General features: G+C 40.0%; 48 protein-coding genes and 1 pseudogene. 23 read left to right on the forward strand and 26 right to left on the reverse strand.

Features of this window, described 5'->3' with window-relative positions; genetic code table 11:
* Positions 1-35 precede the first annotated feature (35 nt).
* On the reverse strand, positions 36-2,918 hold the full coding sequence (locus RB215_RS16450; RefSeq protein ID WP_309217185.1) for an insulinase family protein: 2,883 nt from the start codon (positions 2,916-2,918) through the stop codon (positions 36-38).
* 176 nt (positions 2,919-3,094) lie between these two features.
* Between RB215_RS16450 and RB215_RS16455 the strand changes: the two genes are divergently transcribed.
* Positions 3,095-3,514: an MAPEG family protein gene (locus RB215_RS16455; protein ID WP_086995727.1), complete on the forward strand. Its 420-nt coding sequence runs from the start codon at positions 3,095-3,097 to the stop codon at positions 3,512-3,514.
* Between the two features lie 71 nt (positions 3,515-3,585).
* Here RB215_RS16455 and RB215_RS16460 read toward each other — a convergent pair whose 3' ends face one another.
* Positions 3,586-4,326 (reverse strand): peptidylprolyl isomerase, encoded by a 741-nt coding sequence (locus RB215_RS16460; RefSeq protein ID WP_011329976.1) that lies wholly within the window; start codon positions 4,324-4,326, stop codon positions 3,586-3,588.
* A gap of 248 nt (positions 4,327-4,574) precedes the next feature.
* Between RB215_RS16460 and RB215_RS16465 the strand changes: the two genes are divergently transcribed.
* Together RB215_RS16465 and ushA are read left to right on the forward strand one after the other, a co-directional pair.
* Positions 4,575-4,754 carry a hypothetical protein gene (locus RB215_RS16465; protein ID WP_041454917.1) on the forward strand — a complete coding sequence of 60 codons (180 nt, stop codon included), beginning with the start codon at positions 4,575-4,577 and terminating at the stop codon, positions 4,752-4,754.
* A gap of 82 nt (positions 4,755-4,836) precedes the next feature.
* Positions 4,837-6,453, forward strand: a complete 1,617-nt coding sequence (gene ushA / locus RB215_RS16470) for a bifunctional UDP-sugar hydrolase/5'-nucleotidase UshA (RefSeq protein WP_309217186.1) — start codon at positions 4,837-4,839, stop codon at positions 6,451-6,453.
* 393 nt (positions 6,454-6,846) lie between these two features.
* Here ushA and RB215_RS16475 read toward each other — a convergent pair whose 3' ends face one another.
* Entirely contained in the window at positions 6,847-7,794 is a 948-nt protein-coding gene (locus tag RB215_RS16475; protein WP_011329973.1) for a hypothetical protein, read from the reverse strand.
* A complete protein-coding gene (locus RB215_RS16480) occupies positions 7,791-8,681 on the reverse strand; it encodes a PhnD/SsuA/transferrin family substrate-binding protein (RefSeq protein ID WP_011329972.1) in 891 nt (296 codons plus the stop codon). The genes RB215_RS16475 and RB215_RS16480 overlap by 4 nt, the downstream gene beginning before the upstream one ends.
* A gap of 212 nt (positions 8,682-8,893) precedes the next feature.
* Between RB215_RS16480 and RB215_RS16485 the strand changes: the two genes are divergently transcribed.
* The 3 genes from RB215_RS16485 (at position 8,894) to RB215_RS16495 (ending at position 16,437) form a co-directional block, all read left to right on the forward strand.
* Positions 8,894-9,760, forward strand: a complete 867-nt coding sequence (locus tag RB215_RS16485) for a S1/P1 nuclease (protein WP_011329971.1) — start codon at positions 8,894-8,896, stop codon at positions 9,758-9,760.
* 28 nt (positions 9,761-9,788) lie between these two features.
* Positions 9,789-12,995 (forward strand): TonB-dependent receptor domain-containing protein, encoded by a 3,207-nt coding sequence (locus tag RB215_RS16490; protein ID WP_309217188.1) that lies wholly within the window; start codon positions 9,789-9,791, stop codon positions 12,993-12,995.
* A gap of 319 nt (positions 12,996-13,314) precedes the next feature.
* Complete coding sequence (locus RB215_RS16495) at positions 13,315-16,437, forward strand: TonB-dependent receptor (protein ID WP_309217189.1); 3,123 nt, start codon at positions 13,315-13,317, stop codon at positions 16,435-16,437.
* A 64-nt stretch (positions 16,438-16,501) separates the two neighbouring features.
* On the opposite strand, the gene RB215_RS16500 is transcribed toward RB215_RS16495, so the two are convergent.
* Positions 16,502-16,933 (reverse strand): MarR family winged helix-turn-helix transcriptional regulator, encoded by a 432-nt coding sequence (locus tag RB215_RS16500; RefSeq protein ID WP_086995704.1) that lies wholly within the window; start codon positions 16,931-16,933, stop codon positions 16,502-16,504.
* Positions 16,934-17,061: 128 nt separating this feature from the next.
* Here RB215_RS16500 and hmgA point away from each other — a divergent pair, with 128 nt between their 5' ends.
* Together hmgA and maiA are read left to right on the forward strand one after the other, a co-directional pair.
* Positions 17,062-18,363: a homogentisate 1,2-dioxygenase gene (hmgA, locus tag RB215_RS16505; RefSeq protein WP_309217190.1), complete on the forward strand. Its 1,302-nt coding sequence runs from the start codon at positions 17,062-17,064 to the stop codon at positions 18,361-18,363.
* A 6-nt stretch (positions 18,364-18,369) separates the two neighbouring features.
* A complete protein-coding gene (maiA, locus tag RB215_RS16510) occupies positions 18,370-19,002 on the forward strand; it encodes a maleylacetoacetate isomerase (RefSeq protein WP_179807150.1) in 633 nt (210 codons plus the stop codon).
* A 35-nt stretch (positions 19,003-19,037) separates the two neighbouring features.
* Here the strand turns inward: maiA and RB215_RS16515 are convergent, their stop codons facing one another.
* Complete coding sequence (locus RB215_RS16515; protein WP_011329965.1) at positions 19,038-19,271, reverse strand: TIGR02647 family protein; 234 nt, start codon at positions 19,269-19,271, stop codon at positions 19,038-19,040.
* A gap of 206 nt (positions 19,272-19,477) precedes the next feature.
* Here RB215_RS16515 and RB215_RS16520 point away from each other — a divergent pair, with 206 nt between their 5' ends.
* Positions 19,478-19,780: a YnjH family protein gene (locus RB215_RS16520; protein ID WP_011329964.1), complete on the forward strand. Its 303-nt coding sequence runs from the start codon at positions 19,478-19,480 to the stop codon at positions 19,778-19,780.
* Between the two features lie 54 nt (positions 19,781-19,834).
* The gene (locus tag RB215_RS16525) at positions 19,835-20,143 is read left to right on the forward strand and encodes a VF530 family DNA-binding protein (protein ID WP_011329963.1); all 309 of its coding nucleotides are present in this window, start codon (positions 19,835-19,837) and stop codon (positions 20,141-20,143) included.
* Between the two features lie 42 nt (positions 20,144-20,185).
* On the opposite strand, the gene RB215_RS16530 is transcribed toward RB215_RS16525, so the two are convergent.
* Positions 20,186-21,814 carry a diacylglycerol kinase family protein gene (locus RB215_RS16530; protein WP_179807151.1) on the reverse strand — a complete coding sequence of 543 codons (1,629 nt, stop codon included), beginning with the start codon at positions 21,812-21,814 and terminating at the stop codon, positions 20,186-20,188.
* Between the two features lie 299 nt (positions 21,815-22,113).
* Between RB215_RS16530 and RB215_RS16535 the strand changes: the two are divergent.
* Positions 22,114-22,467, forward strand: a pseudogene (locus RB215_RS16535) (HupE/UreJ family protein); the annotation flags it as partial.
* A gap of 70 nt (positions 22,468-22,537) precedes the next feature.
* Here RB215_RS16535 and RB215_RS16540 read toward each other — a convergent pair.
* The 6 genes from RB215_RS16540 to RB215_RS16565 form a co-directional block, all read right to left on the reverse strand.
* Complete coding sequence (locus tag RB215_RS16540) at positions 22,538-23,173, reverse strand: TetR/AcrR family transcriptional regulator (protein ID WP_011329955.1); 636 nt, start codon at positions 23,171-23,173, stop codon at positions 22,538-22,540.
* A gap of 151 nt (positions 23,174-23,324) precedes the next feature.
* The gene (locus RB215_RS16545) at positions 23,325-24,737 is read right to left on the reverse strand and encodes an efflux transporter outer membrane subunit (RefSeq protein ID WP_182677983.1); all 1,413 of its coding nucleotides are present in this window, start codon (positions 24,735-24,737) and stop codon (positions 23,325-23,327) included.
* Entirely contained in the window at positions 24,737-27,868 is a 3,132-nt protein-coding gene (locus RB215_RS16550; RefSeq protein ID WP_309217191.1) for an efflux RND transporter permease subunit, read from the reverse strand. The genes RB215_RS16545 and RB215_RS16550 overlap by 1 nt, the downstream gene beginning before the upstream one ends.
* Before the next feature lie 12 nt (positions 27,869-27,880).
* Positions 27,881-29,044, reverse strand: coding sequence for an efflux RND transporter periplasmic adaptor subunit (locus tag RB215_RS16555; protein WP_309217192.1), 1,164 nt, complete (start codon positions 29,042-29,044; stop codon positions 27,881-27,883).
* 889 nt (positions 29,045-29,933) lie between these two features.
* Positions 29,934-31,235 (reverse strand): hemolysin family protein, encoded by a 1,302-nt coding sequence (locus tag RB215_RS16560; protein ID WP_309217193.1) that lies wholly within the window; start codon positions 31,233-31,235, stop codon positions 29,934-29,936.
* Between the two features lie 142 nt (positions 31,236-31,377).
* Positions 31,378-32,487, reverse strand: a complete 1,110-nt coding sequence (locus tag RB215_RS16565; RefSeq protein WP_058374934.1) for an arginase family protein — start codon at positions 32,485-32,487, stop codon at positions 31,378-31,380.
* 417 nt (positions 32,488-32,904) lie between these two features.
* On the opposite strand from RB215_RS16565, the gene udp reads away from it, so the two are divergent.
* Positions 32,905-33,663 (forward strand): uridine phosphorylase, encoded by a 759-nt coding sequence (gene udp / locus RB215_RS16570; protein WP_011329945.1) that lies wholly within the window; start codon positions 32,905-32,907, stop codon positions 33,661-33,663.
* Positions 33,664-33,693: 30 nt separating this feature from the next.
* On the opposite strand, the gene cdd is transcribed toward udp, so the two are convergent.
* Positions 33,694-34,623, reverse strand: coding sequence for a cytidine deaminase (gene cdd, locus RB215_RS16575; protein ID WP_011329944.1), 930 nt, complete (start codon positions 34,621-34,623; stop codon positions 33,694-33,696).
* A 120-nt stretch (positions 34,624-34,743) separates the two neighbouring features.
* Complete coding sequence (gene ppc / locus RB215_RS16580; protein ID WP_182677989.1) at positions 34,744-37,389, reverse strand: phosphoenolpyruvate carboxylase; 2,646 nt, start codon at positions 37,387-37,389, stop codon at positions 34,744-34,746.
* A 120-nt stretch (positions 37,390-37,509) separates the two neighbouring features.
* Here ppc and RB215_RS16585 point away from each other — a divergent pair, with 120 nt between their 5' ends.
* The 4 genes from RB215_RS16585 to RB215_RS16600 all read left to right on the forward strand — a co-directional run bounded on the left by RB215_RS16585 (position 37,510) and on the right by RB215_RS16600 (position 40,086).
* Complete coding sequence (locus tag RB215_RS16585) at positions 37,510-37,908, forward strand: DUF393 domain-containing protein (RefSeq protein ID WP_309217194.1); 399 nt, start codon at positions 37,510-37,512, stop codon at positions 37,906-37,908.
* A complete protein-coding gene (locus RB215_RS16590; protein ID WP_309217195.1) occupies positions 37,905-38,639 on the forward strand; it encodes an SDR family oxidoreductase in 735 nt (244 codons plus the stop codon). The genes RB215_RS16585 and RB215_RS16590 overlap by 4 nt, the downstream gene beginning before the upstream one ends.
* 52 nt (positions 38,640-38,691) lie before the next feature.
* Positions 38,692-39,300 carry a flavin reductase family protein gene (locus tag RB215_RS16595; RefSeq protein ID WP_197182874.1) on the forward strand — a complete coding sequence of 203 codons (609 nt, stop codon included), beginning with the start codon at positions 38,692-38,694 and terminating at the stop codon, positions 39,298-39,300.
* A 123-nt stretch (positions 39,301-39,423) separates the two neighbouring features.
* On the forward strand, positions 39,424-40,086 hold the full coding sequence (locus RB215_RS16600) for a DsbA family oxidoreductase (protein WP_011329938.1): 663 nt from the start codon (positions 39,424-39,426) through the stop codon (positions 40,084-40,086).
* A 123-nt stretch (positions 40,087-40,209) separates the two neighbouring features.
* Here the strand turns inward: RB215_RS16600 and RB215_RS16605 are convergent, their stop codons facing one another.
* The 4 genes from RB215_RS16605 to RB215_RS16620 form a co-directional block, all read right to left on the reverse strand.
* Positions 40,210-40,488, reverse strand: coding sequence for a peptidylprolyl isomerase (locus tag RB215_RS16605; RefSeq protein WP_011329937.1), 279 nt, complete (start codon positions 40,486-40,488; stop codon positions 40,210-40,212).
* Positions 40,489-40,644: 156 nt separating this feature from the next.
* Complete coding sequence (locus RB215_RS16610) at positions 40,645-41,172, reverse strand: response regulator transcription factor (protein ID WP_197107614.1); 528 nt, start codon at positions 41,170-41,172, stop codon at positions 40,645-40,647.
* Entirely contained in the window at positions 41,169-42,428 is a 1,260-nt protein-coding gene (locus RB215_RS16615) for a HAMP domain-containing histidine kinase (RefSeq protein WP_197182876.1), read from the reverse strand. Before RB215_RS16615 ends, RB215_RS16610 begins: the two co-directional genes overlap by 4 nt.
* A gap of 190 nt (positions 42,429-42,618) precedes the next feature.
* Positions 42,619-43,926 carry an amidohydrolase family protein gene (locus tag RB215_RS16620; RefSeq protein ID WP_089369193.1) on the reverse strand — a complete coding sequence of 436 codons (1,308 nt, stop codon included), beginning with the start codon at positions 43,924-43,926 and terminating at the stop codon, positions 42,619-42,621.
* A 186-nt stretch (positions 43,927-44,112) separates the two neighbouring features.
* Between RB215_RS16620 and RB215_RS16625 the strand changes: the two genes are divergently transcribed.
* A complete protein-coding gene (locus tag RB215_RS16625; protein WP_011329933.1) occupies positions 44,113-45,192 on the forward strand; it encodes a ketoacyl-ACP synthase III in 1,080 nt (359 codons plus the stop codon).
* A gap of 87 nt (positions 45,193-45,279) precedes the next feature.
* Positions 45,280-45,666, forward strand: coding sequence for a VOC family protein (locus RB215_RS16630; RefSeq protein WP_309217197.1), 387 nt, complete (start codon positions 45,280-45,282; stop codon positions 45,664-45,666).
* 24 nt (positions 45,667-45,690) lie between these two features.
* On the opposite strand, the gene RB215_RS16635 is transcribed toward RB215_RS16630, so the two are convergent.
* Together RB215_RS16635 and RB215_RS16640 are read right to left on the reverse strand one after the other, a co-directional pair.
* Positions 45,691-47,052 carry a M17 family metallopeptidase gene (locus RB215_RS16635; RefSeq protein WP_197107616.1) on the reverse strand — a complete coding sequence of 454 codons (1,362 nt, stop codon included), beginning with the start codon at positions 47,050-47,052 and terminating at the stop codon, positions 45,691-45,693.
* Positions 47,053-47,135: 83 nt separating this feature from the next.
* Complete coding sequence (locus RB215_RS16640) at positions 47,136-47,558, reverse strand: hypothetical protein (protein ID WP_041454912.1); 423 nt, start codon at positions 47,556-47,558, stop codon at positions 47,136-47,138.
* 103 nt (positions 47,559-47,661) lie between these two features.
* Between RB215_RS16640 and RB215_RS16645 the strand changes: the two genes are divergently transcribed.
* From RB215_RS16645 to RB215_RS16655, 3 genes are all read left to right on the forward strand, one after another.
* Positions 47,662-47,823 (forward strand): oxidoreductase-like domain-containing protein, encoded by a 162-nt coding sequence (locus tag RB215_RS16645; protein ID WP_080516836.1) that lies wholly within the window; start codon positions 47,662-47,664, stop codon positions 47,821-47,823.
* Positions 47,824-48,149: 326 nt separating this feature from the next.
* Positions 48,150-50,732, forward strand: a complete 2,583-nt coding sequence (locus RB215_RS16650) for a TonB-dependent siderophore receptor (RefSeq protein WP_011329929.1) — start codon at positions 48,150-48,152, stop codon at positions 50,730-50,732.
* A gap of 100 nt (positions 50,733-50,832) precedes the next feature.
* Entirely contained in the window at positions 50,833-52,275 is a 1,443-nt protein-coding gene (locus RB215_RS16655; protein ID WP_182683675.1) for a sulfotransferase, read from the forward strand.
* Here the strand turns inward: RB215_RS16655 and RB215_RS16660 are convergent.
* Positions 52,244-53,152, reverse strand: a complete 909-nt coding sequence (locus RB215_RS16660) for an alpha/beta fold hydrolase (RefSeq protein WP_309217198.1) — start codon at positions 53,150-53,152, stop codon at positions 52,244-52,246. The genes RB215_RS16655 and RB215_RS16660 overlap by 32 nt on opposite strands.
* Positions 53,153-53,282: 130 nt before the next feature.
* On the opposite strand from RB215_RS16660, the gene rlmF reads away from it, so the two are divergent.
* Together rlmF and ltaE are read left to right on the forward strand one after the other, a co-directional pair.
* Positions 53,283-54,215 (forward strand): 23S rRNA (adenine(1618)-N(6))-methyltransferase RlmF, encoded by a 933-nt coding sequence (gene rlmF, locus RB215_RS16665; protein WP_041454980.1) that lies wholly within the window; start codon positions 53,283-53,285, stop codon positions 54,213-54,215.
* A gap of 22 nt (positions 54,216-54,237) precedes the next feature.
* Positions 54,238-55,242 carry a low-specificity L-threonine aldolase gene (gene ltaE / locus RB215_RS16670; protein ID WP_309217199.1) on the forward strand — a complete coding sequence of 335 codons (1,005 nt, stop codon included), beginning with the start codon at positions 54,238-54,240 and terminating at the stop codon, positions 55,240-55,242.
* Here ltaE and RB215_RS16675 read toward each other — a convergent pair.
* From RB215_RS16675 to RB215_RS17870, 4 genes are all read right to left on the reverse strand, one after another.
* On the reverse strand, positions 55,225-55,809 hold the full coding sequence (locus tag RB215_RS16675) for a thymidine kinase (protein WP_011329924.1): 585 nt from the start codon (positions 55,807-55,809) through the stop codon (positions 55,225-55,227). The two genes, ltaE and RB215_RS16675, sit on opposite strands and share 18 nt — an antisense overlap.
* Before the next feature lie 91 nt (positions 55,810-55,900).
* Positions 55,901-56,368, reverse strand: a complete 468-nt coding sequence (locus RB215_RS16680; protein ID WP_309217200.1) for a methylated-DNA--[protein]-cysteine S-methyltransferase — start codon at positions 56,366-56,368, stop codon at positions 55,901-55,903.
* The gene (locus RB215_RS16685) at positions 56,368-57,009 is read right to left on the reverse strand and encodes an HNH endonuclease (RefSeq protein WP_375144268.1); all 642 of its coding nucleotides are present in this window, start codon (positions 57,007-57,009) and stop codon (positions 56,368-56,370) included. Before RB215_RS16685 ends, RB215_RS16680 begins: the two co-directional genes overlap by 1 nt.
* Positions 56,949-57,458 (reverse strand): RRXRR domain-containing protein, encoded by a 510-nt coding sequence (locus tag RB215_RS17870; protein ID WP_375144261.1) that lies wholly within the window; start codon positions 57,456-57,458, stop codon positions 56,949-56,951. Before RB215_RS17870 ends, RB215_RS16685 begins: the two co-directional genes overlap by 61 nt.
* Positions 57,459-57,671 lie beyond the last annotated feature (213 nt).

Consider the following 57,671-nt stretch of genomic DNA (forward strand, 5'->3'; position numbering starts at 1 on the left):
ACATTGGGGTTTATTTTTAGCTGTATAAATAAAGCTTATTTTTGTAGTTTAATACCATTGTAATAGGCATCTAGCGTGGTGATTTTTGTTTGATTTGGTAAATCGGCGAAGTCACTTTCTATAAACTTAGTCCCGCGTAATTGCACATTTAAACGTGCCGCATTAGGGTTAAGCATTGTTTGTTGGTAATAGTCTTTAATATCGCTAAGCGTTACTTTCTCAACTTCATTTATTAACTGTTGCTTTGAATCAAAATTAAAGTTTTCACGATACCAATCATTTAATAGTGGGCTCATTTCGTCACTTAAGTTTTTAGGTTGCTCTTTAAGCGATACTAACGTGGCATTTTTAAGCTGTGCAAACGTCTCTTCACTCATGTTGTCGAGCTCAACTGCATACTCTTTTTTAAACAGATCAAAACGCGTTTGTATTTCTTTTGGCCCTTTTACTGGTGTTTGAATAAACAAACCAATCGCTGAGTAATCCTCAATGGGGCGAGCTAACGCACCAACGGCATACGCAAGTTGCTCCTCGGTACGCATTTTATCAAATGCAATGGTTCTAAAATGCCCTTGTAGCACGGCAGCTTGTGCTTTTTGTTTGTAACCCGGTGTTGGATGAACTGTCATATCAACCACGGCTACATCGGCTACATCTATATCTTTTTGTAACACTATGGTTTCACCTGGTTGTGGTAACCATGCTTTACTGCGCGCAAACTCAGTGTGTTTATAGTTACTTGGCAAAATAGCACTCAGCTCGGATGCTATTGCTGCTATGTCTTGCTGATTATAGTTACCATAACTAAATACGCGTAAATCGTTATTAGCAAAGGTGTTTTGTTTTAAAGCATTAAAATCAGCTAAAGTTAAAGTGTTGGCTGTGCTAATTAAAGTATCAGTATCAAAGCTACCGGTACGGCTTAATTTTGTATATTCAGCAAATGCTTGCGCGTAAGGAAATTGTTTTTGCTGGTTAAGTAAATTACGTTTAAAACGATCTACAGCTTGGTTAAATGCTTGCCCACTAATATCACTGTTTAACCCACTTAATGCTTGTTTAAGCAGTACATTTTGCTTATCTGTAAAGCCACTCATAGACAAAACTAAACCATTACTTGGTGCAAGGTTTACGCTCATACCTGCAATAGCAGCCTCAGTGCTTAGTTGGCTTTGCTGTATGTTGTACAGATCGGCCCAAACAGAGTATAAAACCTCCGCTTTTACATCGTTTAGCCCCGGCTGGGTATTTATATAAACTTCAACAAGTCCCTTTGGTTGCTCGGCAAATTTTTGACTTGCCTGACGCCATATTTTCACGCCATTTTTATCATAAGCAAGCTCTGGGGATTTTTGCTGTTTAAATGCTTGGGTTTTAATAGCAAAATTTTCTGGCAGTAAGTTATTTACGCTAGGGAGCGCTAAATTAAACTGGCTTTTTTTGTTCCAGCTTGCAACTTCCTGCTCGCTTATGTCACTAATGCGGTATTTACCGTCGTAAAAGTGTAGCTGTGAGTCGGTTTCTTCTTGCTGCGATACATACCAAATGCGTAAAGTGTCGGCATTTAATTGTTTAAGCACTTTATTTACTGAGTCTGCATCAAACTTAGCGTAATAATAAGGCGCATTAATGGCATGATTTAATGGATAATCTTGCATGCTTTGAGTCAATGTACTTACATAGTTAAACTCATCACCTTTTTCTAAAAACTTAAATTGATTATTTAACGAGGTACGAATTTCGTTAAAATATTTACTATCAACGCCCTCTTTTTTAATCAATTCAATGTACTGCATTATAGTCGCCACTATCGTTTCACGATTTTGCATGCCTGTATCGGTAAGCTCTACGTTAACGTTTAACGACCCGTAGTTGCCATAGTGGGTTGGCACTGCCGATGCTGACAATTGCGATACCCACCCCTTATCGCGTAATATTTGCGCTGGACTGCCAGGCATTTCATTACTTAATAAGTAGGCCACAAAGCGATTAGGCTTGAGTGCAAATTCGTTATTGTTATTGCTAATGGTAAAATCAAGTTGTAACTGTTTTACATCTTCATTAGGGGCATAAAACACGCGCTTACCACCGGCATTATCAAAGTTAAGCTTGGCGGTTACTGTTGGTTTTTCGATGTTTTTATTTTTAATATCAGCAAAGTATTTTTGTGCTTTTTGCTCCATTGCCGCAATTGACAAATTAGAGATAAGCGCTACTTTCATAATATTTGAAGAGTAGTATTTATTATAAAAATCAACTGTTTCTTTGTGTAATGAGCTGCCTTCTTTGTCACCTAAGGTTTCTAGGTTGCCAATTAAAAAACGGTTAGCTGGGTGGTCACCCATCATTTTACGCGCTAGTTTAAACTGCCCAAAAAAGTCCATTTCGCGGCGCATTGACCACTCTGCATTTACTGCATTTTTTTCTTTGTCTGTGTATTCAGGGTATAACTTAGGTGCTTTAAAAAAGTCAGCAAAACGGTCTAACCCTTCATCAAACGCATCGTTGTTAATTTTAAACATATAGTTGGTAATATCGAGCCAAGTATAGGCGTTGTGTGCGCCACCATTTTTGGTCATAAAGTCAGAGTAACCTTTAGTATCTGGGTAGCGCTCTGTGCCTAAAAACAGCATATGCTCTAAATAATGGGCCATGCCTTGTTGGCTCATTGGGTCATGTAATAAACCCACTCCAACACTTAATGCCGCGGCTGATTTTTCAGCACTGGGGTCTGATACTAAAATAACTTCAATGTCGTTAGCTAATTTAAGCGTTTTATATTCGCGATTATCATTAGGGCTTACAACGAGCGAGTCTGATAATAAAACAGTTTGAGGTGCTTGAGATACAGATGATGTATTTGAACAACCGCTTAGTACAGCAAGTGCAATGGCACTAAAGCCAATAATTTTTTTCATTTTATTTCCATTAAAAGTATGTCGCAACTGCGATCTACGCTTATTTAAAAAGCTATTTACAGCCTAAATTAACATTTTAGATTAATGTTTTGCCACAATTTATCCGTTAATTGTGTAACACATTGTGAAAAACACCTGCATACTGCAACTAATTCAAATAATAATAAGGAAAAACCATGGAAAAGTTGATCATTTTAGCTATGTTCGCCCAAGTTTTACTCTCACTCATTGTAATGATTATTATGGGTAAAAGACGTTTTGCCGCAGCTAAAAATAAACACATAAATTTAACCGACTTTGCCACTATGCGTTTAGATAATGCAGGTGACAATGTGCGTGTTGCTGATAGAAACTTTACCAATCAATTTGAAATACCCGTGTTGTTTTATGCTGGGTGCTTACTTGCAATGCAACTCAATAGTGCAAGCATTCTGGTGGCTGTTTTAGCTTGGCTGTTTGTGATTTCGCGTATTTTACATAGCGTTGTTCACTTAGGCAGTAATAAAATAAGAATACGCTTTAATCTATTCTTAATAGGCTGTGGCAGTGTATTTGCGTTATGGCTGGTAATAATTTGGCGGGTATTACTGTTTTAACTCTTACATTAAACAACTAAAAACCCCGCTATTTAACACCCATAGCGGGGTTTCTTTATTTTGAGTATTTGTTATTTAGCGCGCTTTAAACGTGGTAACACTAATAATAAAGCCCCTAGTAACCAAGCCATACTACCGCTTGAATCTTCTTTTTGCGAAGGTGGCACTACTTGGCTAATTAAAGTGTTTTTAGCCGGTGTAAGGTTCTGCGCTGAATTAGGATCGTCATCTATAACTAATACGCTTTGAATAGTCACTAAATTAGCATTACTAATGGTTACATCACTTTTTAAGCACTGCTCTGTAGTGATACCAACTACCGGTATTTCACCACAATGTACTAAAGCAGCTATTTTATCTAAAGTCGCTTGGCTATCATCCGTAATCTGTCCAAACACAGTAAAACCACTGTTTTGCACATCCAAGTTGGCACTATTATCTTTTAAGTTAAAAAACCACTGGCTAGTTGCACTGTTTGGGTTTCCACCTAGTTTAGCCATGGCAATCGTGCCTTTAACATTAGAGTAAATAGGTTCGTTAATGACTGCTGGCTTGGTTGTAATTCGATCAAAATCATCTGAGTAGGTAAAACCGCCACCTTGGATTATGAAATCTTTGACTGAGCGATGAATCACTGTTTGGTTATACGCTGCATCATCTAAATAACTCATAAAGTTTTCTACAGTTTTTGGTGTTTTTTGATCAAATAAATTAATTTTAATAACACCTTGGCTGGTACTTACTTCTACAATGGTTGCTGAACTGGCAAAGCTTACTGCGCTAAGTAACGAGGCTAATAAAAGCTTTTTCATCGTTTTTCCCTATTATTATTTTATTTAGTGTAAAGTTTAGTGATACTTAGAGTAATGCGAGTAAGACTAAAAATCGACTGCAAAATAGCCCCTGATACAATTCAAACCAAGTCGGTTACAACTTAATTACATTTCATCACCTTCCTACTGAACTTATCCTTGTAAAAACGCTGTTTAATGAAAATGCACTTATAAATTGTTTTATTTTTGTTATGATTCCTCTGCAAATTCGTAAATGGAGAATTGTAATGTCAGAAAAAAACAACCAAATTTGTGATTTTGGTTTACATAAGGGAGAGCCCTACACACGCTTACCTGCTAGTTTTTTAATCTGGATGGTAGGTATTAATCATCAAAAAGCCAGATATGCCAGCGAAGAGCTAAAACGCAGAGAGTTAGCTGCTACTAAAAAATTAAAGTGTGATTAAAGAATGTAAAAGTGTGTTTTTGTAGCAAACTAGTTAAACTATGCGCCAATAAACGTAAGTGCTTTTAATCAATAGGTGTTTTATGCGCATAATTTTTTTGTTTGTCATTGCTTTTAGTGTACTTGGGTGTAGTACTACACTCACTAGCCCCACCCCACAATATTTAACCGTACTGCATACTAACGATAATCATGGTCGCTTTTGGCACAATGAAAAAGGTGAGTATGGCATGGCTGCCCGTAAAACCCTGATTGACTCGCTACGCAATAAAGCAATCGCGCAGGGGCATACAGTACTGCTGCTCTCAGGTGGCGATATAAATACCGGCATTCCAGAGTCAGATTTACAATACGCTGAGCCTGACTTTAAAGGTATGTCGTTAATTGGTTATGATGCGATGGCCCTTGGAAATCATGAATTTGATAACCCGATGAGCGTGCTTAAAAAGCAACAGCAATGGGCTAACTTTCCTTTTTTATCGGCAAATATATTTGAAAAATCGACCGGTAAAAATGTATTTGATAGCTATAAAGTATTTAATAAAAATGGGCTGAGTATTGCTGTTATAGGTTTAACCACCACTGATACAGCCAAAATAGGTAATCCCGAATATATTCGCCAATTAGAGTTTAAAGATCCAATCGAAATCACGGCACAATTAGCACAAAAAATTAAAGCACAATATAACCCCGACATTACTATTGCGCTCACTCATATGGGGCATTATGTGGATGCCAGCCACGCAATTAATGCGCCTGGAGATGTAACACTTGCGCGCTCACTGCCAACTAACACCTTAGATATGATCATCGGTGGTCACTCTCAAGAGCCTGTATGTATGGCGGCTAAAAACGTAAATGACGATAACTTTAAACCCGGCCTAGCCTGCACGCCCGATCAACAAAATGGCACTTGGATAATGCAAGCCCACGAATGGGGTAAATATGTTGGTAAAGCCGAGTTTAAGCTTGAAAATGGCCAGCTAACCCTCTTAAATTATAAACTGCTACCCGTTAATTTATATGTTGATAAACAACACCCGGATGGCACAACGTCGAGTGTATTAGCTAACGAGTACATTACACCTAACCCACAGTTAAACGCATTTTTAGCCGAGTATCAGGAAAAAGGCGCTAAACAAATTGAAGGTAAAATTGGTTATGTAAATGCCAGACTTGAGGGCGATCGTAATAAAGTACGCTACCAACAAACAAATTTAGCTCGCGTTATTATTCAAGCGCAAATGAACAGTACCGATGCTGACTTTGGTATTATGAGTGGCGGCGGTGTACGCGACAGTATTGCTGCAGGCGAAGTAAGTTATAAAGATATTTTAAAAGCCCAACCGTTTCAAAATCGAGTGGCTTATATCGATATTGCAGGAGAAGATTTATGGCAATATTTAGAAGTTGTAACGCGTTTCCCGCCTGATTCAGGCGCTTACATGCAGTACCACAAATTATCGTTTGAGCATAAAAACAACACCTTAGTAAAGGTATTAATAAATGGGCAAGCATTAGATAAAAGTAAAACTTACCGTATGAGCATTAATAACTTTAACGCCTCAGGTGGTGATGGCTACCCTGCACTAACCACAGCAAAAGGTTTTGTAGTTACTGATGAAACAGACTCTAACGCATTGAAGCGTTTTTTTGCAGAGCACAGCCCAATAGATGCGGCCCAGTTTGCCCCTAAATAATCTATATTTTGGAGATAGTAGGAACGAGGGTCTGTTGACCTTTGCGGATTAAAATTTGTTCAAACTAGGGGCGATTTAATCACGGCGTGAGGTTTACAACCTAGTGGGCTCGATAACTGCTCCTGCATTATTCTACTGGCTTACATTCATGTAAGAATAAGTAAAAAAACCAAGCAAAGCTTCCGCGTCCTGCTCACGCCCCTTACCTACATCCATGTAGGCAACAAAGAGTCAATCGCCCCTAGGCAGAACCCTTCGGGCAGCGCATGTTTGGCATTGATGCTACGTTATCGCCTATTTATGGGGAATAACCACATCACATAGGCTCTGCCTTGCCTAAATACCAAACATACTGCTGCAAATTCAACCTTGAAAGATAAACAGACCCTAATATTACTTACCTACTATTTCTAAATCGCCTTTAACAATATTAACTAACCCGTAACTGTGTAGCCGCGAACGAGAACCCTCTCCAAATGCCTTAGGCGGATAAAAAATTTCTTTTTGTTGCGGGTATTCACTCAACACTTCATCTAACGCCGCGCGTATTTCGCTCAATGTTTTTTCAAGGCTATTATTAAAGTTAGGGCGCTTGCGGATCGTGTGTCCCAGCTCTACTAATCGATAAAAATATTTATTAGCTAATTCAATTAGCTCATCAGGCACATCTTTATTATGGCTGAGCACAACATCGCTATTACTGTTACAAAATTCAATAAGCGCTAAATAAAAACTAAGTGGTTTATTTGCTAAACATACTTGGTATTGCGGATTAATATTAACTGACACCGTTTTAGTATTTAGATTAATAACTAACACGGGTGATTTACTTTCCTCAACAGGTTCAGGCTGCAGCGTAGCTAACTGCTTACTTTTTTGCTCTATTGTAATAACCGTTTTCAGCCAGTGGCTAACAAAAGCACTTAACATAAAAATAGCGACATAATAATAAATATAACGCCACGGCCATGGCTGTGGTTTTATATCAAAAACTAAAAAAACAGGGCCAATACTAGTCGTTAAACGCGTAAAAAACTGCGCTCCGGTTAATGTGGTTGATAGCTTTTTATCAGCGACAATATTTAACAATAACAAATTAGTGCCGATTAGTTGCGAATTTAACTGCTCTAAATAACTATTTATATTATCTATATTACTGGAGTACTTAAGCAGTTCATTAGATAGCTCGAGTAAAGGTAAGTCCAGCGCTACCTGCTTTTCTATCGTGGCTATATTAAGCTTTTGCACTTGCTGTTGTTTATAGCTTACTGAGTAATAAAATACGCTACAAAGTAATAAAAAAATGAATAGCGTAATAAATGAAAATAACTGCTTACTCATATTTCATCTCGCTTATAAGTTACAACGTCATTATCACACTGCCAAAATGACTGCGCACCTTTATAGTAATGAAGAGATTGCTCTTGCGACATGGCTAATAAATGCGCCTGTACCGAGCATAATAGATCGGTATTATTATGTGGCATTTTTAAATACCAACGCGTGCCTGCAATATTATTTTTTAGCGGTGTAATATAGTTTTTTGAAAAGCGTTTTGCATCACTTTCTTGCCAAAACGAAGCTATAATATCTACTTTTCCGTTAGCCAATAAATCACGTAAGGCATCGTGAGAGCTAGCATAAACAATATTTAAGTTTTCGAGATTAATATCCAACTCTTTAAATATTTGCTTGGGCAATATATGCCCTGAGCGACTGGTTGGATAATCTAATAATCCAATGCGCTTACCCAAAAAGTATTCTTTTGTTATTTTAGGTTTTTCTTTAGCCGAAATAAAAAATGCAGTGTAATCAGAAAACCCAACTACAGGCTGGTAGTTATAGGTAGTCTCGGCTTTAAATGCATCCATAATATTGTTTTTAGTTAAAATGAGATCGGCAATGCCTTTTCCTACAAATTCAAAGCTCTCAGTCGTGTTATAGCGCCAGTAACTTACAACCGAACCGTACTGCTTAGCTACCACCTCATCGGTACACAAGCTATGTGCTAATGTACCTGCTATTTTTTTTGATGGTGCAAAAATGATTAACTGGTTTTCATTTTTAATTGCAGATGTTTGGCATTCAATTGATGTTTCTATTAATTTTACAAAGCGTAACTCACTGCTATCAACACTTAGTTGACCACACACCCACACCAAAACAATTAACAAATATAAAAATACAATTAACAGTATTTTATTGTAAATGACGCATTTAATGTTCAAACAAAACATCCTAATATTATTATTAGCCTATTTGAACAATTTTAATTACTTATTGCAATAAGTAATTTTACCTATTAACTATAAGCATCTGATTTAATTAATTTACCTACAAGTTAATATGAATATTCTTAACGCCTTCCTATCCTCTAAATAAACAAGGACAATTGACCGGATTAGTGATTTTGACCCTATAATAATTTGAAGGAAACCAAATGCGTAACAACTTAATGTCCTCAGTTAAAGCAACGCTGGTCGTCAGCGCTGTACTTGTTTGTACTAATGCTCATGCATGGGGTCAAAATGGACACAGGATCATAGCTAAAATTGCAGAGTCTCACTTAAGTGAGACAACAAAAACAAAACTTTTGCCGTTATTAAATAATGAATCTTTAGCACAAGTGTCTACTTGGCCAGATGAAATGCGCTCTGCTCCTGGTGAGTTTTGGCAAAGAAAATCATCACGCTGGCATTATATTAATACATCTGCAAACAAACCTATTTCACTCAATCATTCTCATACAAAAAATAAAGAATCTGTTACCAACATTCTTGAAGGTATTCATTACTCAATTAAAGTACTTCAAGACGAGCAAAGTTCATTAGATGCTAAGCAGTTTAGCTTACGCTTTTTAGTGCATCTGGTAGGCGACAGCCATCAGCCTTTTCATGCTGGGCGTGCAGATGACCGTGGTGGTAACAATATTAAAGTGAAGCACTTTGGTCAAGAAACCAACCTACACAGTTTGTGGGACAGTAAGTTAATTGAAGGCGAAAACCTCTCATACACTGAATTTGCTGACTTTATCAATACTAATAATCAAACTTTAATTAGTGAGTACCTAACCAGTACCCCTACTAGTTGGTTAGTAGAATCAAACAACTTAGCAGAATCAATTTATAATAAAAATGAAACAAATATTAGCTACAGCTACATTTTCGACCATATGCCAATAATTAAAACTCGGCTGCAACAAGGCGGAATAAGACTCGCCGGTTTATTAAATAGTTTATTTGATGAATCAGCAACACCGTTAGTCAGTGCACTTAAGATGCAAACTAGCGAAAAAACAACTAACTAAGTAACTTTTAATACGGGAAAACAACATAATGAATAAACTTCGCCTTTCGAAATTAACCGGAGCAATTATTTTAGCTCTTGGTGTTTCTGCAAGTGCTATGGCTGCTGACACGTCATCTGCAATGCGCGGTAAAATCACTACTCCATCTGGTGAAAGTGCTGCAAATGTAAAAATTAAAGTTATTCATGGTCCTACTGGAACTGTAAGTGAACTTACAACCAATTCAAGTGGTACTTTTATAGCTAATGGTTTACGTGTTGGGGGTCCATATACAGTAATAATCGACTCTGATACTTTTAACGACACTACGCTTGAAAACATCTACCTAGAATTAGGTGATACTTATCGCTTAAACTCTCAGCTTAGACCATTAAACATGGAAAAAATTGAAGTTTCTGGCTATAAAATAGTACAACAATCAGGTGGTTCTAGCAGCTCTTTTGGCGAAGATACAATTCAAAACATGCCAAGTTTTAACCGCGATATTAAAGATATTGCTCGCTTAAATCCACTTGCAAATATTAACGGTAATGGAGAGCTAACCTTTGCTGGTAATAATCCACGTAGTAATAGCTTAACTGTTGATGGTATTGGTCAAAACGACGATTTTGGCTTGAGCTTCGGCGGTTACCCTACTTCGCAACCACCTGTTGCACTTGATGCAATTGAACAAATTTCTGTAGACGTATCTCCTTTTTCAGCAGCTAAAGGCAACTTTGGTGGCGGTACTATAAATGCAGTAACAAAGTCAGGTACTAACGAGTTTAAGTTCTCTGGTTTTTACGAAACATCAACCCCAGATATGGCGGGTGATGTAGACAGTATTTCACAAGTATACGCAAATGGCAGACCAGCTTTAGATGAAGATGGCCACAGAACATTTGTTACTGAACAAGTAAAGCCAATCCAAACTGAAGCGCGTTACGGCTTTAACTTTGGCGGACCAATACTAGAGGATAAGCTTTTTTACTTTGTAAACTACAATGCATGGAAGAGCGAGTTAGATTTAGACTATGGTTTTGAAGGCTCTGGTGCTGCTAATGAATACGATGTAACTAAAGAAAGCTTTGATCAATTCTTATCTATATTAGATAACGTGTATGGTATGCAAGATTCTCTTGGTGGCGACCCTAAAGACACCAATGAGTCATTATTAGTTAAGTTAAGCTGGAACATCAACGATGACCATCGTTTGGACTTTACTTATCAATGGCAAGACGATAAAGACGAGCGTAATTTTGGTACTGGTGGCAGTACCGTTTCACTTGCTTCAAATCGTTACACTTACGCGACTAAATTCAACAACTTTGCTACCAAGCTTTACTCAGATTGGAATGAAGACTTCTCTACTGAAATTGGTATTGCTTATAAAGATGTAACATCTGACAGCATCACTAATTCTAAAATTGGTAGTGTTAAAGTTGAAGAATATTTCCGTGGACCAGCTTATCAGTTTGGTACTGATGAATACCGTCATGCTAATAAAGCAGCGACTGAAAATTTAACACTAACTTTTGATGGCACATACTTATTAGACGAACATCAAATTAAGTTTGGTGCTAAGTATGAATCTTTAAATTTATATAATTTATTTGCAGCCAACTCTTTAGGCTCATGGGAGTTTGATAACTTTGCTGGTTTCGAAAACCGCGAAGTAGGTAATTACAAAGGTAAACATGACTTTACTTACAGTAATGCCTATACCAACAACTCAGCAGATACTGCTTACGATGCAACGCGCAGTCAGTTTGCTCTTTACGTAGAAGATACGTTTTATGCTACTGATGATTTAGAAGTAACTGCGGGTGTACGTTATGAGCGTTTGGCATCTGACGATAAACCAACATTGAATGAAAAGTTTTTAGAAACCTATGGTTTTACTAACCAAGAAAACCTTGATGGTGTAGATATTATTTTACCTCGTGTTGGTTTCAAATATTATGCAACAGAGGCTCTTACTATCAATGGTGGCGTAGGTCGTTTCCAAGGCGGTATTCCTAACGTTTGGTATAACAACTCATTCCAAAAAGACGGTCTTACTTTTGTTGACGCACCACAAAGCGTAATTGATGGTTACTACGCAAATAACCCTGTTGATATCACTCAAGTTCCAGACGAAATAAAAGGTTCATTAGTACAAGGTGCGGGTAGCACTAACTATATTGATCCTAACTTTAAATTACCTTCAAGCATCCGTGCGCAAGTTGGTTTTGATTATGAATTTGACTCAGAATTTTTAGGTAATGGCTTTAAATGGCAAGCAGAAATTGCTTACCATAAAAAAGAAAATGAGGCTGTATGGCATAACACTGCAATCAAGCCTGTTGGAACAACCGCTGATGGCGATCGTATTATTTATGAAGGTATCTACGAAGGTGACTTAAAAGATAACTTTGATATAGCAATGACCAACTCAGCTGAAGATGGGCGCTCGGTAATCTTCTCTACCGCTCTTGCTAAAGAATGGGATAACGGCCTATACATATCTACCAGTTATGCACATCAAGATATTACAGAAGCTTCAGGTGGTTCATCATCACAAGCACAAAGTAATTATAAACATACAATAACACAAAGCCGTAATGTTGATTTAGCACAGCGTGGTGCTTACGAAGTGGAGCATAGCTTTAAGGTTAATGTGAGCTATAATACTGAGCTTTTTTCTGGCTACCAAACCAAGTTTAATATGTACTTTGAGCGTCGCTCTGGCCGCCCATTTAGCTATACAATGGGTCTTTATGAAAAAGATGATTTAGGCGATACACGTGACTTTTATTCAAACTCGGCTTACCTTGCATACATCCCAACGGGTGCTGATGATGCAAATGTAAACTGGGATGAATCTGGTTTGTCGTGGAGCGAACTTGAAACGCTACTTAACCGTGCTGGTATTTCTGAGCGTGGCCAAATTCTAAACCGTAATACAGGAACTCAACCTTGGGTTACTACTATGGATATTAGTGTTAAACAAGAGATCCCAGGTTTTGCTGAAGGCCATAAAGGTGAGGTTTACTTTATGATTGATAACTTTGCTAACTTACTTAATAGCGACTGGGGTGTTGAAAAGCGTTTAGGTTACTCTGATCAAGCTGTATATGACCTAGCTGGAATAGATGATGAAGGCCGATACATTATCAACAATCGTCATAACGGTGCTGATGTACGCAATTATAGCCAAATTTCTACGTCATCATCTGCATGGCAAGCTAAAATTGGTGTGAGCTATAAGTTTTAATACCTAATAAAACATTACGTTTTATATTAGTTAAACCCATTACAACTTTGTAATGGGTTTTTTCATTTAAACTCCCTTTTTTCATCTATCTGTCATAAATAGTATCTACTCTCTTTTACAACACGAACATTTCATTATTAACATTAATAATCCGTAGCATTAATCTATAAACATAAAAAACATTACACTTGTAGCTTATTTGTAAACATAAACTAAAGTATAATATGTATAGATTTAGTACTGCATGAATTTGGTTCGTTTGTTTAGTGCAAATACTTTATAAATATAAAAAGTTTAATAAACCACATGGGAAAACAAAATGAAAATTCAACTTCGCAAAACAGCACTATCACTCGCTATCGCAGCCTGTGTTGGTGTAAGTGGCGCTGCAGTAGCAAATACAACTGCATCGGGTGTCAAAGGTCAAATTGTTGGCCCTAACGGTAACCCTGCTACAGGTACTGAAGTAACTATTATTCACGTACCTTCCGGCTCTTCTAAGGTAACTTACGTGAATGATGCTGGCTATTTTAGTGCTAGCGGCCTTCGTGTTGGCGGACCATACAACATTATAGTTGACTCAGATAAATATGAAGATCAACTCGTTGAAAATATTTTCCTAACTCTAGGCTCTGATTATCCAGTTAGCGTACAACTAAAGCCGGCTTCAAATATTGAACAAATTGTTGTTACTGGTCGCCCTATTAGTGCAATGTCCGGTGGTACAGGACCATCTTCAACATTTACACTAGAAGACCTTGAAAATGCCCCTGCTATTAACCGTGATCTGAGAGATATTGTTCGCGCGGATCCACGTGTCTACGTTGATGAAAGCCGTGGTGCAATTCAGTGTGGTGGTAATAATCCTCGCTATAATAGCTTAACAGTTGACGGCATCCGCATGAACGATAACTTCGGTTTAAGCTCAAACGGTTATCCGACTATCGGCGCTCCTTTCTCATTTGATTCAATCGATCAAGTTGCCGTTGAGCTTGCCCCATTTGATGTACAATACGGCGGTTTCACCGCGTGTAATATTAATGCTGTAACCAAATCTGGTACTAACGAGCTGCACGGTGGTGTGTTCTTTGATTTCACCAGCGACAGTTATAAAGGTGATAAAGTTGAAGGTGTGAAAGCCGATAATGGTAACTATACTGATAAACGTTATGGTTTTAACTTAGGTTTACCACTAATTAAAGATCAGCTATTTTTCTTCGGAACTTATGAAAAGCAAGAAGGCATCGCACAATTCAACTATGGCGCAGCCCAAGGTGATGATCCAAGTGTTACAGCAGGCGATATTGCGAATATTCAACGTATTGCCCAAGAAAAATATAACTACAACGCAGGTACTATGCTTGGCAGCATGCCAGTTGAAGATGAAAAAATCTTAGTTAAACTTGACTGGACTATAAATGATAACCATCGTGCAAATTTCATTTATAACTACAATGATGCTTTTACTATTTCTCAATCAGACACTGGGTCAAGTCGTTTATCATTAGATAGCCATTATTATGAACAAGGCGCCAAGTTTACCTCTTTTGTTAGTTCTCTTTATTCGGATTGGAACGATGATTTTTCAACCGAGCTTCGTTTTGGAAAATCTGAAGTAGATGCACGCGTACAATCACTTGATGCAGCATCAGGTTTTGGTGAATTTCAAGTTAAGACTGCAGGTGGTGCAACGGTTTACATAGGCCCAGATGATTCTCGTCATTCCAATAAGCTGAAATATGACACAACTACATTTAAATTAGCTGGTAAGTACTATCTTGATAAACATACAATTAGTGCTGGCTATGAATATGAGAAGTTAAATGTATTTAATATGTTTGTACAACACACACAAGGTGAGTTTCGCTTTAATTCAATTGAAGATTTTGAAAATGGTTTAGCTTCACGAATTGAATATAATAATGCTGCTGGTACTAATAATCCTGCTGATGCTGCAGCAGAATTTTCTTATAAACAACACACTTTGTATTTGCAAGATGAATATAACTTCGACAACATTGATGCCAGTTTAACTTTTGGTTTGCGCTATGACCGTTATGACAGCAGTGATGTACCAAACTTTAACGAAAACTTTACTAATCGTTACGGGTTTTCAAACCAACAAAACTTAGACGGTATGGATCTTATCCAACCTCGTGTAGGCTTTAATTGGTATGCCACTGATGCCTTAGAAGTGCGTGCAGGGGTTGGCTTATACACTGGTGGTAATCCAAATGTGTGGGTATCTAATGCTTACTCAAATGATGGTGTAACAAATATCTATACTCGCCGTAATAATGTTGATCTATTTAATACTGCAATGACTAATTTTGATGGTGGTACGCCAGGTTACGATGTACCACAAGAAATGTTCGATGAAGTTGCCAATACTAACATTCGTTTAGGTGATAGTATTGCAAATGTAATTGATCCAAACTTTAAAATGCCTTCAGAATGGAAATATGCCTTAGGTGCTACATTTACTACTGATAACGATTATGTTATTTCTGCTGATGCGCTTTATTCACGTAAAAATGATGCCGCAGTACTAACTGATTTAGGGGTAGCGCAAAATGGCTATGAGCCAGTAGATGGACGCCCAATCTACACAGCACCTGAAGGTCGTAATGGTGAGTTTATGCTAACCAATGCTGATAATGGTGGCGATGCATTGGTACTTTCAACGGCACTTAGCAAACGTTATGAAAATGGTATTGACTTTACGCTTGCGTATTCATATACCGATGCTAAAGATATCAATCCAATGACCAGTTCAGTAGCGGATTCAAATTATCATAACTTAGCAACTGTAAATCCTAACAATCCAGGTATCGCAACATCAGATTATGAAGTACCACATCGCTTTACTCTGAAACTAGGTTACGCGCATGAGTTCTTTGATGGCTATGCAACACGCTTCAATTTATTTGGCCAAGCATCAAAAGGTATGCCATATAGCTATACCTTTGCTGACTCAGATAATTTATGGTCACCGTCATTTGCTGATAAAAACCGTCAATTACTTTATGTCCCACTAGTCAATGATCCAAATGTAGTTTATGGAGATGACTTTGATATTGATGCATTCAATGCCTTTGTTAATGATGAAAATTTAAAACGCGGTAGTATCACTGGTCGTAATAGTGAATACGCGCCTTGGTTTATTAAATTCGACTTCAAAGTAACTCAAGAGCTACCAGGTTTTATGGAAGGTCATAAAGGTGAAGCCTACTTTGTTATTGATAATTTAACCAACCTCCTAAACGATGATTGGGGTAAACTTGAAAAAGGAAACTTTGTGGGTAACCCGGTTGTAAAAACATCTCGTGATGATCAAGGTCGTTACGTTTACGAAAGTTTCAACTCAGGCAATGTTGGTACTTATGTACAACGTGATGCCTCACTTTGGGAAATGCGTATCGGTGTTCGTTACACTTTCTAATTTGCTAAGGTAACTTAACAAATTAAAGTAATTTTAAAGCCCATCTTTTGATGGGCTTTTTGTTTTATTCATCTAATTTACTAGTTAACTTATCTAAACAACTAAGTAAAGTTTGATACTCAGCTTGAGTTAAAATACCCAATAGATTCTTTTCCCACGCTAAAGCTGCTGGTGCTAACTGCTGATACAAGCGCCACCCTTGCCCACTCAACGCTAATAAGCTAGCGCGCTTGTCATCTGGGTTAACTAAACTCACCACATAGTGCTTATCGTTCAGCGCTTTTATTGCCCGTGATACAGTGGATTTATCCATTGCTGCTTGCACACACAGTGCTTTTGCATGGCTTTGCCCAAACTGGGCTAAATTAAATAAAATGCGCCACTGAGGAATAGTTAAATCACTTTGTTGTTGATACACGGGCGCAAACTCCTCACTCATTTTACTGGCTAAATTTGCTAGTCGATAAGGTAAAAATGTCTCTAAATCGAGTGCCATTGTGCTATGTCCTCTTAATTTACAATCATGTTTAAGTGTTCATAAATATGTACAGTGACAAAAAGCATGATGTTTGAATTTACTCTCACTTGAGAGTATCTTACAGTAAAACGATAAGGAGTCGAGTGATGACCAGCGAATTACAATACATGACAGGATTTGGCAATGAGTTTGAAACTGAAGCCTTGCCAGGTGCATTGCCTATCGGACAATTTAGTCCGCAAAAAGTAAAGTACGATTTATATGCAGAGCAATTTAGTACAACCGCGTTTACTGCGCCGCGTGCACAAAACCGTCGTAGTTGGCTGTACCGTATTCGCCCCTCTGTTATTCAAGGCGATTATATCGCAATGGATAATGGCTTAATTCGCACTGCGCCTATTACCGAAGTAGTAACTCCACCAACTATGCTGCGCTGGAACCCTATCGATATTCCGCAGCAACCAACTGATTTTATTGATGGCTTAATTACTATGGCCGCTAATGGTAGTGCAAATGGCCAAACCGGTATTGCTATTCATGTTTATGTTGCTAATAAATCGATGGACGGACGTTATTTTTATAATGCCGATGGCGAAATGTTGTTTGTACCGCAGCAAGGTGAATTATTGCTCAAAACTGAGTGTGGTAATTTAACCATAAAAGCGGGCGAAATAGCGGTTATTCCCCGTGGTATAAAGTTTCAGGTACAACTATTAACAGCGACTGCGCGCGGTTATATTTGTGAAAACTATGGCCATCAGTATGAATTAGCTGAGCGTGGCCCGGTCGGCTCTAACGGTTTTGCCAACGATCGTGACTTTCAATACCCAATTGCTGCTTTTGAAGATATAGAAGGTAAGTTTGAATTAGTGGCTAAATTTAACGGCAACATGTTTCGTTGTGATATCGGCCACTCGCCTCTAGATGTAGTTGCGTGGACCGGTAACAGTGCGCCGTATAAATATGACTTAGCACGTTTTAATGTAATGAATACAGTGAGCTTTGATCACCCAGATCCTTCTATTTTTACCGTACTTACATCGCCATCAGGTACTGAAGGCGTGGCTAATATTGATTTTGCTATTTTTCCTCCACGCTGGATGGTGGCCGAAAACACCTTTCGCCCTCCTTACTTTCATCGCAATATAATGAGTGAATTTATGGGCTTAATAGAAGGCGTTTACGATGCTAAAGAGCATGGCTTTGTTCCCGGGGGTATGAGTCTACACAATTGTATGTCGCCACATGGACCTGAAGCCGACGTGTTCGACAAAGCCTCTAATGCCCAGCTTGAGCCACAACGTTATGATAATACGCTGGCATTTATGTTTGAATCACGTTATATCATATCCCCAACTAAATACGCTCTTGAGGGCAAAGAGCGCCAAACTAACTACACTGATTGCTGGCGCACAATTAAAAAGCAATTTACTGGATCACAAGGATAATTAACCATGAAACTTTATAGTTATTTTCGCTCATCTGCCGCATACCGGGTGCGTATTGCGCTTAACTTAAAAAACATTGATCACGAATTGGTTGGTGTTAATTTACTAAAGTCTGAACAATTAGGTGCAGCCTACTTAGATAAAAATCCACAAGGCTTACTCCCTGCACTTGAAACAGCTGACGGTGTGCTTGGGCAATCTCTGGCTATTTTAGAGTATCTTGAAGAAAGTCATCCAAACACTGCGCCATTATTATTTGGTAACGCATGGCAAAAAGCACAAATTCGTAATTTAAGTTACGCCATAGCCTGCGACATTCATCCTTTAGATAATTTACGTGTACTCAAGTATTTAAGTAACGAACTAGGGGTAGACGATGATGCTAAAAACACTTGGTATCGTCATTGGGTAGAAGTAGGGTTTGAAAAAGTAGAGCAACTGCTTGATAGTAATAACGCTTTTTGCGTGGGTGAGCAACCAAGCCTTGCCGATGTGTGCTTAGTACCGCAGGTATTTAATGCTATTCGTTTTAATGTAAATATGGCCGCATATCCTAAAATAGCAGCCATTTATGAGCGTTGTAATAAGCTCGATGCATTTATTGATGCCGCACCACAAAATCAACCTGATGCAACCTAGTCTAAATAATTAGCCTAGGTAATTAACCCAGAAAATTAGCCTTGTAAGGCACTGTGCACCACAGTTACATGGTCAATTAATTCTAAGCCCAGATCAGTTAAATAACCGCCATCTGGGCTATCTATAATTCCTTTATCAAATAAACGTTGTGCGGCGCTTAACAAGCTAGGCTCTGCGTCTGAATGAAGTTTAATTCCCTGCATTTTACTTTCACGCGGAAATTTAGCTAATAGTGTAAATTCATCGATCATTGTTTGGTTAAATTGCATATATTTTCACCTATTTATTGTTCTGTGTTTTACTAAATATAAATATACCCAAGTCAAGAAAGCGCCTTTTATATAAGCAGCTGTCTAATGTTAAGGTGCTATAAAATACCCAATTACGCATTTTTATGGTGTTTGTGTATACCTTACCCTAGCATGTTTTTTAGCTTAGTGTATTATTTTTAAACCTGCGACAATTTGAGACTAAAATGCGCCATTTATTAATCTTATGTTTTTATATTAGCTGCTTAAGCTATTCGCTACTCAGCCATGCTAATACAATTAAAACCCACTCTGTTATCGATGCTAATCAGTTTGTAAATACCGACACAAGTTGTTGGTACGACAATAAACGCTACAGCGAAGGAGCGTTAATACAAATACACTCATTTACGCTTATTTGCGGGGCTAAATTTGTACAACATAACAACAGTCAACTAATTTGGCTTAAACTCGACAAACAAGGCAATGCTATTTACCCTACTAAGCCCGCTACAATTACAGTGAATTAGCCTCTACGAGTGAATTAAGTTACACTATGCGCAGTTTAAATAAGTAGTGTAGCTATGGATAATCAACCTAAAAACCCTTTACATGGGGTAACGTTAGAACAAATACTTGTTGAGTTAGAGCAGCGACTTGGCTGGAGAACTTTGGGTGAACAGGTTAAAATTAAATGCTTTACTGATGCACCAAGCATTAAATCGAGCTTAAAATTTTTGCGTAAAACCCCATGGGCACGAGATAAAGTAGAAGCACTTTATATTCATACCATAAATAACAAGCCAATTCGTAGACCTAAAAGTGCACCAAGGCCCACTTCCGATAGAGCACCTGATACATCGGGCTTTGTTTGGCCTTCGATCAAAAAATAAATAATAAAACGGCGTGTAATAACGCCGTTTTATAGCCGTGTATTATTTATCTAGCTGTTCTTTGCAAATAACGTTTAATGATCCAGGTGAGATTGTAATAACTAATTTGTTAGAAGTTTTCACCTCTCCATCTACTACGTATTTAATCTCTTGCTCTGCACTTACTTCCACTCTTTTAGCATTTGTATGATGCGAATTAATAGCTAAATGTGTTTGTGTAATGCTGCTAAACATAAGCTCGGCAATACTCAGTACTGTAGTGCCATTTTCTTTATTGGGTATTAACCAATTCACATCAAGAAGCCCGTCACTATGATCGGGCTGCCCGCCACCTTGAGCTAGCAAAGTAGTAAAGGGTGCGGCATTAGCAACAATAAAACTATTGGTACTCACTTGCGTTGGTTCGTTATCATCAAGCTTTATCGTTAATACTTGTGCTTTTTGTTCACCAAAAGCTTGTAAAAAACCATTTAAATAGGCCAGTTGCCCAGATTTGTTTTTAGCTTCACGGTCGGCTTTTTCAATCATGGAGTGTTCAAAGCCAATTCCTGCCAGTAGTAACATTAGCTCGTCGTTACAATAAGCTGTGTCGATTAAACTTGTTTGCCCATCAATAATTAAATCACAGGCTTGTTCAACAGGAATAAATTTTGATTTTATGCCCATTAACACATGCGCTAATGCGTTAGCCGTGCCCAGCGGAATAATACCCAACCTGCATTTAGTGTGCGCTAATACACTGGCCACTTCTGTCACTGTGCCGTCACCACCACAAGCAATAATAATATCTGGCTGCTCTTTTATTGCCTGTTTAGCAAGCGCTACGCCGTTAACTTCTTTTGAGGTTGTTAATACGGTTAAGTCGTAATAAGCCGATAAACTAGCAATAATTAGGTGTTGTTTGTCTTGCCACATTTTTGTGCCCGACACTGGATTTGCAATCAAAAATGCTTTGTTTTTAATTACTAACTCACCTTTTTTATGGCGCTTAGCTAAGTGATGTAATTGGCGTTTATTAAGATTAGCTGTCTCGCGAGTTTCTTTTATTTGTGCCAGTATTTGATGCACATCGGCATCTTTATTTTGGCTAAGCAAGTAGGCCGCCATTACAAACACAGAGCGCCCGCGCCCTAAAGCACAATGCACCACCACACGGCGATCTTTTTGTACATGATGATGGATCCAATTAATTGCTTGGTTTAACTGCGAATGCGTAGGAACGCTATGATCGAGTACCGGAATGTTTAAATAATTAATGTTTTCTTGCGTAGAGCTCCACTCTAAACCGTCAAACTCGCACGTTACATCAAGTATTGCGGTAATACCGTTTTCTTTTAGCGTATCTATGTCAGAGGGAAATAATCGACATGCCAAAAACAAATGTTCATTAATCTTTTGAATAGGCGGCACTTTATCGTGCTTACGAGCCCACGCATTGTATAATTGTGCGCCAAATAAAAAAGGAATAAACGCCCAGCGAATATAAAAAGGGATAACGCCGTTTTCTCGTTTTCTAAACACTTTTGCTATATCGAATATATAAGCGCCCCCCACTAAAAGTAGTGACAATGCACTCCAATAAAATACAATCGAAAAGTAAATTGAGTTAACTTCCCAGCCAATAAATATGAGTATAAATGCCAATAGTAAGTAACTAATTGCAGCCCACATATGTTCTCCTTTTATAATATATACTCGTTGTTGTTATATTTATTAATCATGTCTTAATATTGTAAAAGCAAATTTTACGCCAGCATTCACTTATCCCTGATTAATTATATTATTGATAATTAACACTTTAATTTTTATTTATTAAGCCTTTTTTTAGTCCACTTATAAAACGTTGCTGTTTTTACACTATAGTAGGCTAATTGTTCACATTAGGAAAATACACTTTGTTCACTTGTATTGGGCTGGATTGTAGAAGCATTTATAAAAACTTGCCATAACGCACCCTATCAAACACATACCCTAATAGCCGCTGGGTAGAGCTAGGTATTGCCCTATCAGTACTTTTTGCTGCACTTAATAATGTATGGCCACTGGTATTGCGCTTAGGCTGGGTAACATTTGCATTTAGTTTATTGCACGGCATGGGGTTTGCCAGTGTATTGGGTGAGTTGGGGCTGTCGAGCGATTATCAGCTATTGAGTATTGTGGCATTTAACTTAGGGGTAGAAATTGGTCAGCTCAGTATTTTACTCATAGCATTGCCGGTGTTAATCAGCATAAGAGGCTATCAGTGGTATAAGAAATGGTTAATGCCGGTGGGTTCATTTGCTATAGCACTGATTGCATTACAATGGTCAATCGAGCGGTTTTAACCTGTAACCGCCCTAATACCAATTTGAGCACTTTTTATAGTGCTTTTTACAGTACTTTTTACAGTACTTTTTACAGTACTTCGTCATGCACTTCAAAAGGCATGAGTAGCGTTTTCATCGCTGGGCGAAGTGCTATTAATACTGTTTCTTCGGTGAGTTCTGGGTAGAGCATTTTTCGAAGAAATAAGCCCGCCATCATCGAAAAAATAACATTAATACGGCTATCGAGTTCTTGCTCTGAGTGTGATTTTAACAAGCTTCTATCGCTAATTAATAACTGTCTCATTCTATCGCGCGCTTGGGTATCAGCCTCGTGTAGTAACGTAGCCACTTTATTGTTTCTGGCCGCTTCTGCCATCATGTCTAAATCGATTACACACGCCCCGGTATCCATATGCCTTTGCACTCCTTTGTGCAAACTGCCTAAAAGTATTGTGAGGATATCGCCAGGCTGCTCTTCAAATTCTTGAAATATAGAAAACATTTCTTGCATATCTTGCTCAATAATACTCTCTATTATTGCTTCTTTACTTTCAAAGTAGTTATAGATATGGCCGGCACTCATACCCGCAGTTCTTGCAATTTCAGCCATGCCTGCCCCATGATAGCCTTTGCGACGAAAGCAGTCTGCTGCAGCATCTAGTACTTGTGTGCGCCGTGCTTCGACTAATGCAGGATCTGCATGTCTTTTACTTTTATGGGTCACTTACAACTCCACTATTTAACCTGTCTATTATAAAAACCAATTGCATCTAAATATTTAGTTACAGCAAATAAAGCGCTGTTAAATTAGAAGTATTATAAATTTAACATTCTAGTGATGGCCTATAGCAAAAGCTATAGACCATATAGACTACTTAATCTTGCACCGCTGGTGAGGTAATTTGCCAGCCGCCGCCAACTGCTTTGTATAAGTTAATTTTACTGGCAAGTAATGCCTGCTTACCCGTAATTAACTGCTGTTGGGCACTGTACCAAGTTCTTTGCGAATCAAGAACTTGCAAGTAACTGTCGGCACCTTTGTCGTAACGCGCTTGCGAAATATCAAAGGTTGCTTGACGGCTTTGCACTAACTGCTCAAGTGCGCTTAGCTGGGCGTTATAACCTTCTCTATCTGCAAGTACGTCAGCAACTTCACGAAACGCTTGCTGAATTTTTTGCTGATAGGTGGTAAGCGCTATTTGTTGCGCCGCTTTAGCAACATCTAAATTAGCTTGGTTACGGCCCATATTAAAAATAGGCAAATTAATAGTAGGTACAAAACTCCACGTACCCGAGCCACCATCAAATAAACCACTTAAGTCGCTTGATGCAGTACCCGCATTAGCGGTTAAACTAATACTTGGGTAAAACGCAGCACGCGCAATACCAATATTTGCATTAGCCGCTAACAACTGATGCTCAACCGCTTTAATATCAGGGCGTTGCGTGAGTAAATCAGACGGTAAACCAACTGGTACTTCTGGTAAGTCGAGTAAATGATTAAGTGACGCATTTGGCAGTAAATCACTGGCAACGCTATTACCTACTAGTAAATCAAGCGCATTTTTATCGCGTTTTAATAAACGCTTATACTTTGCTATATCAACTTTAGCTGTAGCAACCGTACTTTTAAGTTGCTCTAGGGTAATTGCTGATGCAGCACCTAAATCAAAACTTTGTTGAGTAAGTGATAGCGACGACTGTTGCGACGTTAGGGTTTCCTCGGCCAGTGCTAATAGCTGCTGGTCGGTTGCATAGTTAAGCCAGGCATTAGCAAGCTCAGCAATAAGCGACACTTGCATACTGTATTGGCTCAGCTGCGTAGAGTATAAGGTTTGCAGTGCTTGCGCTGACTGATTGCGCACCTTGCCCCATATATCAAGCTCATACGAGGTAATACCTACGGTAGCACTGTACTGCGAATTAATACGCGGCTCACCAGTACTCGATAAATCACCCGGCAAGCGCTGACGCGATCCAGAGCCATTTATATCAAGCGATGGAAATAATGCCGAGTCTTCTATTTGATATAAGCCACGCACGCGCTGCACATTTAATGCAGCAATTTGTAAGTCTTTATTATGCTCAAGGCTCTGTGCAATTAACGCTTGCAGTTTTTCATCGTTAAAAAACTGTTGCCAATTTAGCTGCATAGCTTGCGCTTGCTCTGCACCCGATGCATACGCATCAGGCACAGGTAAAGCTATTTCTTGTTGCTCTGGGGCAAGTTGGCACCCCGTTAATACAGCTAAAGTAAGTGCGTTTAAACCTAATGTTTTTAAGTTCATTATTCGCTCTCCTTCGTTGCTACAGCCGATTTACTTGAGAATGTTTTACGTACTAAAACAAAAAACAAAGGCACAAATAACACCACTAAGGTAGAGGCAGCTAATGTACCACCAATAATAGAGATACCCAGCGCATTTTGTGCACCCGACCCTGCGCTCGACGCAATAGCCAAAGGTACAACACCACAAATAAAGGCCAGCGAGGTCATTAATACTGGGCGTAAACGCAGTTTAACAGCAGCTATTGCAGCATCCACTAAGCTCAGGCCTTCTTCCATTTTATGAATAGCAAATTCAACTATTAATATAGCGTTTTTAGAAGCCAAACCTATGGTGGTTAACAAGCCTACTTGTAAGTAAATATCGTTTGATAAGTTACCAATTAATGCCGCCATAATCGCACCAAATATACCCAGTGGCACAATAATCATTACAGCAAATGGTACTGACCAACTTTCGTATAACGCAGCTAAACATAAAAATACAAACAACAGCGACAAGCCATACAGTAAAGGCGCTTGCCCACCACTTGAGCGTTCTTGATAAGATATACCCGACCACTCAGAAGCAATACCGTTTGGCAATTGCTTAACTAAACGCTCCATTTCATCCATAGCCTGCCCTGTACTATAGCCAGGTGCTGCACTACCTTGTATTTCCATCGCAGAAAAACCATTGTAGCGCTCCAAGCGTGGTGAGCCATAAGACCAGTGCGAACTAGCAAATGCTGCAAACGGCACCATATCGCCATTATTATTACGCACGTACCACTTATTTAAGTCCTCTGGCACCATGCGCGAATCAGCTTCGCCTTGCATGTATACTTTTTTCACGCGGCCGCGGTCAATAAAGTCATTAACATAGCGGCTACCCCATGCGGTAGACAAAGTACTATTTATATCGGTTTGAGTAACACCCAATGCTTCTGCTTTTGCAAGGTCAATATCAAGTTGCAGCTCTGGCATGTCTTCTTGGCCATTTGGACGCACACCCGCTAAAACAGGGCTTTTGCTTGCCATACCCAACAACATATTACGTGCATTTAATAGCTCGTCATGGCCTAAGCCAACGCGGTCTTGTAAAAACATATTAAAGCCATTAGCTGTACCAAGTTCTACAATTGCCGGTGGTGGGAAAGCAAATACAAACGCTTCTTTTATGGTTGAAAAATACCCCATTCCTTTACCTGCTACTGCATTTACCGATAGGTCGTCACGTTGGCGCTCATCCCAATGCTTTAAGCTCACAAAACCAATTGCTGAGTTTTGTCCAGAACCTGCAAAACTAAAGCCTGTTACCGTAAAGATAGAACTTACCGCTTCGGCTTGATCATTCAAATAATGGTTTTCTACTTTTTCCACTACACCTAACGTTTGCTCAATGGTAGAGCCTGCAGGCAACATTACTTGGTTAAATAATATACCTTGGTCTTCGTCTGGTAAAAAAGCAGTTGGTAAGCTTGAAAACACATATACCATACCACCCACAAGCACACCATAAATAAGTAAGTAGCGCTTTGATTGGCTGATCATACGCCCAACAATACCTTGTGCACCGCGGTTTGTTTTATCAAAACCACGGTTAAAGCCAGAGAAAAAACGTCCAATAAATGATGTTTTATCGTGTACATGGCTTGGCTTAAGTAAGGTTGCACATAATGCAGGCGTTAAAATAAGTGCCACTAATACCGACAAGCCCATTGCCGACACAATAGTAATAGAGAACTGACGGTAAATAACACCGGTAGAGCCACTAAAAAACGCCATCGGAATAAATACTGCCGACAGCACCATAGCAATACCTACCAATGCGCCTTTAATTTCGTCCATTGATTTACGTGTTGCATCTAATGCCGAGAGTTTTTCTTCAGTCATTAAACGCTCTACGTTTTCTACTACAACAATCGCATCATCAACCAACAGGCCAATGGCAAGTACCATAGCAAACATAGTTAACGTATTGATTGAATAACCAAAGGTATACAAAATTGCAAACGTACCCAGTAATACAACAGGTACTGCAATAGTCGGAATTAACGTCGCACGAAAGTTTTGTAAAAACAAATACATTACAACAAACACAAGTATCACAGCTTCAATTAACGTGTGTACTACTTTTTCTATCGACAAAGATACAAATGGTGTGGTGTCGTAAGGAATAACACTTTCTAAGCCCTGAGGGAAAAACGGTTTAAGCTCTTCAAGGGCTTTTTTAACACCATTTGCCGTATCTAGCGCATTCGCACCACTGGCCAGTTTTATCCCTAAGCCCGATGCGGGTTTTCCATTAAAACGTGCGACTACACCATAGTTTTCACCGCCCAGTTCTACTCTAGCTACATCTTTTAGACGCACTACTGAGCCATCACTATTGGTTTTAACCAAAATATTTTCAAACTGATCAGGGGTTTGCAAACGGCTTTGTGCTGTTATTGTTGCATTTAACTGCTGCCCCGCAATCGCAGGCATACCACCGAGTTGGCCCGCAGAAACCTGCGCATTTTGTGCCGTAATTGCCGCGCTAATATCGTTTGGCGTTAACTTAAAGTTTTGTAATTTTGCAGGGTCTAACCAAATACGCATAGCGTATTGCGAGCCAAATAACTGCGCTTCACCTACACCATCAACACGAGAAACAATATCTTGCACGTTTGAGGCTACATAATCACCAATATCAATATTAGTCATGCTGCCATCTTTAGACACAAAACCTAATACTAATAAAAAGTTACGCGCCGCTTTGGCTACTACAACACCTTGGCGTTGTACTTCCTCTGGTAACAACGGCGTTGCGGTTGCTAATTTGTTTTGTACTTGAACCTGAGCAATATCAGGGTCTGTATCAGCATTAAACGTTAATGTAAGCGTTGCTGAGCCACTCGACTCTGACGTTGACGACATATATAACAAGCCGTCTAGCCCTTTCATTTTTTGCTCAATAACTTGAGTTACAGAGTCTTCTAAGGTTTGCGCTGATGCACCTGGGTAATTTGCAGTAATACTAATCGCAGGCGGTGCAATAGAAGGATACTGTGCAATAGGTAAACTTTTAACTGCTAAAATACCCGCTAACATAACAATAATAGCGAGTACCCAAGCAAATATCGGTTTATCGATAAAATATCGTGACATTTAAACTCTCCGTTATTGCGCTTGAGTGGCTAAAGGTGTTGCTTCAGTGACAATCACTGGCGCGCCAGGACGAATTTTTTGTAAGCCTTCAACAATTAACTTATCACCAGCAGATAAACCTTTAGTCACTAACCAGTTCGAACCTATTGTTCTATCAACTTCTAGTACTCGGCTCTCTACTGTATTATTTTCACTTACCACCATAGCCGTTGGCTGGCCTTTGGAATTACGCGTTACACCACGCTGCGGAACCAAAACAGCATTTTCTTGAACCCCTTCAACAATAGATGCACGGGCATACATACCCGGTAAAAGTAGTTTCTCAGGGTTAGAAAATTTAGCTCGCAATGTTACCGAACCCGTACTTGGATTAACCGTTACTTCTGAAAACTGTAAGGTGCCCTTATGCGGATAAACCGAACCGTCTTCCATATAAAGCTCAACCTCGGTTTGAATATCTGCATCAACACTTAACGAGCCCGACGACAACGCTTTTTTAAGCTTGGTTAACTCATTACTCGATTGTGTTAAATCAACATAAATTGGATCAAGCTGCGTGACTGTTGCCAATGCCATTGCTTGATTAGCACTTACCAAAGCACCAACAGTCACACTCGATTTACTAATTTGACCACTAATAGGCGATGCCACATGGCTGTAATCTAAATTAATTTGTGCAGCCTGTAATTGCGCTTTCGCAGTAAGTAGCTCAGCCTTTGCCTGTTTAGCAGTTGCATCTGCTTCGTCAAAGTCTTGCTGACTTACAGCTTTAATTGCCAATAACTCTTTATAACGCGCAGCTTTTGATTTACTGCTGGCAATACTCGCCTCAGCACGGGCTACAGCTGCTTCACTTGCTGCAAGCTCAGCTTCAAAAATGGCTGGATTTATTTGATATAGCGCTTGGCCTTTTTCTACTTGCGTACCTTCTGTAAACAAACGAGATTGCACAATACCGCTAACTTGAGGACGAATTTCTGCTATTTGATATGCACTTACACGCCCTGGTAATTCTTGTTTAAGTGTAAGTGTTTGGCTTTTTATCGTAACTACACCTACTGGAGTGCCTTGAGAAGCAGTAGCTTTAGGTTGCTCAGCAGCCTGATCACAACCAGTTAAAACGACAGAACCAACGAGGGCCGAAAATACCAATAGCGCGATGCGGGAACGCTGCATATTAAATTACCTTTTAACTTGAATTTAAACTTTAGAATGAACGTTCATTCTAAATTATTTACATGCACTTTCCAATGCTAATTAAGAATTATTTTTAACTAGATTTAATACTGTAAACATATGTAAATTTGGTTGACTAAAGCGACTATTTGCTTACAGTCAAAACTCCCCGAGGGCATTGGGTAAAGCCCAAATAGGGCTGAATTCAGCGTGGTTATGCTTTGAATGGTGATTGGTATAGACATTTAGTTGAGCTGCATAGAACGATAAACGGTCAGTCAAGAATTGTGATGTATGAAGTCAAGATTTGACCCCTTCGATTCTCTTTCAAGCCATTCGATAACATAAAATGCTGATAATAATAATTGGCAAGATATTTTACTGTGTCGGATGGCGCTTCGCTTATCCGACCTACATTCGGTGCTTCCTTAGGTAATCGATAATACAAAACGCTAATGTTAATTGAGGCTGCTTTTTTCGTTGGGCTTCGCTGCGCTCAAACCAACCTACCTCAATCAACGTCAAAAGGTAGGTTGGTTAAGCCGAAGGCGCCACCCAACAAAGTTTCAAATTAACGCCTTGAAGGTCCGTTCATGGCACTTTCTAGCAATTCGATAACATAAAATGCTGATAATAATAATTGGCAAGATATTTTACTGTGTCGGATGGCGCTTCGCTTATCCGACCTACATTCGGTACTTTTTAGGTAATCGATAATACAAAACGCTAATGTTAATTGAGGCTGCCTTTTTTCGTTGAGCTTCGCTGCGCTCAAACCAACCTAAGTAAAAACACCTTAAAATAATAAAATAAGGTGTTTTTACTTTGTGATTTTGACTGTTTACTTGCTACTTTTTACTTGCTAATAGCGAGCTAACTTAGTTTGTACTTAGCTTTGCGGTGGCTCTAGCGTGGGTACTATTTTTGATACCAGTAACTGCTCAACCCGAATGCCTTCAACATCGACCACTTCAAATTTAAAGCCGGCGTATTGAATATATTCTGCACGTTTTGGAATACGCTTCATGGTATAAATTAAATATCCGGCCACGGTTTCGTAATGACTTTGATGAGGAAACTCATCAATATCAAGTACTTTAGCCAGCTCAACTATGGGGGTTAAACCATCAACTAACCAGGAGTTTTGGTCGCGCTCAACTATTAACTCATCATCGCTGTGAGTAATTAAGTCGCCCATAAAGCCTTTCATTAAATCTTTTACTGTTACTATGCCTACTACTAATGCGTATTCGTTAACTACCACAGCAAAAGGCTGTACGGCTGTTTTAAACGCATTTAATGCCTCTGATAAACTGAGGGTTTCGGGCAGATAAAAAATATCTTTTTCGAGCATTTCGCTATTAATATTCGCTGCATCGCCTTTAAGTACTTGGCGTAAAATATCTTTTGATTCTACAGAGCCGATTAACTTATCTAAATTATCGTTACACACTAAAAAGTGATTATGTGGATGCTCTATTATTTTGTTAGCAATATCATGGCTCGACTCATTAATATCAAAATAAACTATTTGGTCGCGCGGCGACATCACACTCGATATAAAGCGCGCTTCTAGGTCAAATACGTTACCGATTAAATCGTATTCTTGTTGCTGTAGGCTGCCGTATTCTGCACCAGCATCCATCATGGCAACAATGTCTTCTGTGGTTACAATATCTTCGCGCTCGCTTGGTACTTTAAAAATACGCAAAATAATATTTGTTAAACCATTAAAAAATAATACCAAGGGCGTTAAGGCATAGGTAACCCAGCGCATTATTGTTACCACGCGCACAGCAACGGCCTCTGGCAAAATCATTGCCAAACGTTTAGGTAGTAAATCTGCAAATAAAATAAACAGTGAAGTAATGGTTAAAAACGACAGTAAAAAACTAATTTGTGCCAGTAATGGGCCTTGATAAAAAAACTGCAAAACATTTTGCACATAAGGCGAAAGTGCTTGCTCACCCACAATGCCGCCTAATATAGCAATAGCATTAAGGGTTATTTGGATCATGGCAAAAAATGCCCCAGGTTGTTCTTGTAGCTTTAATACTGCCGCTGCTTGAACATTGCCCTCATCAGCCATTACTCTTAATTTTATTTTACGCGATGCTGCAATCGCAATTTCCGACATTGCAAACAACGCACTGATCAAGATTAATAAGCCAATCCCGACTAAATCACCCATTTATAGCTCCAATAAAATACGCTTTTATAGCAAAAGCAGCTGGATTATAGTCGCTTTTTTAAACGGGGCAATTTAAATTTAATATTTATTAAAAGGCTTTTATTATCAATACAATAAGCAGGCCTTTCGACCTGCTTTAAGATTACTTGTTCATCGCACTAATCAAAAACGCCGAAATTTTAGCGCCTTCTCGTAAGGTGGTTTCTGAACTTGACTGCCCTACTAGCGAGCTGTCGGTAAAAGGCGCAATTTCCATCATATCGGCACCGGTGATCGGAAATTCATCGGCTATGGCTGATAAAATATCCAGTGCGTGCTGTGGCGTTAAGCCGTTTGCCTCTGGTGTGCCTGTTGCAGAGGCAAATTTTTCATCAAGGGCGTCAATATCAAAGCTAACATACACTTCGTCAACGTTGTCGGCTTTAAGCTGGGCAATGGCATCTGCGGCAACGGCTGCTGCACCGCGCTCTATAATTTCATGCGCCCAATGTTGTTTAACACCAAAGGTGCTTTCCCAATGCTCTTTCGGTTTACCGCTTGAACGAATACCAAATTGAATTAAATGATGTGGCGCAGGTAAAAACTCTAAAATATGCGTACACCAAGAGCCAAAACATAAATCAATGCCTAAGCGCTCAACCAATAGGTCGGTATGGGCATCAAAGTGAATAATTGCGGTACGCTTGCCTTGTGCGCGCTTAGCTTTTAAATACGCTTTTGTTAATGGGTAACTAATTGAATGATCGCCGCCAATACCAAAAATGCCTTTATTTTCAAATGTTGCATAAAAGCTGTCGCATACATCTTCAGTGATCGACAGTGGGCTAACGTAATAGTCGTTATTTTCGTTGCCGTATAATGCTTTTTGACAATTGGTTATAGTGGCTTTGTTTAAGTATTTATCATGTAATAAATGAGGAATAACGCGTACGTCGCCTAAATCGAATGAGCGGCACTGAGGTTGCTGATCGAGTAATGCTGAGCGTAAAAATAACGGCCCCCAGTTTGCGCCACGTAAAATACCGCCGCCACAATCTGAGCTAATACCTAGCATAACCGCTTTATGCGGCGAATTGGGTAACTCGTTAAGCGACTCACGCCATAATGGGCCAATGTTTTCGGTTTGCCCATAAAGCTTATTTCTTAATGCAGCTTTGCGCTCTTTTGCAGTGTTAACTGTATATACACCATCACCTGGTGCGCACAAACAATGCTCAATTTTGCTTTTAAATTCCTGAAATTCGGTGCTCATGGTAAACCCTTATAAATCTATATGTTTTGCGTGGTACTGATTAGTTATGCAAAATTGCTAATATTTAAATACTAACAATAACATTAGTACTGCTTGCTAAAAGCAAACTAACGTTAAATTAGCCTTGCTTCACTAATGTATATACCATCCAAAAAATAACAACTAACCATATGAATAAAAACAACTTAGTGTAAATGTGCCTGTTGTTTATGATAATTTACTCATTACTTTAGACGATCAATATAATGTCTGCCTATACAAGTCAACCGCCTCATTTTACGGGTAATTTTAATATATGCTTGAATATTCAATGTGGGTGAATAAATCAAAACAAATCAACACGGACATACGTCCTGTACTAAACAAACAATTATAGTAATGATGCTAAATTGATAGTAATTTTATAAAGGCTTAGTTATGGAAAAGGTATTTCACTTAGGGTTATGTATTGACGATCTTAAAGGTGCAAAACTGGCTATTGTTCCGGGCGATCCGGATCGTGCTGCACGTATTTCGCAATTTTTAGATAACCCAACTTGCCTGGCTAAAACGCGTGAATTTCATGTTTATTTAGGTGAGCTTAATGGCCATTCTGTGGTTATATGCTCTACCGGTATTGGCGGTCCATCGACGTCGATTGCCGTTGAAGAATTAGCCCAACTTGGCGTGCACAGCTTTTTGCGTATTGGTACTACTGGCGCAATTCAACCACACATTAACGAAGGCGATATTTTAATTAGCCAAGCCTCTGTGCGTTTAGATGGTGCAAGCCAGCATTTTGCGCCGCTTAGCTACCCTGCGGTATCTGACTTTTTTGCTACCCAAGCTATGGTTAAAGCCTGTGAAAACCTTAATATCGATTTTCATATTGGTATTACTGCATCAAGCGACACATTTTACCCAGGGCAAGAGCGTTACGATACGCACTCTGGTTATGTGCCAAAGTCGTTACAAGGCAGCTGCGAAGAGTGGCAAAAATTGGGTGTGATGAACTACGAAATGGAATCGGCAACCTTATTTACTATGTGTGCGGCACTTGGTTTACAAGCAGCGTGCGTAGCCGGTGTATTAGTTAATCGTACTCGCCAAGAAATTCCTAATGTTGACCACGGCGAAATTGAAAGAAAATCAGTTGCGGTAGTATTAGAAGCAGCTAAAGTACTGCTCGCTAAGTAACAGTACTTTTTAGTGTGTCAGTTTGCCAAGTTACTCACTTAATGGCGCACTAATTAGCTCAAGTGGTGGCAAGTTTACAAAGCTTGCTAGCACTGCTTGAGCCACTCCTGCTTGGTTTTCATGACCAGCGGTTTCTAACAGTGTTATTCCCTTTACGGTATGTTGATCAAAACTCAAACCGGCTAAAAACAACTGACTTAATGCACTTTGCAATGGCGATAAGCTAGGGCTGTATGCAGCGTTTTCTGCGTAACTGCCATAAAAGTCACCGTTGTTAAACGTAGTGATTTTTACTGCGCTGTAGTTTTGGCTATACGGTACATAAGCTGCTAACGCATAGGCTGCCAGCTGTTGCTCTACTTCAGTATTGTTAAATGAGCGAGCCTGCGGGGCTGGATTAAATAAGCTGTACTGATTGCCTAAATCGGTGGGGCCAAACGAATGCGGTAACAAGTCTGCAAGTTTAAATTGCTGCTCGGGCAGTAAAATATCAAATTCACGCGCATCAGCTAATTCATTCATAAACTGGCGGCAATAACCACAAGGTGCGTCACTAATCGCTATTTTTAGTATTTTTTTCGCGCCATTTAACCAAGCATTATTAATTGCAGACTGCTCTGCGTGCACCACTAAACTAAGTGCTTGGCGGTTAAACTCGGCATTAGCACCAAAGTAAAAATTAACCTCGCCGCTTTCATCAAGTGCTTTAACGATTGCACCTACATGAAAGTTCGATACGGGTGCTACCGCAAACTCAGACGCTAAAGGCACTAAACCTTGTAATAAGGCGTCGTTTGTTACATTAAGTTGCGCGCATAGTTGGTTAATATTATTTGCGTTTAAAATACCGCGCTGGGTTTTTAATTGGCTACGTAAAGCCTGTGTTTGCGCTACGCTTAAAGAGATGTGGGTATTACTTAGTGCGGTGTTTGCTTGTACTAAAAAGGTTGCAGAAGCCATAATATAATTTTTGTTATTCAATGGCTAAGTAGTTTAAAAGGTTAGCGCATAAAATGCCAGCGCATATGCATAAAATAAGGGGTTACGGCGCTGCGCAACCCCCTTGTTTTTATTTAGCTATTAACCAGTATTGCGCATACCTGCTGCTATGCCGGTCATGGTGATCATTAACGCGTTATCTATATCGCCTTCACTGCCGTTGTCGCTTGAGCGCGCACGGCGAAGTAACTCTACCTGCAACACATTAAGCGGATCGGTATAAGGGTTACGCAGCGCAATTGACTCTTTGATCCATGGCTGATCGGCCAATAAGCTTTTTTGCGGGCTAAGCGACTGTACTAAACTAATCGCTTCAGCGAGCTCTTTGCGCAAAGTAACACCGAGTGGTTTGTACATATCTTCCACCAGCGCGTTATCGTAATGCTCACTTAACCAGCTGTCGGCCTTACTAAATACCATTTCGAGCATTTCTAGGCGCGATCTAAAAAATGGCCATTGTAAGCTCATTTCTTGCAAGGTTTCAACGCCGTATTTTGCCAATGCCGCTTGTAATCCTGTTAATGCGCCTAACCATGCTGGCAGCATTAAACGATTTTGGCTCCATGCAAAAATCCATGGTATTGCCCGCAAACTTTCGACCCCACCTGTAGGGTTGCGTTTTGCAGGGCGCGAGCCAAGCGGCAGTTTAGAAAGCTCAAGCTCTGGGGTTGCCATTCTAAAATAAGGTACAAAGTTTTCATCGTGGCGTACCACGTTACGATAATGCTCGCACGACTCTTCGCTGATCAAAGCCATTACTTCGCGCCATTGTGGTTTAGGCTCTGGCGGTGGTAATAAATTACTTTGCAGTACAGCGCCGGCGTAAATATTTAAGCTTTGTAGCGCAACATCGGGTAAACCAAATTTAAAGCGGATCATCTCGCCTTGCTCGGTTACTCGCAGTCCGCCTTTTAATGACCCCGGTGGTTGTGAATGTAGGGCTTGTGCAGCGGGTGCGCCACCTCGCCCTACCGTACCTCCACGGCCATGAAATAACACCAGCTCTATGCCGCGTTTGTCGGCTAACTGTACTAGCTTATCCATTGCTTCGTACTGCGCCCAACCAGCTGCCATCATACCGGCGTCTTTTGCTGAGTCTGAGTAACCTATCATAACGTTTTGGGTGTTGTTAATTTGGCCTCTGTACCAGTCATTATCCAACAAAGTAGTAATAACATTGTGGCCATCATTTAAATCATCTAAGGTTTCAAATAACGGCGCAACCGGTAGTTTAAAACTACAACCGCTTTCTTTTAACAGCAATTGTACCGCTAAAATATCGGAGGCTGTGCGCGCCATCGAAATAATATATAAGCCAAATGTTTGCTCGTCTTGCTGTGCAATCACGTCAAAGGTGTCGAGTACTTCTTGTACCTCTGGGCTTGGCTGCCAACGCTTAGGTATTAGCGGCCTGCGCGAGTTAAGCTCAGTGAGTAAAAAGGCTTGTTTGTCTTGCTCTTGCCATTGGTTGTAATCGCCTAAACCTAAGTAACGCGTAAGCTCTGAAAACACATCACCATGGCGCGATGAATCTTGGCGTACATCTAATTTAGCTAACCGCAAACCAAAACTATTAATACGATGTAATACATCCAGTAATAGGCCATCAGCAACTACTTTCATATTGCATTTTAATAGCGAGCGATAGCACACCTCAATTGGATGTTTTATTTGGTTTATATCGGTAATTAAGTCTTGGGCTTCGCTGCGCTGATTTTTTATTTTTGCGCCTAAATGCATTACGGTTTCTAACACTTGGTTTTTAAGTGTTTTAATCACGCAGCGATAAGGTTCAAATTCTTGCCCCGCAAGGGCTATTAGCTCATCACTGGCATCAGACATCGACAGCTCTGTACTTAGCGTTTCTAGATCGCGGCCATATAAGTCCAGTGCCATCCAACGACCATGATCAAGCACCTCTTTGGTTACTTGTGCGGTTACATAAGGGTTGCCGTCACGATCTCCGCCCATCCACGAGGTAAACTCTATTGGGCTGTAGTTTATTGGTAACTCTAAGCTTAAATGCTCTTTTACATGCTGGCTAAACTCACGTAAAAAACGCGGCACTGCATGCCACAAGCTATTTTCAATCACCGCGTAGCCCCATTTTGCTTCATCAACAGGGGTGGGTCGCGAGCGACGAATATCGTCGGTGTGCCATGCTTGGCTAATTAACTGCGCAATACGGTTTAAAATAGCCTCGCGCTCTTGTGCTAAGTTATCAGTTCGCTCCAATGAAGCTAAGCAATCACTTAACTCAACGTGCTTATTAATAATTGTGCGGCGTGTTACTTCTGTAGGGTGCGCGGTTAGCACCAAGTTTATGTGGAGTTTTGAGAGTGTGTCGGCCAAATGATTGTGATTAAGTTGGCCATTATTTGCTTTAGTTGCTAACGTTTTTAATGTTTGAGTGAGAGGATTTAGCTGGCAAAAGCCAACATCATTAAAACGCGAAACGGTATGAAACTGCTCTGCAACATTGGCAAGGTTTAAAAAATGATTAAATGAACGGGCAACCGGTAACAGCTCTTCATCGCTGAGCGCATGTAATACTTTTATTAGTGTTTTACGGTCGTTTTCGTTGCCACTGCGAGATGACTTTGATAAAGCTCTTATTTCTTCTACTTTATCTAAAATTGCTTGGCCTTGGGCATCTTTAATTGTTTGCCCTAATAATTGGCCTAGTAAATTTACATTGCCTCGCAAGGCGGCATATTGTTCACTCATTTCTCAGTCTCCTTTGTTTCATGGAGCACTATTAATATCACTATGTGCGGTTATTTAATAGATCCATTTGCAATGGTGTGTCGTAAAAAAGCATATGTAAAATAATTACAAAGCAATAACATGATCATTTTTTACGATGCTAACTGCCCATTGTGTAACGCCGAAATGCAACATTTAAAGCGTGCTGACATTAATAATAAAATAATATTAGAGGACCTTAATGCCACTGACTTTAATACGCGTTTTCCTAATGTAGATAAAAGTAAAGCTATGGCGTTATTACACGCAAGAATGCCATCAGGAATAATGATCTATGGCCTTGATGTAACCTACCAAGCATGGAAAACAGTAGGTAAATATCCTTGGTTGAAGATTATTCGCTTGCCCATAATTCGATTTTTTGCTGATTGCACATACACTTTTTTTGCTAAGTATCGCCAGCCTATAAGTCGTTTTTTAATGCCAAACTCACAGTGTAAAAATAATCAATGCAAAACCAAAAGTGCAGGTGATAAATGAAAACTATTGTTTTATTTGGCGCAAGTAGCGCAATTGCACAAGCTTATATAGCGCATTTAAATAACCAAGTAACCCAGTACCATATTGTTTGCGTAAGCGCAGCCGCGCACAAGGCGCAGTACAATAACCTAAATAATATAACGCAACTGCAAAGCGATTATTCAAAGCAAAGCTTAAACAATGTTACCACTACACTACAAAACCAGCAGGCTGATTTACATCAGGTAATTATTTTTAATGGCCTTTTACATAATCAGCAACACATGCCAGAAAAAAAACTAGAGGACATTAACAGCGATTATTTTAATCAACTATTGCAAGTTAATGCGCTTACACCCCTGCTCTGCCTGCAAAGTGTATTACCATTATTAACACCTAAAACTCACTGCACTATTACCGCATTAAGCGCCCGGGTTGGCAGCATAAACGACAATAAACTTGGCGGCTGGTATACCTATCGTGCATCAAAAGCGGCGCTTAATATGTTATTTAAAACTGCCGCCGTGGAGCTGGCAAGGCGCGCTAAAAACACTAAGCTCATTTTATTTCATCCCGGTACTACCGACACTGAGCTGTCTAAGCCTTTTCAAAAAAATATACCACCAAACAAGCTTTTTACTGCTGCGTTTGTAGCGCAGCAATTATTTGAACTGACTAACAACAACCCTAATTTAGAACTTAACGGTGAACCCGCCTACCTAGATTGGCAAGGCATCACTATTTCATGGTAGGTATTTCATGGGAGGTATTCCATGGTAAGTATTTCATAGTAAGGATTTTTTAATGCATTTTACTAAAGCGCGCATTGCAGCACTTGAAAAACACACGCGTACCCACTTTATAAACTCGTTGTCGGGCTTTAAAAGCGCTAACTTAATTGGCACTCAAGACAGCCAAGGCAATACTAACTTATCGATTGTTAGCTCTGTTATTCATTTAGGTGCGCACCCGCCATTAATTGGTATGATAATGCGCCCCCATAGCGTACCCCGTCACACTTTCGAAAATATTTTAGCAACCGGTGTTTATACTATTAATCATGTTAATAGTGCTATTTATCAGCAAGCACATCAAACCTCGGCGCGTTATGATAAAAACGAATCAGAGTTTGCTGCCACCGGCTTAACTGCTGAGTATTTAAATGAATTTAGTGCCCCATTTGTACAACAAAGCCGCTTAAAATATGCGGTAAAATACATTGAACATCAGCATTTAGCAGTCAATGGTACTGAGCTTGTGATTGGCGAAATAATGGACGTATATTTAGACGAAGCAGCACTGCAAAGCGATGGCTTTTTAGACTTACAGGCCATAGATACGGTAGCTATAAGCGGGCTCGACAGCTACCACAGCACTAATAAACTAATGCGCCTGCCTTATGCAAAAAAGTAATCAGGCTGCGCATACATTATTTGCAGCTTTTAATACACTGTAGAGTAATCATGATTGATAAACCGCAATTAATCCCAATATACTCACTATATTCGCTTTACCGCTTTGCCCTAAGGGAAAATAATGAAAACGCTTAAAATTGATATTGTGTCGGATGTAATGTGCCCATGGTGCATTATTGGTTATAAAAATCTTGAAAAAGCACTCAGTGAATTACACGGTGAAATAAACGCAGAAATTAGCTGGAAACCGTTTGAGCTTAACCCAAATATGCCGCCTGAAGGCCAAGACTTAAATGAACATTTAACGCAAAAGTACGGCTTAACACCAGAGCAAAGCAAAGATAACCGCCAACGTTTAATAGACGCCGGAAAAGATGCCGACTTCACGTTTAACTTTGACGATAAGCGAATGATAATAAACAGCTTTGATTGTCATCGTTTATTAGCATGGGCTGCCACTTTAAATAAGCAAACCGAGCTAAAACTGGCTTTATTTAAAGCGCATTTTTCTGACTTAGTGAATTTAAACGAGCAATCCGCTTTGCTTGATATTGTTGCAAGTGTTGGCCTTGATACAGACCGTGCTCAAGAAATTTTAGCCGGTGGTGAGTTTTTTCAAGAAGTGCGCAGCCAGCAAAGTGACATACAGCAAATGGGTATTACCACTGTGCCTACTTTTATCATAAATGAGCAATACGCCCTTACCGGCGGACAACCTAGCGCTGCATTTGTGCAAGCTTTTAAGCAAATAACTGAAGAAGAAGCACAGCAAAACGCTGAGTAATTAAACTCTGAATTAAAGAATTTAAAAAGGCTGCAATGTGCAGCCTTTTCTTTTAATTTAATTTAATTTAATTTAAAGTATTAAGCCTGTTAAACTGCACTTAATACATGCACTTAAAGAATATTAAGTACGGTAAAGCACTTTAATCACATGCCAGCCAAATTTAGTTTTAACTAAATGCGGCTCTAAAATAGCGCCATTAAACGCAATTTTGTCGAACTGTGGCACCATTTGCCCACGTCTAAATTCACCTAAATCGCCACCTTTTTTACCCGACGGACACGACGAATACTTTTTAGCTAAGGTTTGAAATTTTGCACCTTTACCTAATTGCGTAATAATATCTTCTGCAATTTCTTTATGTTTTACCAGTATATGCAGTGCGTGCGCTGTATTTGCCATGTGAAAGCCTTGTAATATCGGTTAAATTTAAACGCCGCGATTTTAGCACAGCTAGTTAAATCAGGCAGCTACTATAGTGCTTCATTGATGTGTTGAGTGCGCTCAAAAAAAACCAGCATCGCTTTAGCTTAAAATTATATTTAATCACTAGCGTTATTAGTGCTGCACTGGCTTTTTTTGTAATTTGCGCTGTAATGTACGTCTATGCATATTAAGCTGCCTTGCGGTGCTCGACACATTACCATTATTACTGTGTAGCACTTGCTGAATATGCTCCCACTCTAAACGCTCTGGCGACATAACTGTGGTTGCAACATCTAAGCTTATTGCAGTATCGCGCTCTTGGTTAAGTGCTTTTAGTAAAGTTGCCATATCAACAGGTTTGGTAAGGTAGTCGTTGGCCCCTAAGCGCATTGCTTCAACTGCGGTGGCAATACTGGCAAAGCCCGTGAGCAATACAATATGCGCGTGTGTGAGCAAGCTGCGCAGTGGTTTTATTAACGCTAAGCCATTGTCGTTACCTAACTTCATATCTAACAAAATAGTAGCAGGTAAAAACCGCCTTGCACTAAGGAGTGCCTCACTTTGGTTATGCGCTATTTCGCAGTTAAAACCATATTTAGTTAGCCGCCTTGCCAAGGTACTAGCAAGGTTTATATCATCTTCAATAATTAATATTTTCATTCACTTTGCTCGCTAAAAACAGTTGCTAATTTAACTTTAGCAATTGCACCACACTGGGGGTGATTATATAAAGTTAGCGAGCCATTTAAACGCTCAAAGGTTACATTAGAAAGCAGCACAGCCAGCCCCATACCATGATCGCTAGGCATTAACTGTCCACCTAAATCGTTGAGTTGCGTTGCTGAAAAGCCATTCCCAAAGTCGCGAATAAGCAAGTAAACATATTCGCCGCAATGCTCCTCTTGCAGCCAAGTAAGCTCAAGCACATTTTGGTCTTGCTGCTGATTAGCGGTGGCTGCATTTTGGAGTAAATTTAAAATAGCAGGTAGCAACATAGCATCACTGTTTAATATAGCGGTATTAATGCCACCCGTTTGGTTTTCTATAATCCACTTTATTTGTTGATCGGGATATTGCAGTAATAGTGTATCGGTAATTTGCTGTTGTAATTGCGCCGTTGTAATGTGTTGTTGGGTGTTATTAAGGCGCAGCGCAGCAGAGAGCTTTCTAAAACTATCTAATTGTGTAGCGCATTGTTGTAGTGGAGTTTGCATTTGTTGCACTACAAGGTTATTTGGATGATCCTCTAATAACTCTTCAAATAGTAACTGTAAGTTAGCAATTGGTGTAGCAAGCTGATGCGTTATTTGCGCTGCTGCGCCATCCAGCGTTACTAACTGTTCACTGCGTAATTGTTGTTCGCGCACTTGAGCAATAGTGCGTTCGCGCTCTTTTAAGGCGCGGTTCATTGCACCAATCACTAACGCTATTACACTGGCACTCAAAACAAAGTTAATCCACATGCTAATAAAATGGCCGCTCATGTTCATTTGGTGCATGTTATGTTCGGGCATTTTAATCAGTAATACACTATACGCCGCAATGGCTAATACCGCGATATAAGCAAGCCCTTTGCCACTTAGCGTTACCGCTGCAATCATTATTGGCAGCAATAATAACGACACAAATGCATTGGTTGCGCCACCACTGAGTGATAACAAAATAGTTAAAAACAACACGTCGGCGGTTAATTGCATCAGCATGCCCAGCGGTTTTGCTTGGCTTACATTACGATAAGCCAGCACACTCATTAACTGAAACCCCGCTTCTAGGGCAATCACTAACAGTAAGGGCATTAATGCTATTTGATGATCTAATAAAAAGTACACTATAAGCACAGCAATAAGCTGCACAGCTATGGCACCACTGCGTAACATTAAAAGTCGGCTAATAGCCGGATCGGTGCGAATTAACAAAACACATGTTACCTAATTGAATTTTAAGAAAAGCTATTTTAATGCTTATGCAATACTTAGTCATCATTCATCGACATTGTAACTAGGTACAAAGTGAAGTATTAAAAGGCCACGGCACTGGGGTTAATAATTATTAAGCTCAATATTTATTGACCCCATATTAACCCCAGTGCCTTAACAGCAAGTGTGGCTATTGCTTATAAATTAGCCCTGCTTTCATTACAAACTGCACATTTTTAAGCTCTGCAATATTTTTTAGCGGCGAGGCATTAACACTAATAATGTCGGCTTGTTTACCCACACTCAAATCGCCTAATTGAGTATCTTGACCAAGCAGTTTAGCTGCACTCACGGTTGCCGATTTAATTGCCTGTGCTTCACTCATACCATTACTTACCAGTAAGCTAAACTCGTTAGCATTAAGGCCATGGCGCGATACGCCTGAGTCAGTGCCAAAGGCAATATTTACCTCATTTTTTAGCGCTAATTTAAACGATGCCTGCATTTTAGGTGTTACTTCGCGCACTTTATCTGCGATAGCAATTGGCATGTTTGGGTTACTAATTGCTTCTTCGCTCACTGTGGCACCAGCCAGCAAAGTAGGTACTAAGTAAGCTCCGGTTTTTTTAAACAGTGCTATAGCCTCTTTATCTAAATACGAGCCATGCTCTATTGAGTTTACACCCGCTTTAAGCGCGGCTTTTATGCCTTGCGTGCCATGTGCATGAGCAGCTACTTTACGCCCTAAATGATGCGCGGTATCTACAATTGCACTAAGCTCTGCGTCGCTTAATTGTTGATTAACGCCTGCGGCGGTATTACTTAATACACCACCGGTGGCGGTAATTTTTATAACATCGGCACCACTTTTAATCACTTCGCGCGTGGCTCTGCGGCAATCGTCTGCACCGTTACAAATACCTAATGATGCACCAACACCGTCACTTATATCTTTACGATAGCCATGTAAATCGGCGTGCCCACCAGTGGGCGATACTGTATTGCCTGCGGCAAAAATGCGCGGACCATTAATATCATTACGCTCAATGGCGCGCTTTAGCGGAAAAATAACCTGATAGTTACTGCCTAAGTCTCGCACTGAGGTAAAGCCTGCATTTAAAGTACGCTGTAAATATTTAATTGAACGCAGCGCGTTATCTGCTTCGTATTCGGTAGTCCAGCGATGCCTGCTAACATTGGCATCGCGCTCAAAAGTAACATGCACGTGCATGTCTATTAGCCCAGGCATTACAAAGTGATTTTTAAGGTCTATTACTTGCGCGCCGGGCAAACCCAGTGCATCTTTACTTACATAGCCGCTTTTAATTGCTGAAATTTTATCATCGGCTATTACCAGTGTTTGCTCAGTTTTAACCGTTTGCTCTGTACCTAGCATTACACTGCCTGCATAAATAATTTTATGTTGTTGTGCTAATGCCATATTTGTTGTTAACGCTAAAGTGATTGCAGTAAATGTAGTTATAAGTGTAGTTTTCATACTTGCTCCTTTTAAGCTCTACCTTTAACCCAATTAACTATAAATTGCTACATTTACGCTACAAAAACCCTTTTAATAAGCTATCATTTTTTATCTCCTTGGGTATTTACTAGTGTTAAAAGCCATTTTTTGGTATAACTTATTCATTAGTAATACATGTCAGACCACTTTTTAAGAGAACACACTATGCCTTACGCACACATCACTGGTTGGGGTAAATGCATTCCACCAGCAAGCATTAGTAACGACGAAATTAGCAAAATAGTGGATACCACAGACGAGTGGATAACATCACGAACAGGTATTAAATCTCGCAGAGTTAGCCATGTAAGTACTGCAGAGCTTGCTACTGTTGCGGCTAAGCATGCGATTGCTTGTGCCGGTATTGACGCTAAAGATATTGATTTAGTTATTTTAGCCACCTGTACGCCATCAACTATGGTGGCAAATACTGCGTCGTTAGTGCAAAAGAATATTGGCGCTGTGGGCGCTGCCGCTATGGACACTAACGCAGCTTGTTCAGGGTTTTTATATGCTCTACAAGCAGCAACAGCGCAAATACAAGCCGGTATGATTAAAAAAGCTGTGGTTATTGCTGCTGAGCGCATGACTTGGTATGTAAACTGGTCGCGCCGTGACAGTGCAGTATTATTTGGCGATGGCGCAGGTGCCGTAGTACTTGAAGCTGCCGATACACCTGCAGGTTTACTTGCAACTAAAACCGGTTGTGACAGTACAGATCGTGATATTTTACATATCGAAAACTTTGGTAGTGACTTAAATAAATATGAGCCGATTGGCCCATCTAATTTACTATTCGAAGGCCGTGAAATATTTAAGCGCGCTGTAAAAGGCATGAGTGAAGCATGCGACGACGTACTAGCCCAAGCAAATTTAAGCCTAGACGATATAAACGTATTAGTGCCGCATCAAGCTAACTTACGTATTATTCAGGCCATTCAGCACCGTTTAAAAGTGCCCGATGAAAAAGTAATGGTTAATATTGGCCAGTACGGTAATACATCGGCAGCGACAATTGCCATTGCACTTTGCGAGGCGGTGGAGCAAGGTTTAATTAAACCACACTCAAATATTATGTCGGCAGCCTTTGGCGCTGGCCTTACGTGGGCTGCTAGTTATATTAAATGGGGCGAGCGTGTAACACCTATTAGTGTAAGTGATGCACAACTTCCTCCTTGCGATAAAACCGGCTTAGAGTTAGTTGCTCCAGCGGTAAAAGCATGTAAAGAAGCAGAGCCAACCTAAATAGGCAGCTACTTATTGAAACGCACTTAATTGTGCGTTTTTTGTTTTTAGTGTTTGTATTTAATTACACAATTTAGAGAGCGCGTTATGAAACTACTTGGCATTCATCATGCCGCTATTATTTGCAGCGACTACCCTCGCGCTAAGCATTTTTATAGCAAAATATTAAAGCTTAAAATTATTAATGAGCACTTTAGGACCGCGCGAAATTCTTATAAATTAGACTTAGCTTTACCTGATGGCAGTCAAATTGAATTGTTTTCGTTTACTGGCGCACCAGAGCGCCCAAGTTACCCTGAAGCACAAGGGTTAAGGCATTTGGCATTTAAAGTAAGTGATGTGCACCTGGCTAAAGCGTATTTAGAGTCGCAAGGGGTTAGCGTAGAGGACATAAGAGAAGATGAAATAACCGGCAAAAAGTTTACTTTTTTTGCCGATCCAGATAATTTACCGCTTGAGTTGTATGAGGTTTAACACCTCATACTAAATACTCGATTATTAGTTAAAACGGTTTTGCAGGTAATTAAATACAGCACGAATACCTAACGCTTCTCCGCCTACTGGGCGACCTGGTAGAGCACGTAAGTTCCATGCCATTACATCAAAATGTACCCAAGGCGTAGTTGGCTCAATAAATTCTTTTAAATACAGTGCAGCGGTAATTGCACCGCCAAATGGGGTGCTTGCACAGTTTGCCATATCGGCAACATCACTGTTTAAAAATGACTTATATTGATCAAATAACGGCAGTTGCCATACCGGATCGCTTACACTCAACCCTGCGTCCATAATACTATTAGCAATAGTACGCTCAGTACAGAAAAACCCTGGTAGTTCAGTGCCCAAAGCAACTCGACACGCACCTGTTAAGGTAGCAAAGTCAATTATAAGCTCAGGCTCGTCGTTTTGGGCTTCGCTAAGCGCGTCACATAATACTAAACGTCCTTCGGCATCGGTATTGTCAATTTCAACCATAATGCCTTTACGGGTTTTTACTACATCGCCAGGGCGAAATGCGTTACGCGAAACCGCGTTTTCAACCGCAGGTACTAACACGCGTAATCTAATTGGTAAATTAGCAGCCATTATAAGCTGAGCAAGCGCAATAACATGCGCTGCGCCGCCCATGTCTTTTTTCATGTTACGCATACCGGCACTCGGTTTTAAGTCAAGCCCGCCTGAGTCAAAACATACACCTTTACCAACCAAAGTAATTAATGGTGCGTCTTTTGCGCCCCATTTTAAGTCGAGTAAACGCGGCTTATTTTCACTCGCACGGCCAACCATATGAATTGTTGGGTAGTTTTGCTCTAACAGCTCATCTCCAATCCACTGAGTAAAGTCTCCATCAAAGGTGTCGGCTAAATCACTCATGACTTGTGCTAAATGTTGCGGCATCATATCGGCAGCCGGGGTATTAACTAAATCGCGGGCTAAACCAATTGCGTCGGCTTGTTGTTTTATTTGCTCGTAAAGTGTTTTGTCAGCAATACCTAACTGCGCTTTTGCGGTGACTTTTTCTTTGTACTCACTAAATTCATAACCACCCAATACAAAGCCTAAAGCAAGCTGCTCTATTAGGTGTTTTTCACCTTGAATTTGATAACAACCTACCGGTAACTTGGTGGCTAAGTCGCCTGCAGCCCAAAAGTCATCACTGCTGCGTATTATGCAATAAACATGGTTAAGCTCACCCGTTTCAGGGTTTGGTACTAATGCTAGCCCTTGCTTTTCAAAACCACTATTTGCTAACCAGTTTTGTACAAATGTAGGTTGCTGCGTAAGCCAATCGGTTAATTCGTTTTTAAGGATAAAAGATAAAGGAATTCCAGAAGAAGTATGACGAAGTAATGCACTCATTAAATGACTCACAAAATATAAATGGTCACTAAGCATAACAATAAGGAGACGCAAAAGGTATCGCTAATTTTGCCAATTATAGATTACTTTTTTAATGAGTTTTGTGGGTCTTGTTTTTGATTTTCTTGAGCTATTTCACGATCAAGCTCTTTAACTGAACGATTCATATTGAAGGAGCTAGGCAAAACATCAACGCCAACTAAGCGGCCCAGTTTAACCACTAAGGGAATAGTTAAAGGCGCAAACGGTAATATGGCAAATACCCCTAAACCCAAACCCTTTAAAATATCTACAAATTGCTCGTTTGCACGCTTTAATTCGGCTTTATTTGTTTGCCCTTGTGTGTAGCGTTTATAAATTGAAAGCATTTCTTTTGTTTCTTGTCTTTCTTGCGCAAGCGCAATTTTAAGCGCAACCATAGCACGACGAAAACGCAATTGCTGGCGCTTGGAACTAATTTTAACAACCCGCCATGGTGCGCGGTGTATGACTTTATATAATCGCATTGGCGTATTCTCACACAGGGATTCAAGTTCACAAAGAATAATTTACATGCCAAGGTCAATACTTTATTATTTACAGCCTTTTTAGTATTTAAAAAATCTTAATATGCAATTAAATATACTACCTGCAGTCGCAAAACCAGAAAAACCTAAGCCGGACGAGTGCTGTGGTGGTGGAAGTTGTTGCCCATGCGTATGGGATGAATATAAACAGCAGCTCGCTATTTGGAAGCGTGAAAATGAGCAACACGCAATAACAATAAAGTAACAAAAACACTTAAACCCTCATTCAAACTCCCCTTAATTTAACCGTTTCCTTAATCAAACTGCGCATTACAAGCAGCACACACTGTATTGTTGCAATTTCATACAAAACACCCTCATTGTTAAATAATAGTTAATTAATAATTGCTCTACTTGTTTTTTCTCTATAGTCTATAAGCTGGACTCACAGGAAGTGGGCTTAATTTATTAAGCTTTAAGGAGTCAGCAAGTATTACCTTACTCCCCATGAAATGTGACTAGTCCGCTACAAAAATAACTCGTGTTACACAAACATGATTAACAAAACTATTCTAACTGGGGATATTTAGAATGAAATTAAAAAGTAATGTGCTAAACCAGGCAGTTAAATTTGCCTTAGCCACCACTACAGCCGGATTATTTATATCTGGCTCTGCTATTGCAGCCGACGCGCAAACAACAACCAAAGTTAATAAGAATCTAGAAAAAATTGCTGTTGTTGGTACACGCTCAGCACCTCGCTCTATTGGTGACTCACCAGTTCCTATTGATATTATTGGTGGTGAAGAGCTAAGCAAGTCAGGTAACACCGACATGCTAGAGCTATTAAAGGGCGCTATACCTTCATTAAACGTACACTCTATGCCAATTAGTGATGCAGCGTCATTAGTGCGCCCAGCTAACCTTAGGGGTTTACCATCAGACAGCACACTTATTTTATTAAATGGTAAACGCCGCCATCGCGCTTCTGTTATCGCCTTTTTAGGTGGTGGTATTAACGATGGTGCTCAAGGTGCCGATATTTCGGTTATTCCAAGTATTGCCCTTAAGCAAGTAGAAGTACTGCGTGACGGTGCTGCTGCACAATATGGCTCTGACGCTATTGCAGGGGTTATAAACTTTGTATTAAAAGATGCCTCTGAAGGGGGCTCTCTTGAAGTGCGTAAGGGCGAGTATTACGAAGGTGATGGCGACACCACTCAAGTTTCGGGCAATATTGGCCTTCCTTTTACCGACAATGGCTTTGCAAATTTAAGCTTTCAATATAAAACCGCAGATGCAACCAGCCGCTCAGTACAACGCTTTGATGCTAAAGCACTTAATGATGCAGGCGTACCCGACATAGCACCTATTACCCAAGTATGGGGCGCACCAGAAGTTAACGACGACATTTCAATTTTTGGTAATGTAGGTTTAGAGCTAACCAATAATTCAGAATTTTACATGTTTGGTAACTACTCTGAGCGCGATGTAAGAGGTGGTTTTTATTACCGTAACCCTCACACTCGCCCCGGTGCTTATTCAAACGATGGCGGCGATACTTTACTCGTTGGCGATTTAACCGGTGATATGAGTGGCAACTGCCCAACTATTGCCATTGATGATAACGTGCTTGATAATCCAGATTATATTAATGGGGTGGCAAATAACCCAGATTGTTTTGCATTTAATGAAATGCTGCCAGGTGGTTTTACACCAAACTTTGGCGGTAATATTACCGATGCGTCACTCACTATTGGTACTAAAGGTCAGTTTACTGATGGCTTTTTAAAGGATGTATATTACGATTTAAGTGGCACAGTTGGTTATAACGAATCTCGCTACTTTATTTACGACACGATTAATGCGTCTTTAGGCCCAGAAAGCCCACGTGACTTTAGCCCAGGTAAATACGAACAATTAGAGAAAAACTTTAACTTTGATCTATCCAAAGGTTTTGATTTTGGCCTAGCATACGATGTAAACATAGCATCAGGCCTAGAATGGCATGAAGAAACCTTTACTGTGATCTCTGGCGATGAAGCCTCGTTTATTGCAGGGCCACTTACCGATCAAGGTTTTGGTATTGGCTCAAATGGCTTTCCGGGTTTTAAACCCTCTGATGCTGGTGAATATAGCCGTCGTAACTACGCCGCTTATGTTGATATAGAAGCGCCCTTTACTGAAGAGTTTTTAATGGGCTTAGCCGTTCGTTTTGAAGATTACGATACCTTTGGCACAACTACTAACTACAAATTAATGGCTCAGTATCACTTAACTGAAGATTTAAATATTCGTGGTTCAATCAGCACAGGCTTTAGAGCGCCAACCGTTGGCCAAGCTAATGTGAGTAACGTACAAACAAACCTTAGTAGTGGTGTATTAGTAGATTCTGCATTATTACCACCTACTAACCCAATTGCGATACAACTTGGCGGGCAAGAATTAGAGCCTGAAGAATCACAAAGCTATACTTTTGGCGCTGTGTACACGCTAGGCGATTTATTTTTAACGGTAGATTATTACAACATTAAAGTTGATGAGCGCATTAGTCAATCTGATAAAATTGAACTTAGCCAAGCAGACAAAGACAAACTTACTGCCTCGGGCATTCCTAACGTACAAAACCTAGCACAGGTAAGCTTTTTTACTAATGACTTTGACACCACTACACAAGGTGTTGATTTAGTGGCTAACTACTCAACTGAGTTACTTAATGGCAGCTCAACATTTAGCTTAGCGTACAACTGGAATGAAACCGAAGTTACCCGCTCAACCATTATTACAGGGCCGTTTAAAGTAAGCCGTCTTGAGAATGACTTACCTAATCATCGTGCAACTCTAAGCTGGGCACAACAATGGGAAAGCTTCTCTGCGTTTACCCGCGTAAACTACTTTGGTGAATACCAAGGTGTGCATGTAGATTATGACGAAACAGCTAAAATGGCAGATGCTGCGGTTACCTTAGATGCTGAAATTACTTATTTTTTAAACGAATCAATGAGCTTTTCTGTAGGTGCACAAAACTTACTTGACCAAGAAGCTGAAAAACTTGATTTTAGTGGCGCTAGCGACTTTATCCCTAATAATAATTGGGGTGGTCAATACTACGAAACATCACCATTTGGTATTAACGGTGGTTATTATTACGTTAAAGCAACTTATACTTTTTAATCCTTATTGGTCATAAGGTAAAGGCGAAATGTGAAAGACATTTCGCCTTTTTCGCTGTATAGATAGTCAAGACAGAATCAACAGGAATGTTAAAGTTACAATGCTACTTAAAAAAGCGAATCAGTTACTGGCAGAAAACAAACTTAAAGATGCTGAGTTTTACTACAAAACAATACTTAAAGCCGATGCTGATAACGGCGAAGCCCTGTTTGGTTTAGGCCGAATTGCACTGCGCCTAGAGCGTAATGATGATGCTGTATATTTATTACAAAAAGCCTGTGAACGCCTGCCTTATATGCTTGAACCTCTACACGCACTTGCTGATGCATTTAATAATGTAAATTCACCAAATGATGCGCTAAAAGTGCTTGAGTACGCAAAAAACTTAGCCAGTAATAACCCCGACCCACATTACTATTTAGCCCAGCACTATTTAACGTATGGTGAGCTAGATAAAGCCCATACTACTTTTTCGCATGCACTGAGCTTAGGCGTTTACCCTGTTACAGCGTATATTTTGTTAGAGTTGGTACAATTGGGGCGTTTTGACAAAGAACATAACTACCTCAGTAACTTGCATCACTTGCTAACGCAAACTAATAATTTACGCCTTAAAATGGTGTGCTATTACGCTTTGGCAAAAAGTTACGACAAACTAGAGGATACTGATCAGGCGTTTAACTACTTTGTATTAGCTAACCAATTACAACGAAAACTAAGCGAATTTGATACCCAAGTTCTTACTGCTTTTTACGACGACATAATAAAATACAATACAGCTGCTCTTTTAAGCTCAGCGAATAAAAGTGTTAAAGGTGGCATTACCCCCTTATTCATAATTGGCATGCCACGCAGCGGCTCAACCCTACTTGAACAAATGTTGGTAAATCATAGCCAGTGCTCAAGCATGGGTGAAAGTATTAGTATAAGTAGTAATGTGATGGCTTTTTTAGAACAAAAAACCGGTTTTAGCTATCCACACTGTTTAGATCATTTAACACATGAGTTAATTAATAAGGCCCGCGACCTTTATATAGCAAAATTAAAAACAGCAAGCCCTTCTCGTCCCTTTGTTATTAATAAACTGCCAAGCAACTATCAAGCTATTGGGCTTATTTATATGCTATTTCCAAATGCAAAATTTATCAATTTAACCCGCGATTTTAATGCCACGGCATTTTCGGTATTTAGTAATTATTTTGCCGAAAACGAGCCTTACTTTTGCTCGTTAACCGAGTTTAAGCAATACCATAGCTTGTACGAAAAGTTAATGGCGCATTGGCAGGCGTTTCCGGCACTGCAAATATATAACCTAAGTTATGAGCAATTAGTAACGGACCCCAAAGGCCAACTCACTGCACTACTTAGGTTTATAGGTTGCTCGTTTGAAGAAAATTGCTTGGCATTTTATAAACAAAAAATCGCGGTTACCACACTCAGCAAACACGCTATACGTGAACCGGTTAATCTGCACAATGTTGATAAGTGGCAACGCTACAAAACGCCATTACTTAAGCTTTTGGCGCAGTCGCAAACCAATTAAGTACATCTTTAAACTGCTCATTGCGCGCATGCGGATGGGTTAACATATTAATATGGTCGTAATCTATTTTATGGCCATAACGACGTCCATAAATTTGCATTTTTTGTACCCCAGGACCCGACTCTTCCATAAACTTTTGAATATCTATTGGTTGTGCGAGGGCTTTATCTTTTGCGCCTGCAATATGCAGCGTTGGTGGCAAGGTTAATTGTGCAACGGCTTTAGCGTAATCAAAGTTATCGTCACTGTCTATCCAAGGTGTTTTTTTAGCCCACTGCATACTTTGCCAATGCGACTTTTGTGTTTCATCGTCACTGCCCCACTTTAAGCGTCTAGCCGGTAAGTACCCATGCTTTTTAGCCATTAACGGCGCCATAAAATACCAAATGAAATTAGCTTGAAGTAACTTTTTAGGGTGATTATTAAATAACGAACGCTTAGTGCCAAAGTAAGCACAGGCTTTTACGTCGTTAATATAATTTGGGAATCGTGCAAATGCGCTATTCATTAACACTCCACCCCAAGAGTGAGCCAGCCAATAATCTGGTTTTTTCCCCTCTAACTGCTCTATTTTATCTATAAATGCAGGAATATCTTCTAAAATAGCTTCGGTTTGACCATACCGAGCATGCTTGTCTATAACCGGTTTACTTTCACCACGACCACGTAAATCAGCCACATAACACACAAACCCTTGCTCGGCTAAAAAAGGCGCTAAGCCTTTGTTGCTATGGGTATAAAATATTTTACCGTTTTCTACCGCGCCATGCATAAAAAACGCCACTGCGCCATTTGGCTTATCGCTACTAATACGACGTAAATGCAGTGTTTGCTGATCGGCTAATGTTATAAATACTGATTGCTGAGTGATTGCCACAGTGAGTCCTTTTTAATTGCTAACAGCTCATCCTACCAGTAACAACCTCGTAGCCATAGGGAAAATTATCACGTTTTTATCTCGGTATTTGTTACAATTAACTTTTATTCCTGTTGTAAAAATAATCATCATGAAAGCAAGCACCTCACGCGCAAAACTACACCCTCGTAATCAACATTTAAATGGCTACGATCTTGACCTATTAACTGAGCAGCATCCTGCACTTTCTGCTTTTATTATTACAACACCTGCAGGTACAAAAAGTATTGATTTTAGCGATAACAAAGCGGTAAAAACCCTTAATCAAGCCCTTTTAAAAGCCCATTACAATGTAGATTTTTGGGATATTCCACAGCATAACTTATGCCCACCTATTCCGGGACGAGTAGACTATATTCATTATTTGGCAGACTTATTAGCCGACGATAACCAAACGCAAATTCCCACTGGCCGTCAAGTTAAAGTATTAGATATTGGCACCGGCGCTAATTTAGTTTACCCGCTCACAGGTGGGCATGAATATAACTGGCATTTTACTGGCACCGATATTGACCCTGCAGCCATTAAAGTAGCAAAACAAATTGCGCAATTTAATAATTTAAAAATAACCTTAAAACAGCAAAAAAATGCCGCAAATATATTCAAAGGAGTTATAAACAGTAAAGATCTGTACCACTTAACGCTGTGTAACCCGCCGTTTCATGCCAGCAGCGAAGACGCTGTTAAAGGTAGCGAACGTAAATGGAAAAACCTTGGCAAAGCACCTAGCAGCACACTTAACTTTGGTGGCCAAAATAACGAGCTATGGTGCGAAGGCGGTGAAGTGCAATTTATCTCTAATATGATTAAAGAAAGTGCAGCCGTTGCAGAGCAAGTAATGTGGTTTACCTCTTTAGTGTCGAAAAAAGATAATATTGCGGCTTTAGAGCAAGAATTAAAACAACACCCTATAGCCCAATATAAAATAGTTGATATGGCACAAGGGCAAAAAGTTAGTCGTTTTATTGCTTGGAGTTATTTTGATAAAGCTACGCGTGAGCAAATTTGCGAAGAACTCGAATAATAATATAGTAAGGATTAACCCTATGATAGATTTTCGCTCAGATACGGTAACTAAACCCTCTAAAGCTATGCGCGATATAATGTATAACGCCCCTGTAGGCGATGACGTATATGGCGATGATGAAAGTGTTAACCAACTAGAAGCATATGCATGTGAGCGCTTTGAATTTGCGGAGGCACTTTTTTGTAGCTCAGGTACTCAAGCTAACTTATTGGCGTTAATGGCACATTGTGAGCGCGGAGACGAATACATTTGCGGCCAAAGTGCCCATAACTATAAATTTGAAGGCGGCGGCGCAGCCGTTTTAGGCTCAATACAACCCCAGCCAATTGAAAACGAAGCAGACGGTACACTTTGCTTTAATAAAATAGCGGCGGCAATAAAGCCTGATGATAATCATTTTGCCAACACTCGCTTATTAAGCCTTGAAAACACCATAGGCGGTAAAGTACTTGCTCTTGACTATCTTGCTGCAGCGCGCAAGTTTGTAAACCAGCACAGCTTATCGCTACATCTAGATGGTGCTCGCGCGTTTAATGCAGCAGCCGATCTTAATGTGGATATAACTGCCATTACTCAGCACTTTGATTCTGTTTCGATTTGTTTATCTAAAGGGTTAGGTGCGCCAGTTGGATCGTTATTGCTATGTTCAAAAGCGCTGATTAGCAAGGCAAGACGCTGGCGAAAAGTACTTGGCGGCGGTATGCGCCAAGCAGGAATGTTAGCAGCAGCAGGGCAATACGCACTTGAGCATAATGTAAAACGCTTAAGCGATGATCATGCTAATGCGCGCTACCTAGCGCAGCAATTAAGTACACTTAATGGCTTTAACGTTAACATGAAAAACACCACCAACATGGTTTATGCCAGCTGCGAGCCTAATATAAATATACAGCAGCTAGCAGCTAATTTAAAAGCGCAAGGAATACTGTTTAGTCCAAGTAAGCAACTTAGGTTAGTAACTCACTTAGACATAACTAAAGCAGATATAGACACCTTTATAAAGGCATTAGCGGCCCATATTTAACGCGGCTTTATAATGTTTGCGGCACACCGATTCATACCGGTTGTTGCCGCCTATTTCTACTTGGTTACCATCGGCTATTGCATCGCCATTTTCATCGGTACGCAATACGTGGTTGGCTTTGCGGCCACAATGACACACAGTTTTAAGCTCTACTAGCTTATCAGCCCAAGCAAGTAAATACTGCGACCCGGTAAATAGCTCACCTCTAAAGTCGTTACGTAGGCCATAACATAGTACCGGAATACCCAGTTCATCAACCACATCGGTTAACTGCATCACTTGCTCTTTAGATAAAAACTGGCATTCGTCAACTAGTACACAATGGCGTTTTTTATCTTGATTTAGTGACTGTATAAGCGCAAACACATCTTTGTTTTCATCAAAAATATGCGCATCGGCTTGCAGCCCAATTCGCGAAGATACCTTGCCTACTCCCGCTCTATCATCAATTGCAGCTGTGAGGATCACCGGCTCCATACCACGCTCTTGGTAATTAAATGCAGATTGTAATAAAGTGGTTGATTTACCCGCATTCATTGCAGAATAATAAAAGTATAATTGCGCCATTGCTGTGCCTTCAGATAAAAAGTGCGCTTATGCTACCTCAAACGAGCGTTAATACCAATTTGGTTTATGCATTTTATGCATTAAGAACTGATCATCCGGTTTCGTGCTGCAATAACCATTGTTTTCTTGCAAGTCCACCCGCGTAACCTGTTAATTTTGCGTTTGCGCCAATAATACGGTGGCACGGTACAATAATACTTATTGGGTTTTTGCCATTAGCAGCGCCAACAGCGCGCACCGCTTTGGGGTTGTTTAATACCTTAGCAATATCGCCATACGTTTTAAGTTCCCCATAGGGAACATTAAGTAATGCCTGCCATACACTTTGTTGAAACACGGTTCCTTGGGTATCTAAAGGTACTGTAAAGGTAGTGCGCTGCTTAGCAAAATACTCATTAAGCTGCGCTGCGGCGCATAAAATAGCGGCATTAGTCACTTCGCTAAGCGCTGTAATGGAGTAATTTTTAGGTGGATAAAAACCCACATAGCTCACGCCGTTTTCGCTGCCTTGAATAATAATATCGTCGATAGGACTCGGTAGTAAGGTTTGAATTATCATCAGTTTACGGCAAGGATACTCGGTACTTTAGTGCCGAGAGGAATTGCCGCCTCCATTAGTTGAGTTAACGTAGTGGTTCGAGCAGAAATCCGAACCGTGTTTTTCTTAATGTTAGCGCTGGCGTGAACCTTATCACCTAAAATAGTTTCTAGGGCAAAGTAGCCTGAGCTACGCTTGCCTTTAACAAAACCAGTACCTTGTGGTGTTTGTACAAAGTCGTGTTTTTTTAGGCCAAATAGCTTGCCGACTGGTATCCGCTTTTCGGAGCGGATACCCTTTGTCTGTTGGTAGTCACCAGAAGCCACATGACGTTTACGTAAAACATGTTTGCCTTGTTGTACAAGCTCGCCATCTTCACAACAAATTGACACAGCATCATAGTAATGAGTTTTCGGCAAGCCCAATACTTGTTCGCGCTTAAATTTGGTCACGTAGCCAAACGTTTCTTCAAAATCCCAGCACTGTTTTAACTGGGCTTTGAGTATACCTATTTCAGTCGCATGTTTAGTCTTTGAGCGCTTCACTTTCAGCTCAAACTTTCCTGCATGTAAATCATTATGGCACGTCTCGCATAGTGCTATTAGGTTACTGGGTGCATCAGTGCCGCCCTGAGAACGAAATACTTTGTGGTGTACGTGCAGCTCAAGTTGTGCTTCGTTTTACGTCCACTTTGACATTTATAATTGTCACGCTGCAATACGTAGGCTTTAACGTTGTAGTAGCCCAGCAGTGCGCCTTGCTGGTAGCCGGCACTAGTCACAATTGGGTTAGTTATCTTGTGTATATCGAAGCTAGCAGTTTCAACCTTCCAATGTGAAATTGGTAATTTAGATACGTCAGTGCGCAAAGCCACCCCGCTTTGATAAATCACTTTACCATTTGCGATAGCTGCACAGCCAACGTGTTTACTGCCAGTGTCCATGCCAGCAACTACGTGCTGAGTATGGCCGCTCGACCCATGCAATAATTTGATTGTGAACGGGGTACGTTTGACTACCTTAGCCTTACCATTTTTAAGCAGCTTACGTGCTTTAGCGGCCTTGCAAGGCATCAAAGGCTTCCCGTGCTTGTTAAGTACATACGCTAACATAGCGCGTATCTCCTTCGAGTAGTGCGTATAACTGTGCTTGAGGCACACAGCAAATTCGACTTCCTCTCGACCAGATAATTTAGCTTCGCAACGTGGTTGACTGCCCATAACTCAATAGGACTGTTTACAGTGCCACGAAAGAGCTTGGAACTGAGGCGGCATTCCAAGGTTTCTACATCTAAATTATCGTTTACTAACATTTCTAATCCTCAG

This window comes from Pseudoalteromonas sp. HL-AS2 (assembly GCF_031198805.1).
Classification (GTDB): domain Bacteria; phylum Pseudomonadota; class Gammaproteobacteria; order Enterobacterales; family Alteromonadaceae; genus Pseudoalteromonas; species Pseudoalteromonas nigrifaciens.

What these genes read in the sequence shown, in the direction of transcription:
- RB215_RS16530 (WP_179807151.1), bottom strand. Translation starts at nt 21,814, where the DNA reads ATGTGGGCTGCAATTAGTTACTTACTATTGGCATTTATACTCATATTT.
- RB215_RS16565 (WP_058374934.1), bottom strand. Translation starts at nt 32,487, where the DNA reads ATGAGCACCGAATTTCAGGAATTTAAAAGCAAAATTGAGCATTGTTTG.
- RB215_RS17870 (WP_375144261.1), bottom strand. Translation starts at nt 57,458, where the DNA reads ATGTTAGCGTATGTACTTAACAAGCACGGGAAGCCTTTGATGCCTTGC.
- RB215_RS16520 (WP_011329964.1), top strand. Translation starts at nt 19,478, where the DNA reads ATGCGCCATTTATTAATCTTATGTTTTTATATTAGCTGCTTAAGCTAT.
- cdd (WP_011329944.1), bottom strand. Translation starts at nt 34,623, where the DNA reads ATGGCTTCTGCAACCTTTTTAGTACAAGCAAACACCGCACTAAGTAAT.
- ushA (WP_309217186.1), top strand. Translation starts at nt 4,837, where the DNA reads ATGCGCATAATTTTTTTGTTTGTCATTGCTTTTAGTGTACTTGGGTGT.
- RB215_RS16560 (WP_309217193.1), bottom strand. Translation starts at nt 31,235, where the DNA reads ATGGGTGATTTAGTCGGGATTGGCTTATTAATCTTGATCAGTGCGTTG.
- RB215_RS16525 (WP_011329963.1), top strand. Translation starts at nt 19,835, where the DNA reads ATGGATAATCAACCTAAAAACCCTTTACATGGGGTAACGTTAGAACAA.
- ppc (WP_182677989.1), bottom strand. Translation starts at nt 37,389, where the DNA reads ATGAGTGAACAATATGCCGCCTTGCGAGGCAATGTAAATTTACTAGGC.
- RB215_RS16650 (WP_011329929.1), top strand. Translation starts at nt 48,150, where the DNA reads ATGAAATTAAAAAGTAATGTGCTAAACCAGGCAGTTAAATTTGCCTTA.
- RB215_RS16605 (WP_011329937.1), bottom strand. Translation starts at nt 40,488, where the DNA reads ATGGCAAATACAGCGCACGCACTGCATATACTGGTAAAACATAAAGAA.
- RB215_RS16610 (WP_197107614.1), bottom strand. Translation starts at nt 41,172, where the DNA reads ATGAAAATATTAATTATTGAAGATGATATAAACCTTGCTAGTACCTTG.
- ltaE (WP_309217199.1), top strand. Translation starts at nt 54,238, where the DNA reads ATGATAGATTTTCGCTCAGATACGGTAACTAAACCCTCTAAAGCTATG.
- RB215_RS16490 (WP_309217188.1), top strand. Translation starts at nt 9,789, where the DNA reads ATGAATAAACTTCGCCTTTCGAAATTAACCGGAGCAATTATTTTAGCT.
- RB215_RS16640 (WP_041454912.1), bottom strand. Translation starts at nt 47,558, where the DNA reads ATGCGATTATATAAAGTCATACACCGCGCACCATGGCGGGTTGTTAAA.
- RB215_RS16500 (WP_086995704.1), bottom strand. Translation starts at nt 16,933, where the DNA reads ATGGCACTCGATTTAGAGACATTTTTACCTTATCGACTAGCAAATTTA.
- RB215_RS16655 (WP_182683675.1), top strand. Translation starts at nt 50,833, where the DNA reads ATGCTACTTAAAAAAGCGAATCAGTTACTGGCAGAAAACAAACTTAAA.
- RB215_RS16645 (WP_080516836.1), top strand. Translation starts at nt 47,662, where the DNA reads ATGCAATTAAATATACTACCTGCAGTCGCAAAACCAGAAAAACCTAAG.
- rlmF (WP_041454980.1), top strand. Translation starts at nt 53,283, where the DNA reads ATGAAAGCAAGCACCTCACGCGCAAAACTACACCCTCGTAATCAACAT.
- RB215_RS16595 (WP_197182874.1), top strand. Translation starts at nt 38,692, where the DNA reads ATGCATTTTACTAAAGCGCGCATTGCAGCACTTGAAAAACACACGCGT.
- RB215_RS16485 (WP_011329971.1), top strand. Translation starts at nt 8,894, where the DNA reads ATGCGTAACAACTTAATGTCCTCAGTTAAAGCAACGCTGGTCGTCAGC.
- udp (WP_011329945.1), top strand. Translation starts at nt 32,905, where the DNA reads ATGGAAAAGGTATTTCACTTAGGGTTATGTATTGACGATCTTAAAGGT.
- maiA (WP_179807150.1), top strand. Translation starts at nt 18,370, where the DNA reads ATGAAACTTTATAGTTATTTTCGCTCATCTGCCGCATACCGGGTGCGT.
- RB215_RS16465 (WP_041454917.1), top strand. Translation starts at nt 4,575, where the DNA reads ATGTCAGAAAAAAACAACCAAATTTGTGATTTTGGTTTACATAAGGGA.
- RB215_RS16515 (WP_011329965.1), bottom strand. Translation starts at nt 19,271, where the DNA reads ATGCAATTTAACCAAACAATGATCGATGAATTTACACTATTAGCTAAA.
- RB215_RS16625 (WP_011329933.1), top strand. Translation starts at nt 44,113, where the DNA reads ATGCCTTACGCACACATCACTGGTTGGGGTAAATGCATTCCACCAGCA.
- RB215_RS16600 (WP_011329938.1), top strand. Translation starts at nt 39,424, where the DNA reads ATGAAAACGCTTAAAATTGATATTGTGTCGGATGTAATGTGCCCATGG.
- RB215_RS16455 (WP_086995727.1), top strand. Translation starts at nt 3,095, where the DNA reads ATGGAAAAGTTGATCATTTTAGCTATGTTCGCCCAAGTTTTACTCTCA.
- RB215_RS16550 (WP_309217191.1), bottom strand. Translation starts at nt 27,868, where the DNA reads ATGTCACGATATTTTATCGATAAACCGATATTTGCTTGGGTACTCGCT.
- RB215_RS16635 (WP_197107616.1), bottom strand. Translation starts at nt 47,052, where the DNA reads ATGAGTGCATTACTTCGTCATACTTCTTCTGGAATTCCTTTATCTTTT.
- RB215_RS16630 (WP_309217197.1), top strand. Translation starts at nt 45,280, where the DNA reads ATGAAACTACTTGGCATTCATCATGCCGCTATTATTTGCAGCGACTAC.
- RB215_RS16495 (WP_309217189.1), top strand. Translation starts at nt 13,315, where the DNA reads ATGAAAATTCAACTTCGCAAAACAGCACTATCACTCGCTATCGCAGCC.
- RB215_RS16555 (WP_309217192.1), bottom strand. Translation starts at nt 29,044, where the DNA reads ATGCAGCGTTCCCGCATCGCGCTATTGGTATTTTCGGCCCTCGTTGGT.
- RB215_RS16475 (WP_011329973.1), bottom strand. Translation starts at nt 7,794, where the DNA reads ATGAGTAAGCAGTTATTTTCATTTATTACGCTATTCATTTTTTTATTA.
- RB215_RS16585 (WP_309217194.1), top strand. Translation starts at nt 37,510, where the DNA reads ATGATCATTTTTTACGATGCTAACTGCCCATTGTGTAACGCCGAAATG.
- RB215_RS16620 (WP_089369193.1), bottom strand. Translation starts at nt 43,926, where the DNA reads ATGAAAACTACACTTATAACTACATTTACTGCAATCACTTTAGCGTTA.
- RB215_RS16450 (WP_309217185.1), bottom strand. Translation starts at nt 2,918, where the DNA reads ATGAAAAAAATTATTGGCTTTAGTGCCATTGCACTTGCTGTACTAAGC.
- RB215_RS16675 (WP_011329924.1), bottom strand. Translation starts at nt 55,809, where the DNA reads ATGGCGCAATTATACTTTTATTATTCTGCAATGAATGCGGGTAAATCA.
- RB215_RS16590 (WP_309217195.1), top strand. Translation starts at nt 37,905, where the DNA reads ATGAAAACTATTGTTTTATTTGGCGCAAGTAGCGCAATTGCACAAGCT.
- RB215_RS16680 (WP_309217200.1), bottom strand. Translation starts at nt 56,368, where the DNA reads ATGATAATTCAAACCTTACTACCGAGTCCTATCGACGATATTATTATT.
- RB215_RS16460 (WP_011329976.1), bottom strand. Translation starts at nt 4,326, where the DNA reads ATGAAAAAGCTTTTATTAGCCTCGTTACTTAGCGCAGTAAGCTTTGCC.
- hmgA (WP_309217190.1), top strand. Translation starts at nt 17,062, where the DNA reads ATGACCAGCGAATTACAATACATGACAGGATTTGGCAATGAGTTTGAA.
- RB215_RS16545 (WP_182677983.1), bottom strand. Translation starts at nt 24,737, where the DNA reads ATGAACTTAAAAACATTAGGTTTAAACGCACTTACTTTAGCTGTATTA.